General features: G+C 60.4%; 38 protein-coding genes, 2 tRNA genes and 1 pseudogene. 18 read left to right on the top strand and 23 right to left on the bottom strand.

Annotated features, from left to right (window positions below; genetic code table 11):
* The first annotated feature begins 308 nt into the window (after nucleotides 1-308).
* Nucleotides 309-1,265 (top strand): ADP-ribosylglycohydrolase family protein, encoded by a 957-nt coding sequence (locus CDA63_RS16135; RefSeq protein ID WP_088465490.1) that lies wholly within the window; start codon nucleotides 309-311, stop codon nucleotides 1,263-1,265.
* A gap of 43 nt (nucleotides 1,266-1,308) precedes the next feature.
* Here the strand turns inward: CDA63_RS16135 and CDA63_RS16130 are convergent, their stop codons facing one another.
* The 3 genes from CDA63_RS16130 to CDA63_RS16120 all read right to left on the bottom strand — a co-directional run bounded on the left by CDA63_RS16130 (nucleotide 1,309) and on the right by CDA63_RS16120 (nucleotide 4,076).
* Complete coding sequence (locus CDA63_RS16130) at nucleotides 1,309-3,375, bottom strand: tetratricopeptide repeat protein (protein ID WP_165768342.1); 2,067 nt, start codon at nucleotides 3,373-3,375, stop codon at nucleotides 1,309-1,311.
* A gap of 203 nt (nucleotides 3,376-3,578) precedes the next feature.
* Nucleotides 3,579-3,652: transfer RNA gene (locus CDA63_RS16125), tRNA-Asp, on the bottom strand.
* 350 nt (nucleotides 3,653-4,002) lie between these two features.
* Nucleotides 4,003-4,076, bottom strand: a tRNA-Asp gene (locus CDA63_RS16120).
* 253 nt (nucleotides 4,077-4,329) lie between these two features.
* On the opposite strand from CDA63_RS16120, the gene CDA63_RS16115 reads away from it, so the two are divergent.
* The 5 genes from CDA63_RS16115 (at nucleotide 4,330) to CDA63_RS16095 (ending at nucleotide 8,565) form a co-directional block, all read left to right on the top strand.
* Nucleotides 4,330-5,277, top strand: a complete 948-nt coding sequence (locus CDA63_RS16115; RefSeq protein ID WP_199797547.1) for an acetyl-CoA carboxylase carboxyltransferase subunit alpha — start codon at nucleotides 4,330-4,332, stop codon at nucleotides 5,275-5,277.
* Nucleotides 5,278-5,369: 92 nt separating this feature from the next.
* Entirely contained in the window at nucleotides 5,370-6,218 is an 849-nt protein-coding gene (locus tag CDA63_RS16110; protein WP_088465487.1) for an MBL fold metallo-hydrolase, read from the top strand.
* Nucleotides 6,219-6,392: 174 nt separating this feature from the next.
* Nucleotides 6,393-7,181, top strand: a complete 789-nt coding sequence (locus tag CDA63_RS16105) for a patatin-like phospholipase family protein (RefSeq protein WP_088465486.1) — start codon at nucleotides 6,393-6,395, stop codon at nucleotides 7,179-7,181.
* Between the two features lie 179 nt (nucleotides 7,182-7,360).
* Nucleotides 7,361-7,930, top strand: coding sequence for a 1-acyl-sn-glycerol-3-phosphate acyltransferase (locus tag CDA63_RS16100; RefSeq protein WP_088465485.1), 570 nt, complete (start codon nucleotides 7,361-7,363; stop codon nucleotides 7,928-7,930).
* A gap of 59 nt (nucleotides 7,931-7,989) precedes the next feature.
* Nucleotides 7,990-8,565, top strand: coding sequence for a hypothetical protein (locus CDA63_RS16095; protein WP_088465484.1), 576 nt, complete (start codon nucleotides 7,990-7,992; stop codon nucleotides 8,563-8,565).
* Nucleotides 8,566-8,678: 113 nt separating this feature from the next.
* Here the strand turns inward: CDA63_RS16095 and CDA63_RS16090 are convergent, their stop codons facing one another.
* Nucleotides 8,679-9,347 (bottom strand): DUF4159 domain-containing protein, encoded by a 669-nt coding sequence (locus CDA63_RS16090; protein ID WP_088465483.1) that lies wholly within the window; start codon nucleotides 9,345-9,347, stop codon nucleotides 8,679-8,681.
* A gap of 118 nt (nucleotides 9,348-9,465) precedes the next feature.
* On the opposite strand from CDA63_RS16090, the gene CDA63_RS16085 reads away from it, so the two are divergent.
* From CDA63_RS16085 to CDA63_RS16075, 3 genes are all read left to right on the top strand, one after another.
* Nucleotides 9,466-10,152 (top strand): hypothetical protein, encoded by a 687-nt coding sequence (locus CDA63_RS16085; protein ID WP_088465482.1) that lies wholly within the window; start codon nucleotides 9,466-9,468, stop codon nucleotides 10,150-10,152.
* A 91-nt stretch (nucleotides 10,153-10,243) separates the two neighbouring features.
* Complete coding sequence (locus CDA63_RS16080; RefSeq protein ID WP_126546903.1) at nucleotides 10,244-10,936, top strand: hypothetical protein; 693 nt, start codon at nucleotides 10,244-10,246, stop codon at nucleotides 10,934-10,936.
* A gap of 124 nt (nucleotides 10,937-11,060) precedes the next feature.
* The gene (locus CDA63_RS16075) at nucleotides 11,061-12,494 is read left to right on the top strand and encodes an RtcB family protein (RefSeq protein ID WP_088465480.1); all 1,434 of its coding nucleotides are present in this window, start codon (nucleotides 11,061-11,063) and stop codon (nucleotides 12,492-12,494) included.
* Here CDA63_RS16075 and CDA63_RS16070 read toward each other — a convergent pair.
* Nucleotides 12,491-13,210, bottom strand: a complete 720-nt coding sequence (locus CDA63_RS16070) for a 16S rRNA (uracil(1498)-N(3))-methyltransferase (RefSeq protein WP_088465479.1) — start codon at nucleotides 13,208-13,210, stop codon at nucleotides 12,491-12,493. The two genes, CDA63_RS16075 and CDA63_RS16070, sit on opposite strands and share 4 nt — an antisense overlap.
* A 146-nt stretch (nucleotides 13,211-13,356) precedes the next feature.
* Here CDA63_RS16070 and CDA63_RS16065 point away from each other — a divergent pair, with 146 nt between their 5' ends.
* Nucleotides 13,357-14,598: an SDR family oxidoreductase gene (locus CDA63_RS16065; protein WP_242434707.1), complete on the top strand. Its 1,242-nt coding sequence runs from the start codon at nucleotides 13,357-13,359 to the stop codon at nucleotides 14,596-14,598.
* A gap of 104 nt (nucleotides 14,599-14,702) precedes the next feature.
* Here CDA63_RS16065 and CDA63_RS16060 read toward each other — a convergent pair whose 3' ends face one another.
* Both CDA63_RS16060 and pckA read right to left on the bottom strand, forming a co-directional pair.
* Nucleotides 14,703-15,488 carry a S1/P1 nuclease gene (locus CDA63_RS16060; RefSeq protein ID WP_088465478.1) on the bottom strand — a complete coding sequence of 262 codons (786 nt, stop codon included), beginning with the start codon at nucleotides 15,486-15,488 and terminating at the stop codon, nucleotides 14,703-14,705.
* A gap of 157 nt (nucleotides 15,489-15,645) precedes the next feature.
* Nucleotides 15,646-17,261 (bottom strand): annotated as a pseudogene (gene pckA, locus CDA63_RS16055) (phosphoenolpyruvate carboxykinase (ATP)).
* 252 nt (nucleotides 17,262-17,513) lie between these two features.
* On the opposite strand from pckA, the gene CDA63_RS16050 reads away from it, so the two are divergent.
* Nucleotides 17,514-19,139 carry a peptide MFS transporter gene (locus CDA63_RS16050; protein ID WP_088465477.1) on the top strand — a complete coding sequence of 542 codons (1,626 nt, stop codon included), beginning with the start codon at nucleotides 17,514-17,516 and terminating at the stop codon, nucleotides 19,137-19,139.
* A 204-nt stretch (nucleotides 19,140-19,343) separates the two neighbouring features.
* Here the strand turns inward: CDA63_RS16050 and CDA63_RS16045 are convergent, their stop codons facing one another.
* The 14 genes from CDA63_RS16045 to CDA63_RS15980 all read right to left on the bottom strand — a co-directional run bounded on the left by CDA63_RS16045 (nucleotide 19,344) and on the right by CDA63_RS15980 (nucleotide 34,410).
* Entirely contained in the window at nucleotides 19,344-20,183 is an 840-nt protein-coding gene (locus tag CDA63_RS16045) for an aldo/keto reductase (RefSeq protein ID WP_088465476.1), read from the bottom strand.
* Between the two features lie 281 nt (nucleotides 20,184-20,464).
* Nucleotides 20,465-22,108, bottom strand: coding sequence for a chaperonin GroEL (groL, locus tag CDA63_RS16040; protein WP_088465475.1), 1,644 nt, complete (start codon nucleotides 22,106-22,108; stop codon nucleotides 20,465-20,467).
* A 61-nt stretch (nucleotides 22,109-22,169) separates the two neighbouring features.
* Nucleotides 22,170-22,460 carry a co-chaperone GroES gene (gene groES, locus CDA63_RS16035; RefSeq protein ID WP_088465474.1) on the bottom strand — a complete coding sequence of 97 codons (291 nt, stop codon included), beginning with the start codon at nucleotides 22,458-22,460 and terminating at the stop codon, nucleotides 22,170-22,172.
* Nucleotides 22,461-22,785: 325 nt separating this feature from the next.
* Entirely contained in the window at nucleotides 22,786-23,160 is a 375-nt protein-coding gene (gene secG / locus CDA63_RS16030; protein WP_088465473.1) for a preprotein translocase subunit SecG, read from the bottom strand.
* Nucleotides 23,161-24,432, bottom strand: a complete 1,272-nt coding sequence (locus CDA63_RS16025; protein WP_088465472.1) for a hypothetical protein — start codon at nucleotides 24,430-24,432, stop codon at nucleotides 23,161-23,163.
* A 134-nt stretch (nucleotides 24,433-24,566) separates the two neighbouring features.
* Nucleotides 24,567-25,025 carry an LptE family protein gene (locus CDA63_RS16020; protein WP_165768340.1) on the bottom strand — a complete coding sequence of 153 codons (459 nt, stop codon included), beginning with the start codon at nucleotides 25,023-25,025 and terminating at the stop codon, nucleotides 24,567-24,569.
* A gap of 178 nt (nucleotides 25,026-25,203) precedes the next feature.
* Nucleotides 25,204-26,529 carry a sigma-54 interaction domain-containing protein gene (locus CDA63_RS16015; protein ID WP_088465471.1) on the bottom strand — a complete coding sequence of 442 codons (1,326 nt, stop codon included), beginning with the start codon at nucleotides 26,527-26,529 and terminating at the stop codon, nucleotides 25,204-25,206.
* A gap of 57 nt (nucleotides 26,530-26,586) precedes the next feature.
* Nucleotides 26,587-26,901 (bottom strand): hypothetical protein, encoded by a 315-nt coding sequence (locus CDA63_RS16010; RefSeq protein ID WP_088465470.1) that lies wholly within the window; start codon nucleotides 26,899-26,901, stop codon nucleotides 26,587-26,589.
* 49 nt (nucleotides 26,902-26,950) lie between these two features.
* A complete protein-coding gene (gene miaB, locus CDA63_RS16005; protein WP_088465469.1) occupies nucleotides 26,951-28,414 on the bottom strand; it encodes a tRNA (N6-isopentenyl adenosine(37)-C2)-methylthiotransferase MiaB in 1,464 nt (487 codons plus the stop codon).
* Between the two features lie 357 nt (nucleotides 28,415-28,771).
* Nucleotides 28,772-30,061: an aminodeoxychorismate synthase component I gene (gene pabB / locus CDA63_RS16000; protein WP_088465468.1), complete on the bottom strand. Its 1,290-nt coding sequence runs from the start codon at nucleotides 30,059-30,061 to the stop codon at nucleotides 28,772-28,774.
* A gap of 69 nt (nucleotides 30,062-30,130) precedes the next feature.
* Nucleotides 30,131-31,633 carry a tetratricopeptide repeat protein gene (locus CDA63_RS15995; RefSeq protein ID WP_126546902.1) on the bottom strand — a complete coding sequence of 501 codons (1,503 nt, stop codon included), beginning with the start codon at nucleotides 31,631-31,633 and terminating at the stop codon, nucleotides 30,131-30,133.
* A 60-nt stretch (nucleotides 31,634-31,693) separates the two neighbouring features.
* Complete coding sequence (locus CDA63_RS15990; protein ID WP_088465466.1) at nucleotides 31,694-32,443, bottom strand: zinc ribbon domain-containing protein; 750 nt, start codon at nucleotides 32,441-32,443, stop codon at nucleotides 31,694-31,696.
* Complete coding sequence (locus CDA63_RS15985) at nucleotides 32,433-33,533, bottom strand: Nif3-like dinuclear metal center hexameric protein (RefSeq protein ID WP_242434706.1); 1,101 nt, start codon at nucleotides 33,531-33,533, stop codon at nucleotides 32,433-32,435. The genes CDA63_RS15990 and CDA63_RS15985 overlap by 11 nt, the downstream gene beginning before the upstream one ends.
* 142 nt (nucleotides 33,534-33,675) lie before the next feature.
* On the bottom strand, nucleotides 33,676-34,410 hold the full coding sequence (locus CDA63_RS15980; protein ID WP_088465465.1) for a protein phosphatase 2C domain-containing protein: 735 nt from the start codon (nucleotides 34,408-34,410) through the stop codon (nucleotides 33,676-33,678).
* A gap of 262 nt (nucleotides 34,411-34,672) precedes the next feature.
* Between CDA63_RS15980 and lpxK the strand changes: the two genes are divergently transcribed.
* The 4 genes from lpxK (at nucleotide 34,673) to CDA63_RS15960 (ending at nucleotide 38,990) form a co-directional block, all read left to right on the top strand.
* Nucleotides 34,673-35,743, top strand: coding sequence for a tetraacyldisaccharide 4'-kinase (lpxK, locus tag CDA63_RS15975; protein ID WP_088465464.1), 1,071 nt, complete (start codon nucleotides 34,673-34,675; stop codon nucleotides 35,741-35,743).
* Nucleotides 35,736-37,706, top strand: coding sequence for a putative porin (locus tag CDA63_RS15970; protein ID WP_165768339.1), 1,971 nt, complete (start codon nucleotides 35,736-35,738; stop codon nucleotides 37,704-37,706). Before lpxK ends, CDA63_RS15970 begins: the two co-directional genes overlap by 8 nt.
* A 116-nt stretch (nucleotides 37,707-37,822) precedes the next feature.
* On the top strand, nucleotides 37,823-38,419 hold the full coding sequence (gene miaE, locus CDA63_RS15965) for a tRNA-(ms[2]io[6]A)-hydroxylase (protein ID WP_088465462.1): 597 nt from the start codon (nucleotides 37,823-37,825) through the stop codon (nucleotides 38,417-38,419).
* A gap of 94 nt (nucleotides 38,420-38,513) precedes the next feature.
* Entirely contained in the window at nucleotides 38,514-38,990 is a 477-nt protein-coding gene (locus tag CDA63_RS15960) for a hypothetical protein (protein ID WP_088465461.1), read from the top strand.
* A gap of 143 nt (nucleotides 38,991-39,133) precedes the next feature.
* On the opposite strand, the gene CDA63_RS15955 is transcribed toward CDA63_RS15960, so the two are convergent.
* Complete coding sequence (locus tag CDA63_RS15955; protein ID WP_088465491.1) at nucleotides 39,134-40,414, bottom strand: asparagine synthetase B; 1,281 nt, start codon at nucleotides 40,412-40,414, stop codon at nucleotides 39,134-39,136.
* Nucleotides 40,415-40,620: 206 nt separating this feature from the next.
* Between CDA63_RS15955 and CDA63_RS15950 the strand changes: the two genes are divergently transcribed.
* The 3 genes from CDA63_RS15950 (at nucleotide 40,621) to CDA63_RS21100 (ending at nucleotide 43,529) form a co-directional block, all read left to right on the top strand.
* Nucleotides 40,621-41,859: an ABC transporter permease gene (locus CDA63_RS15950; RefSeq protein ID WP_088465460.1), complete on the top strand. Its 1,239-nt coding sequence runs from the start codon at nucleotides 40,621-40,623 to the stop codon at nucleotides 41,857-41,859.
* A gap of 400 nt (nucleotides 41,860-42,259) precedes the next feature.
* Nucleotides 42,260-42,502: a hypothetical protein gene (locus tag CDA63_RS20575; RefSeq protein ID WP_126546901.1), complete on the top strand. Its 243-nt coding sequence runs from the start codon at nucleotides 42,260-42,262 to the stop codon at nucleotides 42,500-42,502.
* A gap of 583 nt (nucleotides 42,503-43,085) precedes the next feature.
* Nucleotides 43,086-43,529: a hypothetical protein gene (locus CDA63_RS21100; RefSeq protein WP_088465458.1), complete on the top strand. Its 444-nt coding sequence runs from the start codon at nucleotides 43,086-43,088 to the stop codon at nucleotides 43,527-43,529.
* 132 nt (nucleotides 43,530-43,661) lie between these two features.
* Here the strand turns inward: CDA63_RS21100 and mtaB are convergent, their stop codons facing one another.
* On the bottom strand, nucleotides 43,662-45,008 hold the full coding sequence (mtaB, locus tag CDA63_RS15935) for a tRNA (N(6)-L-threonylcarbamoyladenosine(37)-C(2))-methylthiotransferase MtaB (RefSeq protein ID WP_088465457.1): 1,347 nt from the start codon (nucleotides 45,006-45,008) through the stop codon (nucleotides 43,662-43,664).
* Between the last annotated feature and the right edge of the window lie 581 nt (nucleotides 45,009-45,589).

Below are 45,589 nucleotides of genomic sequence, written 5' to 3'. Positions count from 1 at the left end.
GCCTAGCCCTGACCATGCAGCAATTTCACTTCCTGGCCTTTGCGACACTCTTGCTGGCAAAAGGCGTTTTCCGAGCCACTAGTCCATAACAGGCTCTAGTATTACCCTCCATCCCGATCCTGCGGGCATAGCATCCCCGGTCAGCGAAGCTTCCTCACCAACGTATTCCGGCGGATAATCACCAAAACCAGCCTGTCGTTTCGCGCTTGCGAGGAATCTTGAGTACTGGTCCTGGGAGGACAGATCGTAGCAATACGCCGGTTTCCTGCTCTTGCTTTACTTTGCTACCGAACACTCCCTTTACAGCTATGCCAGCTACTTCCCCCGAACCCCAACTCCGCGCCGCCCTACTAGGCTTAGCCGTGGGCGACGCGCTGGGCGTGCCCGTTGAGTTCCAGAGCCGCGCCGCCCGCCGCCTCGATCCCGTGGTGACTATGCGCGCCTACGGTACTCACCACCAGCCTGCCGGCACCTGGTCCGACGATGCCTCCCTTACGTTTTGTCTGTCGCAGGCCCTGGCAGATGGATTCTCTGTGGGCATTGTGGCCGAATACAGCCGCCGCTGTTACTACGAAAACTTCTGGACGCCCCACGGCTCTGTGTTCGATATCGGTATTACAACCCGCGAGGCCCTAAGCCGGCTGCAGGCCGATGACGACCTCATCCTGGCTGGTGGCACCGACGAGTACAGCAACGGCAACGGGGCCCTGATGCGCATTCTGCCGCTGGCTTTCTATCAGCAAGATGCGCCGTTAGCGGAGCGGTTTCAACTCATCCGCGACGTATCGGCCATTACCCACGGCCACATTCGCTCGGCGGTGGCGTGCTTGCTGTACCTGGAAATGGCCCGCCACCTTCGGGCCGGCCAGTCGCCCGCCGAAGCCTACGCCGCCATGTGCCAACGGGCTCCGGCCCAACTCTACGAGCTGAATATTCCGGCCCCCGAAGTCGATAAATTCGAGCGCATCCTCAGCGGCCGCCTGCCTGACGTGGCCGTAACTGCCATCGACAGCGGCGGCTACGTGATGCACACGCTGGAAGCCGCCCTCTGGTGCCTGCTGCGCCACGAAACCTACGCCGAAACCGTGCTGGCCGCCGTCAACCTCGGCGACGATACCGATACCACCGGGGCCGTAACCGGCGGCCTGGCCGGGCTGCACTACGGCGAGGCCGCCATTCCGCCCGCATGGTTGGCTGTGCTGGCCCGCCGTGCCGATATCGAGGTCCTGAGCGCCGAGGCAGCTAGGGGAGAAGGGGTAAGCTGAAAACAAATAAACCATTAGGCCTCTGCTGAAATAGTATCGGCGCTCACCGGACCCGGGATAATGCCAACTTGGTTTTCCAATGGTTGGCCCCGAATTTACGCTGGTAAATAGTCAAAGCCCGCTCAAAAAATGGCGTTGCATGCTGTTTTTCTAGCTGAGCCAATTCCCCTTGCGCCAGGGCTAGGTCGCCGAAGAAGTCATGGTCAGGGAGTAAAGTAGCCTGGCCCAAGGCCTCTGCTTCCCGCAGGAGAGGTTGCGCCCGCCTAGGCTGCCGTTGGCGGATACGCAGTTGCCCGTAGTTGAGGTAAACGGCGGCCGTGACCGGATGCGGCCCCGGAAAAAGCTGGCGGTACAACCGCAGTGAACCCGCAAAAAGCGAATCGGCTTCATTAAGCCTGTTTTCCGCCAGTGCCACCAGCCCCAGCCCGTTCAAAGCCTGCGCGTAGTTCGCGCCATGCCGGTCGTAGGTTTGGTTGATGCGCTGTGCCTTCTGGTAATAGGAGCGGGCCGCCCCATAGTTGCCGGACGCGCACTCGACCCGCGCGGCAGCCAGCAATAATGGAGTTTGGCTGAGGGTAGCCACCGGCGTGAGGGATATGCGGGCCGCGTAGGCGCGAGCCGCCGGCAAGTTATCCAGCGTAACATGCAGCGTAGCGAGCTGGGCGTACAAGCCTGGAAAAGGCCGCTCGGCGGTAGCGGGCTGCTTCTCAAAAAAGCGTAGTGCCTGGGCATAATAGTCGGACGCCGGTTCGTAATGTCCTTGGGCCTCCTTGATGGCTCCCCGCAAAATCAGGCACTGATAGTAGTGGCTGGCTGCAGCGTTGCCCTGGGCCTTAAGTCGAGCTTGCAGGCTGGCGGCCAGGGTATCGGCGGCTGGGTAGCGGGCCTGCGCCAGATAGGTATAGGCTAGGAAGCTTTCTGCTATAAATAGTTTTTCCGGCGCGTCAGTTTCAGCCTTCTGATAGTAACGCCGGGCGCGCTGGAGTTGTTGAGCAGCGGCCGAATAGCGGTTCTGCTTAAAGCGACAGATGCCTTCGTAGAGCAGGGCGCGGTAGTAGTGGCTGGTATCGGCGGTCGGAATTCGCAGGGTATGCAGTTGAGCCAGTGCCGTCGTCACGCTGTCCTGCCGCATGTAGTTCAGCACCATGGCCAGCGCGTGCGAGGTGCGTCGAACCCGGCCCCGTTGCGTGGTATCGGTGCTCAGCAACTGATTCGCCTGCCGGTATAAGGAGGTGGAGAGGGGATAGTTCTGCTGCCGGCTCTGCGACCAGCCCAGGTTGCCCACCAGTAGGGCGAGTTCGGTCGTTGAGTCGGGCCACACCCGCCGGTGAGTTTGCGCGGCCCGTAGAAAGTACGCGTCGCTTTGGGTGAACTGCTGAAGATAATTGTAGCAATAGGCGATGTTGTTTAGTCCCCAAACCTGTTTTCCGCGCCAGAAAATGGTGTCTTGGGCGTACAGCAGCAGTTGCCGGTTGGCGCGGTTGGCCAAGCGGTAGGAGCGGAGGGCCTGGGCGTAGTGTTGCCGTGCGTACTGCTGGTCGGCCGTGCAGGTATAGGCATCGAAAAGCAACTCGTAGATGCCGCTGATTTTCTCCTGTTGTGCGGCCGAAGAGTCGTTGCCCAGCCACTGCTGCCCCGCCTGCCGGGCTTGCCAGGCAAATTTGATGGCGCTAGCGCAGTCCTGCCGGGCGTATGCCTCCCGGTACCGGGCCCCGAATCCGTGCATCCGCAGGTTGGCGGTACGGGCCGGCTGGCCATGGTTGAGCAGCAGCAGCGTGTGCCGGTAAGGACTGAATGTGACGGGCAGGTAGGCAAAGCCGGCACTGATACCAAACACCGCAATGGCTCGTAGCAGCAGCGGCCACAGAGCCGGCCAGCTCGGGTGGCGGAACCGCATCAGAGCTATCAGCGCAACTATTACCAGCCCGCTGCCAATGGGCAACAACGAGTGAACAGAAGCGAGGCGCAATTGGATAGCTGGTGGGAGTACCAGCAGCGAAACGGCCAGCCCCACTCCGCTCAGCACGCGAACCGGTGCCGATAAGGGAGCCGACTGAAAAAGCCAATAGCCGCCCGCCAGATACGACCCAATCAACAGGTACAACAGCAAAAAAAGGCCGAATTGTACGTCTGCGCCCGGGAAACACTGCCAAACAACAGTCCCAAAGAGTAAACCTAATAGTCCTTTTTCGTAGCGCCCCATTACCAAAGTCCGCGGCATCGGCAATGGTGCCGGGCCGCTAAGCAGGCCGAACCTACGCAGGGCGGGCTGAAAAAGCAAAAGGCCCTTCAGCATCTGCTGAAGGGCCTTTGCGGTCCGGACGGGACTCGAACCCGCGACCTCCGCCGTGACAGGGCGGCATTCTAACCAACTGAACTACCGAACCGGATATCAAACCTGGGCGGGCCGGGTGGCCTTTCCGTTTTGATGATGCAAATATAGCGGGTTGGATCTGACTCTGGCAAGTCCGGCGCCAGAAAAAACTGCCGTAACAGGCTGTAAGCGCCTTTTTGGGCGAGATATAGCTCTGTCAGTAAATAGAATAGCTTCAAAAAATAATTGAAAAATAATTGTGATTCCCCCACGCTGGCGGCTCAATACCTAGCAAATCCGGTGCTGAGGGCGCGCCGCAGCTTCAGCTGGCTCAGGCATGAATAAGGGCAAAAAATGTAGCTCGGGGGAATGGGGTAAATTGAAAAAGCAAAAGGCCCTTCAGCGTTTGCTGAAGGGCCTTTGCGGTCCGGACGGGACTCGAACCCGCGACCTCCGCCGTGACAGGGCGGCATTCTAACCAACTGAACTACCGAACCAGGTCGTTCTACTTCGCTGCTCAGGGAGTGTTGAAGTGGTGCAAAAGTAGGGTGCCGGACTGAGGTGCGCAAGCGGGCCCCCTAAAATACTTCCAAAAACGAGTTAAAAACTTTGTGGGAGCCTGTTTATCAGTTACAAAGTTTTTCCGGGAAATTGGTTGGGTGGGGCGGTGGGTCGAATCGGCGCGGGCCCTTACCTTTGCTTTCTTCGCTTTCCCCCCTTGTACCTTCAAAACCCGCCTCCGCCGTGGCCATGCTCCTCGATTTTGAACAACCTATTGCCGCTCTCGAAGGCAAGCTCCGCGAAATGCAACAACTGGCCCTCGACAGCCAGGTAGACGTATCGGACGCGGTAGTGGCGCTCGAAGCCAAAATCAACGCTCTCAAGCAGGAAACGTACGCCAACCTTACCCGTTGGCAGCGCGTGCAGCTCTCGCGCCACCCCGACCGCCCCTACACCTTCGACTATATTCTGGGCATGACCCAGAAGTTTGTGGAGTTGCATGGCGACCGGACGGTGCGCGATGATAAGGCCATGGTGGGCGGTTTTGCCGAAATCGATGGCCGGACCGTGATGCTCATCGGCCAGCAGAAGGGGCGCAACACCAAGCAGCGGCAGTTCCGCAACTTCGGTATGCCGAATCCCGAGGGCTACCGCAAGGCCCTGCGCCTGATGAAACTGGCCGAGAAGTTCGGCAAGCCCATCATCACGCTCATCGATACGCCCGGCGCGTTTCCGGGCCTGGAGGCCGAGGAGCGGGGGCAGGGCGAGGCCATTGCCCGCAACCTCAAGGAGATGTTCCTGCTCAAGGTGCCCGTCATCTGCATCATTATCGGCGAGGGTGCTTCGGGCGGGGCCCTGGGCATTGCCATCGGCGACCGGGTGCTGATGCTGGAAAACACCTGGTACTCCGTGATTTCACCCGAGTCGTGCAGCAGTATCCTCTGGCGCAGCTGGGATTTCAAGGAGCAGGCCGCCGAAGCCCTCAAGCTCACGGCCACCGACATGCTGGGCAACAAACTCGTCGACGGCATCGTGGCCGAGCCCCTCGGCGGCGCCCACACCGACGTGCCCACCATGATTGAAACCCTGAAAAGCACCATCCTCCAAACCCTCGACGAGCTCGAAGCGCTTTCGCCCGCCGAGCGCATCAGCCAGCGCATCGACAAGTTCGCCGACATGGGCGTGGTACTGGAGTAAATGTTTGAGCGGTTAGCTTGTGGCTGTTAGCTGGTAGCTACCGCCAGATGGAAAGCTAACTGTTAACCGCCACTAGCTAACCGCTTAAAAACATGAAAATTCATACGCTCGATACCGGTTTGTTCAAGCTTGATGGCGGGGCCATGTTTGGGGTGGTGCCCAAGAGTATCTGGCAGAAGCTCAACCCCGCCGACGAGCACAATATGTGCACCTGGGCCTTGCGCTGCCTGCTGGTGGAGGACGCCGGCCGGCTGATGCTGGTCGATACCGGTATCGGCGACAAGCAGGACGACAAGTTCCGGGCCCACTTCTATTTGCACGGCGACGATACGCTGGAAAAATCGTTGCGCCGCCTAGGCTACACCGCCGCCGATATCACGGATGTATTGCTGACCCACCTGCACTTCGACCACTGCGGCGGGGCCGTGGAACGCACTGCGGCCGGTAAGCTGCAGCCGGCCTTCGCCAACGCCACCTACTGGAGCAATGAGGCCCACTGGAACTGGGCTACCGCGCCCAACCCCCGCGAGAAGGCCAGCTTTCTGAAAGAAAACATTTTGCCCATCCAGGAAAGTGGTCAGCTCCGCTTCATCGACCCGCAGGGGGGAATACCGAAGGCGTTACCCGCCCTCCAGAACCTGCTGTTCGTGGACGGGCACACCGAGAAAATGATGCTGCCGCAGTTCCGCTACCAGGGCCGCACGCTGGTGTTTGCCGCCGACCTGCTGCCCAGCGCCCACCACGTAGGCCTGCCCTACGTGATGAGCTACGACGTGCGCCCGCTGGTGACGATGGACGAAAAAGCCCGTATTCTCCAGCAGGCCGCCGACGAGAACTGGGTGCTGATCCTCGAACACGACCACCAGACCGAGTGCATTACAGTCGAGCAAACCGAGCGCGGCATCAAAGTAGCCGAGCGGTTCCGCTTGGCGGAGTTGTAGAGGAGAAGTGAGTACAGAGAGGTGAGAAGTGAGGTGAACGTCATTTTAATTCGTGGGAAGAATCCCACTTGTTGATGTTAGGTTACCGCTGTAATGACTCCAAGCAAGGCTTTTTTTGCTGCTCATGATGACGTTCATATCACTTCTTTGTACTCCCCTCTCACTTCTAAAAAAATGTTAGGACTGGCATTTTCCGGGGGTGGGGCACGGGGCATTGCCCATTTGGGTGTGCTAGCGGCGCTCGATGAGTTGGAACTGCCGGTGGTGCGGCTGGCGGGGGTGTCGTCGGGGGCTATTGCGGCCACGTTTTACGCCGCCGGGGTGCCGCCCCGCGAAATTATGCGCCTGTTGCAAGGCGTGAGCATCCCGCGCCTGACGCGGGTGGCGCTGAGCCGCTACGGCCTGCTGCACATGGATGCCGTGGGGCGGCTGTTTGAGCAGCATTTGGGGGTAGGGGCCACGTTCGAGCAGCTGCGGTTGCCGCTGACGCTGGTGGCTACCGATATTGAGGCGGGCGAGTCAGTGCGGTTTTCCAGCGGGCTGCTGGTGCCGCCGCTGCTGGCATCGTCGGCGGTACCCATTCTGTACCGGCCGGTGGTATATAAGGGGCGGCAGCTAGTGGATGGTGGCCTGCTAAATAACCTGCCCGTGGAGGCGCTGCTCGAAGCCGAGCACCCCGGCCTGCGGGTGGTGGGCGTGCACTGCAACCCGCCCAACGCGGCGGCCCAGGTTAATAACATCCGCGGCCTAGTGGAGCGCACGCTTAACCTGGCCATTGCCGGCAACACGGTGCTCAGCAAGCAGCGCTGCCACCTGCTGCTGGAGCCGCCCGCGCTGGGGCAGTACCGCACCATGAGCTTCCGCCAGGCCCCCGAAATCTTCGACATCGGGTACCGCTACACCTTGGCGCAGGCCGCGCAGCTGCGGGCGCTGCTGAAAAACGAGCTGCCCGACCCCCGCTGAGCGCAGTTGGCCCCAGACCGATGGGCGACTCCACAGTAGTGCCAGCGGCTGGTACTCCGCGAGTAGGTGGCCGATTATTTAGGACGGCGAGCCGACGCTTCCGCCGCAAATTATCTAGCTTTAAGGCCCGGTAACCCCTTTTCGGAGCCGGGCCTCCTCGTCTCCACCCATTCCCACTCATGGCGCGTCGCACCTCTACTTTCTGGTATCTGTTTTCGAAATTCTGGTTCTGGATGACTGGCTGGCGGCTGGGGCCGGTGGTGCCGCCCGATATCAAAAAGAGCGTCATGATTGCCGCCCCGCACACCAGCAACTGGGATTTCATGTATGCCCGGGCGGCCTTTTTTCTGATGGACGTGGACCTGAAGGTTACCATCAAGAAGAGTTGGACCACGATTCCGGTGCTCGGGCCGCTGGTGCGCAGCCTGGGCGGGCTGGGCGTCGACCGTAGCCGCAACAACAGCCTCGTCGACGCGATGGTAGGACTGTTTAAGGAGCGCGACGAACTGGTGATTATGATTACTCCTGAGGGCACCCGCGGCTACCAGCCCAAGTGGCGCAAGGGTTTCTACCATACGGCCATGGCCGCCGGCGTGCCCATTCTGCTCGGCTACCTCGACTACAAGAACAAGGAAGCCGGCGTGGGCCCGGCCTTCTGGCCCACCGGCGACTACGAAAAGGACCTGGAGGAAATCAAGGACTTCTATCGTACCAAAACCGGCCGGTTCCCCGAAAAAGGCGTACGTTAGACCAATAGGCCGGCTCATTCCCAGCCGGGAAAGCGGTTCCGCTTTATTGTTTACTGCTGATGGAAGATTTCAAAAGTATTATCTGGGTGCTGCTGGCCGTCGGGGTATTCATCTGGCAGATGGTGCAGAAAATCAAAAGCCAAGCCGAGGCCGCCGAACAGAAGGAGCAGCGGCGCACGGCGCGGCAGGACTTCGGTACGGCCAAACCCACCCCGAAACCGGTGCCCCCAGTGCCTAGCTCGTCGTTTGAAGAGCTGCTGGCCCAGATGCAGCGCCAGAACCGCGCGGAGGAAAGCCTGCCGGAGCCCGCCCCGGAGCCCGTTGCCGAAACGCGGCCGGCCTCGGTAGAACCGATGGGCCGCTATGCTCGCAGCCAGGAAAAAATTGAGGTCGAAATCCATTCCCTGGAGTTGCCTACCCCCGAGGCCCGCTCCCTGGAAGCCCCTAAGCGGGCCGCGCGCCGGGCCGATACCATGCCCCGCACCAGCACCCAGCATGGCCAGGAAGATTACTGGAGCCAGCCCAAACCGGCCACGCCCGAGCAAACCCGCCGCACCGTCAACGACCTGCTCCGCAACCCGGCCGACATCCGCGCCGCCTTCGTGCTAAGCGAGATTTTACAGCGGCGGTTCTAAACAAACCCTCAGCAATTCAACAAAATCAAAGAGCGAAAGCCCTTCGACATTCCCTGTAAGGGCAGTCGAAGGGCTTTTTGCTGGGAACCTGTTTTACCTGACTTGGCTTGTTATTAATCCTGCGTCAGGGCGTACGTGACCAGGTTGGCGCCCATTTTCAGGGCTGCTTCGTGGGTGGCGGGGGTGTCTTCGGGGTAGGTGCCCATGTCTTCCCAGCCGTTGCCCAGGTCGCATTCGAAGCTATAAAAGCACACCAGCCGGCCCTTGTAGAGCAGGCCGAAGCCCTGGGGCCGCTTGCCGTCGTGCTCATGGATTTTGGGCAGGCCCCGCGGGAACTGGAATTTCTGGTGGTAAATGGGATGGGTGAAGGGCAACTCCACAAATTCGAGCTCCGGAAACACCTTCTTCATCTCGGGCCGGATAAACTTGTCGAGGCCGTAGTTATCGTCGATGTGCAGGAAACCGCCGCCCATCAGGTAGCGGCGCAGGTTGCGGGCGTCGGTGTCGGAGAACGTGACGTTGCCGTGGCCGGTCATGTGCACGAAGGGGTAGCTGAGCAGTTCGGGCGAATCGAGCTCCACGGTGGCCTCGTTGGGGGCGATGTTGGTGCTCAGCGTCTGGTTGCAGAAGCGAATGAGGTTGGGCAGGCTGGTCTTGTTGGCGTACCAGTCGCCGCCGCCGCCGTAGTGCAGCTTGGCAATGCGGAAGCTAGGGGCCGCTATTGGCGCGGCCGCCGTGAGGGAGAATAATAGGAGCAGGGCAAGAACGAATATTTTGGGCATCAAGGCAGCAGCTTGGGCAAGTGGTATTTACCTATAATTACGCATCGGCCAGGAAAGTTCGGCTTCTGCCGCAAGGTAAGCACTACCCCCGGCCCGCCCGCTATTTACTATACCAACTATGCCCCCGGTTCCCCTCGCGCTCGACCTGGCCTTCATTCTGATTAACGCCCTGACGCTCGGCCTGCTGTTGTGGGCCGGGGCCCGCAGCCGGTTGCTGCTGGCGGTGCTGCTGCTGTGGCTGCTGGGTCAGGCATTGCTGGCCGGCAGCGGCTTCTATACCGTCACCAACACCCTGCCGCCCCGGTTTGCGCTGGTGGTTGGACCGCCGCTGCTGGTGCTGGCGGGGCTGCTGGCCATGGCCCGGGGCCGCTGCTTCCTCGACGCCCTGCGTCCCGACCGCCTGATGCTGTTGCACGTGGTGCGGGTACCCGTTGAGCTGGTACTGTTCGGGCTTTACCACCATCAGGCGGTGCCCCGGCTCATGACTTTCGAGGGCCGTAACTGGGATATTCTGATGGGCCTCACGGCGCCGCTGGTGTATTATCTGGCTTATCGCCGCCAGGCGCTGGGGCGGGGTGGGCTGCTCATCTGGCATGCGGTGGGGCTGGGGTTGCTGGGCAACATCGTGCGGCTGGGGTTGCTGTCCGCGCCGGGGCCGTTCCAGCAGTTCTCCTTTGAGCAGCCCAACGTGGCGCTGGCGCACTTTCCCTACCTGTGGCTGCCCGCTTTCGTGGTGCCCGTTGTGCTGCTGGCGCACTTGGCGGCGCTACGGCAACTTTGGCAGAATAAAGACTATTTATTTTAGTAAATATTAGCTGCTTTTTACACGTTTCTACAATTTTACCGGCTATATTCAATCCTGTTCAATCATTATTACTAGTATGGATAGTAGGCTGATGGCACTGATAGCCCATTATGAAGCAGAGCGGCATGATCTGCAAAAGCAATTAGATGGCTTTCTGGCGGAGCAGGAGTATCAAATGGCCCACAAAATTGCTCAAGGGCTGAAGTTAGCAGACACCCAACTTCGAAACTTATCGGGCCTCACTGACCGACTTTACGACGAGAAGCAGCATTGCCGCTCTCTGATCCAACATCTCAAAGCTGTGGCCATAGCAGATGAGGACGATTTGGGCGCAGCTTTTTATGAGGAAGCAATAGCCGACCAAGAGGCCAGGTTACAGCTTCTGGAAAGCCAGCGAGCGGAAAGACCCATCCAGCGAACTACTGTTCTGCGCGATACGCTGCTTAAGCTGCTGCTACGACAAATTCCGGCGTTCAGCGTGGTGTTTTGCCAGGAGCCCCTGCTGCGCTGTTGTGTGCGAGTCAGTCGCCGAACGGTTGAGTTGAGCCTGCCGCAGGTGCGACAACTGCGCCAGAACGGTGCGTTGGTAAAAAAGCAGCGCGCGCAATTACGCGCTTTGGGTTTCAGCTACAGCGACGCAGAAGACGAGTTTTTACTGCAACTACCCTTTATTGTCGGCAACGATGCTGACGCCGTGCTCTATGTATTTATGAGGCTGGCTTTTGAGGTGTTCTACTTTAAGCACGAGGACGACCCAATCGAAATTCGCTACTACGAAGACTGAGCTTGCGACCTACATAGCGGCGCCTGGATGGGCATCCGTTCTACCAGAATTGGCCGCCGAGGTCTGGTCGGTATCAGCGTCAAATTTCCTTTCTTGCCAACCAAATTTATAGTAGCTACCGACGATGATAACGGGCAAGGAGTTAATTGACAGAGGGCTGAAGCCCGGAAAGTGGTTCAAAGACGCGCTGGAGCACATCAACACACACAACCTGGAAGGGGCGGCGCTGGAGGACTACCTCGACGCGATAAAGCCCGCGCCGACAATTCCGCTGCTGGCGCAGCCCGTATCGTTCCACGAGAATATCCGCGCCGATACGCCGGTCGAGCAAGCCAATATCGACTACGTCCGGCAGTCGATGCAGCTGCTGATGCGCACGCCGACGGTGGTGGCGGGGGCCATTATGCCCGATGCCTGTCCGGCCGGACCGCTGGGGACCATCCCGGTCGGAGGCATCGTGGTAGCCCGCAACGCCATTCACCCCGGCATGCACAGCGCCGATATCTGCTGCTCAGTGATGCTGACCAACCTGGGCCAGGTAGATCCCAAGCGAGTGCTCGACGTGGCCCAGCAGCTCACCCACTTCGGTCCCGGCGGACGCCCGCCCGAGCAGCAGTTCGCGCTGCCCGCCGACATAGAGGCGGAATTCCGCGACAACCCGTTTCTGAACTCCCGGCGCAGCCTGAACTCCGCCCATGAACAGCTCGGCACCCAGGGCGACGGCAACCACTTCCTGTACGTGGGGGTTTCGCGCAACACCGGCGACACCATGCTCGTGACGCACCACGGCTCGCGGGGGCCGGGGGCAATGCTCTATAAGCAGGGCATGAAGGTGGCCGAACGGTTCCGCCAAGCTATTTCGCCCGAAACCGACCCTCACAACGCCTGGATTCCCAGCGAGTCGGAAGAAGGCCAGCAGTACTGGGCTGCGCTGCAAACCATTCGGAAGTGGACCAAGCAAAACCACCTGTGCCTGCACGAAGCCATTGCCGGGCAGTTGGAAGCAGTGGTGCAGCAGCGGTACTGGAACGAGCACAACTTCGTGTTCCGCGACGGCGACCTGTACTACCACGCTAAAGGGGCCACCCCGCTGGACCCCAAGTTCATGCCCGATATTACCGGGCCGCGCATCATTCCGCTCAACATGGCCGAGCCCATTCTTATTGTGGAAGGCACCACGACCGAAACCAACCTGGGTTTCGCGCCCCACGGGGCCGGCCGGAACCTGAGCCGGACCCGCCACAAGTTCAGCAAGGTGGGCCAAACCAAAGAGGCGCTCTTCGCGGAAGAAACCCGCGGTATCGATGCCCGCTTCTTCTTCAACCAGATTGATATTTCCGAGCTGCCCAGCGCCTACAAGAACGCCGACGACGTGCAGCGGCAGATCGTGGACTTCGACCTCGCAACCGTTATCGACGAAATCCGGCCCTACGGCTGTATTATGGCCGGCGACTGGGAGCAGGATGCGCCCTGGCGGAAGAAGAAGCTGGCCAAGGAAGCCGCCCGGCTCGCTGCCGAAGATGGGCAGGCCGACACCTCGGCGCTGGCGGAAGGCTAACGCCCGCCCAGCTCCCGCGCCACGTGCACCGTGTGCACGGCGGCCAGCGCCGCCGTTTCGGTGCGCAGGCGCGAACTGCCCAGCGTCACGGGCCGGATACCCAGGGTGAAGGCCGCCCCAATTTCATCGGGCGTGAAATCTCCCTCCGGCCCAATCAGCACGCAGCAACCGGCCTCAGCGTCCACCACCTGTGCCAGCGCTGTGCGCTCACCTTCTTCCAGGTGAGCGATGAAAGTGGTTTCGGGGACAACGCCCGTCACAAATGCCTTAAAATCCTGCATCTCGTCCATCTGCGGCAGCCAAGCCTGACTCGACTGCTTGAGGGCGCTGACGGCAATTTTCTCCAGACGCTCCAGCTTCAAGTCGCGGCGCTCGGAGCGGGCGCAGCGCAGGAACGTAATCCTATCCACCCCGATTTCAACAGCCTTCTCGACTAGCCACTCCATGCGGTCAAGATTTTTGGTGGGAGCTACGGCCAGATGGATGGGGGCGGGGCGGGGCGGTACTTGCTCATGCTGCGTGATCCGCAGTTGGCAGCGCTTGGGGTGGGCCTCCGTTACTTCGGCCTCAAATACGCCGCCGCGCCCATTCACCAGCACTACCGCGTCGCCAGCGCTCAAGCGCAGCACCCGCACGGCGTGCTTGCTTTCGTCTTCGGGCAGGGTATGGGTGCTGGTTTCGGCCGTGAGGTCGGGGGCAAAAAAAGTATGGGGCATGGCGCAAAGGTAGGCGGAAACCGAGCGGTGCGAAAGTGGCCCCGCAGGCGGCATCGTAAGCTCGGCATAACGCCTGGCCGGCTCTGCCCGTAAGAAAGAGGACATTCATCTTACGGGCCCGCGGGCCCTGTTACTCTTGTACTCTTATGAAAACCAAGCTCAAAAAACTTTCCGAACAGACTATTGTCATTACCGGCGCTTCGTCGGGCATCGGCCTGGTAACGGCCCGCCAAGCCGCCAAAGCCGGGGCCAAGCTCGTGCTGGCCGCCCGCAGCGAAAATGCCCTGCGCCAGCTCACCCAAGAACTCAGCAACCAGGGTTGCGAAGCCATCTACGTAGTGGCCGACGTCAGCAAGCAGGACGATGTGAAGCGCATCGCCCAGGAAGCTAAAAAGAAGTTCGGCAGCTTCGATACGTGGGTCAACAACGCCGGCGTGTCGATGTACGGCCAGGTGGTCGACGAATCGATTGACGATATGCGCCAGCTGTTCGAAACCAACTTCTGGGGCGTCGTCTATGGCTCGCTCGAAGCCACCCAGCACCTCAAGCACCGCGGCGGGGCCCTCATCAACGTGGGCAGCGTGCTCTCCGACGTGACGGCCATCCTGCAAACGATGTACAGCGCCAGCAAGCACGCCGTGAAAGGCTTCACCGACGGCCTGCGCACCGAGTTGGAGATGGTGGAAGCCCCCGTTTCGGTCACCCTGATCCAGCCGGCCGCCATCGATACGCCCTACCCGCTGCACGCCAAGAACTACCTGGACAAGGTGCCCCAGCATGCGCCACCCGCATACGCCCCCGAAACGGTAGCCAATGCCATTCTCAAGTGTGCCACCCAGCCCGAACGCAACGTGTTGGTGGGCGGGGCCGGCAAACTGTTCAAAGGCATGGAGCAGTGGACACCCGCGTTGCTCGACAAGTTCATGGAGAAGGCTTTCGCGCCCATGTCGAAGTCCGATGAAGACGACCACCGTAACAAGAAAAGCGGCCTCTACGAAGGCGCCGGCGAACTGAAGGAGCGCGGCAACTACCCCGGCCGCACCCGCGAGGTAAGCACCTACACTAAAGCCAAGCTCAATCCCGGCACCACTGCCGCCATCGTGGCCGGCGCTGGTTTGGCGGTAGCCGCCGTCGTAACGGGCCTCAACAAGGCCAAATCGACCAGTAAAAACGGCGTGGAAGACACTGGGAAAGGCGCCAACGGTGCCGGCCGCGACCCCCGCGCCGGCTCGGCCAAGGCCACGTCCGAAACAGCTGCCACCAGCAAAGCAACTGGCTCCGGCAACCAGCCAGCCGCGGCCGCTGCCACTTCCGGCCAGAAGAACGGGCCAACAACTGGCGCCGCGCCCAAAAAGGCTACTGGTAATCAGGGAAACGGCAAAAAATAAGCACCACAATACGCTGCTATAAAGCAACGCCCGTCTGGCAATTGCCGGACGGGTCGTTGGGGCTTTATAGCAGCGTGAAAGACTGCTCGCCGGTGGCAGAAGGGTTACCCGAAGATGCCGTTCAGCAGGCCCGCCAGGCGTACGCCCGCATCCTCGATGCGCTGGCGCATGAGCACGGCGTGGGCGGGAAAGTAATTATAGTTGACGTCGGTGCCGTCGGGGGCTTCGCGGTAGATCTGGTCGGCGGCCTGGTACGATTCCCAGAGCCACTCGGCGGGCGGCGTGGCCTGGAGGCGGCGCACTTCAGGCCGGCGCACCGCACAGTCGTACTGGCGGGCCATTTCGGTGTAGCTCAGGCCCTGGTACTCGATCAGGCCGCTATCCCAAAGGCTGTGCAGGTTAGTGTCGCGGCCCCGGTACTTGAGTTTCACGTCGTTGCCGCCCTTGTCTTCGGCGTGGCCCGCATGCAGGGGCTGGTGGATGTCGCCCACGATGTGCACCACATACTTGAGGGCTTCGAGGCGCTGGGCCTGGGGCTTGCTCTTGTCGGCCAGCACGGCCAGCTGGGTTTGCAGGGCGTTGTAGGCGTTCGGACCGGTCTGGGCCGCAAGGGCACCAAGGTACTGCTCGTGGTTGAGGCCACTGGCCGTGTTTACATAGTGCCACGGGGCCGATTCCTTGCCCTCGGGGTAGTAGCGAACTTCGTCGGGCCAGGTGCTGACCAAGGCCAGGCTCTCGGTGCCCAGCAGTTGCTGCACCCGCTCGCGGGCCTGGCGGGTAAGGTGGTGCTCGGCAATTTTACCAATGGCCCGGTGGCCATCGACGCCCCAGGCCCACAGGCTGAGCGGCGACAAAAGCAAAAACAGAAGCGGAAGCAGGCGTTGGCGCATGTAGGAGAGTGGAGAAGTCGGATGAAGACGTAAAATTAGGGGAAGAAACGGCAGGTAAAGGCAACAATGCCTGCAACCTCCTTTAAAATCGAAAAAACACCCCGCCGGTACAAAACCAGCGGGGTGTTTTCAGGTGATAAGGCTAAAGCACCTGCGCTTATGCGCCGGCGGCCACTTCGGCTTTGGGAGCACCGGCCAGAATTTCTTCGTTGGCGTACTCGGCGTACTTGCCGAAGTTCTTCACGAACTTCTCGGCCAGCGAATTGGCCGTGCGGTCGTACTCCTCGGGGTTGCTCCAGGTGTTGCGCGGGTCCAGGATTTCGGTGGGCACGCCGGGTACGCTGGCGGGTACCTCTACCCCAAAAATGGGGTGCTTGGTGAACTCCACGTCGGTCAGCTCGCCGTTGAGGGCAGCCGTAATCATGGCCCGGGTGTAGGGCAGCTTCATGCGCGAACCCGTGCCGTAGGAACCACCCGTCCAGCCCGTGTTGATGAGCCACACGTTCACGTCGGGGTTCTCGTCCATCTTCTGGCCCAGCATCTCGGCGTACTTGGTGGGGTGCAGGGGCAGGAACACGGCGCCGAAGCAGGCCGAGAATGTGGTTTGGGGCTCGGTAACGCCCATTTCGGTGCCTGCAACCTTGGCCGTGTAACCCGACATAAAGTGGTACATGGCGTGGCTCTTATCGAGCTTGCTGATGGGGGGCAACACCCCGAAGGCATCGGCCGTCAGGAAGAAGATGTTCTTGGGCGCGTCGGCCACCGAAGGTTCGATGGCGTTGTCGATGTAGTTGATCGGGTAGGCCGTGCGGGTGTTCTCGGTTACCGAGTTGTTGGCGTAGTCCACCGTGTGGGTGCCCTCAATAAAGCGCGTGTTCTCCACAATGGAGCCGAAGCGGATGGCATCCCAGATTTGGGGCTCCTTCTCGCGGCTCAGATCGATAACCTTGGCGTAGCAGCCGCCCTCAAAGTTGAAAATGCCGGCATCGGGCGTCCAGCCGTGCTCGTCGTCGCCGATCAGGCCGCGGTTGGGGTCGGCCGAAAGTGTTGTTTTGCCCGTGCCCGAAAGGCCGAAGAATACGGCCGTGTCGCCGTCGGCGCCCACGTTGGCCGAGCAGTGCATGCTCAGGGTGTTGTGCTGGTGGGGGAGCAGGTAGTTGAGGACGCCGAAAATACCCTTCTTCATCTCGCCGGCGTAGCCGGTGCCGCCAATCAGAATCATCTTCTTGGTGAAGTTGAGGATGGCGAAGTTCTTCTGGCGGGTACCGTCCACGGCCGGGTCGGCCTCAAAGCCAGGGGCGCAGATGATGCTGAAATCGGGCGTCCAGCTGGTGTCGGCACCCTCGGCGGGGCGCAGGAACATGTTGTAGCAGAACAAGTTGTGCCAGGCCAACTCGTTTACCACGCGCAGCTTCAGCTCGTAGTCGGGGTTGGCCCCGGCGTAGGCGTCGCGCACGTATATTTCCTTGTCTTCCAGGTACTTCACCATTTTGGCGTGCAACTGGTCGAACTTGTCGGCCTCGAAGGGAATGTTGATGTCGCCCCACCACACGCTGTCGGCGGTGTTGGCGTCTTTCACCACGAAGCGGTCTTTGGGCGAGCGGCCGGTAAAGACGCCGGTATCGGCCATCAGGGCCCCATTGTCGGTGAGGGTGCTTCGTTGCGGCGAAGGGCTTCCTCCACGAGGGCGGCAGGCGAAAGGTTGAGGTGAACCTGGGCAGCGCGGGAAATGCCGAGGGGGGCGAGGCGAGCGTTGGCGGCAGAATCTAGCATAAATGGCCGAAAACGGGTGGGGGTTTGGGTGGGAAATACGAGGGAATCTGGATGCAAAAATAGCGAAAAAGCTGACGAAAACCGGTAATTGACAAAATTATAGCGAAAATTCGCTATAGATTCACCGCTAACGACTTTTGAAATTGACTCCTAAGAACGGGTTTCGGGCAGATTGCGAATCTTTTGTAGTTTTACCAACCCTCGTCGGTTGCAGCCGCCGCAATTCCCTGTTCCATCCTTTAATCACCTTTCATGCACTCACCCTCCGCTGCCCAGCAGCCCGTGTCAACCTCGTCGTCGCACCCCAAGGGGCTATACGTCCTCTTCGCCACCGAAATGTGGGAGCGGTTCAGCTACTACGGCATGCGGGCCCTGCTCATTCTGTACATGACGCAGGCACTGGTGTTCGACAAGGAGTATTCCTCCCTTATCTACGGTAACTATACGAGCCTGGTGTACCTCACGCCGCTGCTCGGCGGCTACGTAGCCGACCGCTACTGGGGCAACCGCCGCTCGATTCTGGTGGGTGGCCTGATGATGGCCCTGGGGCAGTTTGCCCTGTTTTTCTCGGCCTCCATGTACACGGCCGGGCAGGCTACTGCGCCGCAAACGCAACTGCTGCTGTTCATGCTGGGCCTGGGCCTGCTGATTTTTGGTAACGGCTTTTTCAAGCCCAACATCTCCTCGATGGTAGGCTCGCTCTACCCCGTCGGCGACAACCGCATCGACTCGGCCTACACCATTTTCTACATGGGCATCAATTTGGGCGCGTTTTTCTCGCCCCTGGTGTGCGGTACGTTGGGCAACACCGGCAACCCCGAAGACTTCAAGTGGGGCTTCCTGGCCGCCGGCATCGGTATGCTGATCGGCTCGCTCACCTTCGAGCTGTTCAAGAATAAGTACGTCATCACGGCCACCGGCGAAGCCCTTGGCGCCAAGCCCGAGCAGGCCGTGGCCCACTCGCCCGTCGTGCCAGTAGGCACCGATGCCCCGGTGCGGGCCGAAACCATTGATCAGCCGGCCGGCAAAAGCTTCGCCAGCAAGCTGCCCATGCTCATCGGCCTGTTCGTGGTCGTGTACGCGCTTATTGCCTGGCTCATGAGCTACGACTGGGTGGGCGCGTTCGTGTTCGCGGCCATGATCGTGACGCCGGTAGCCGTATTGGCCGACAATTCCATCACGCCCCGCGAGCGGCAGAAAATTTACGTGATTCTGATTCTGAGCTTCTTCGTAATTTTCTTCTGGGGCGCTTTCGAGCAGGCCGGCGCTTCGCTGACCTTCTTCGCCGACGAGCAGACCGACCGGCAACTGGGCTCCTACACCGTGCCGGCCTCCTACTTCCAGTCGGCTAACGCCTTGTTCATCATCCTGTTCGCCCCAGTATTCGCCCTGATCTGGACGCTGATGGGCAAGCGCGGCATCGAGCCTTCGTCGCCGCTCAAAATGTCTATCGGACTCATGTTCCTGGCCATCGGCTACCTCATCATCGCCTTCGGCGTGAAAGGCGTCGATGCCAGCACCAAAGTGAGCATGTTCTGGCTCATCACGATGTACCTGATGCACACCTTCGGCGAGCTGTGCCTGTCGCCGATTGGCCTAGCCCTGGTAAACAAGCTGGCCCCGCTGCGCTTCGCCTCTTTACTGATGGCCGTGTGGTTCCTGGCCACAGCCGCCGGCAACAAGTTCGCCGGCGTACTGAGTGCGCTCTACCCCGAGCCCGGCAAGCCCGCGCCCAGCTTCGTGGGCTTTGAAATCACGGGCCTGTACGAGTTCTTCATGATTTTCGTATTCCTGTCGGCCGCCGCGTCGTTGGTGCTGTTCCTCATCTACCGCAAGCTCACCCAGATGATGGCCGAGCCGGTAGTTGCCGCCGCATAATGACAGCATAGAGTCATTCAACAAAAAGCCCCCGCCGGACGTTGATCCGGCGGGGTTTTTTGGTTGAATGACTCTATGATGATTTACGCAAAGCAGCTTTAACGCGAAGCTCCAGCCTCGCGTGTCGTTGCTGATGGGTAGATGATTACGTTCACCGATGCGCGAAACTCCAGCTTCGCGCTACAGATGCTTTTCGCCTGAGTTCTACTTCGGGAAAACGTCCGGGTCGGGGCCAAGGCGCTCGTGGCGGTCCAGGCCATCGATGTAGGCCAGCTCAGCCTCGGTCAGTTCGAAATCGAACACGGCGGCGTTGCTGATGATGTGCGACTGTTTCACCGATTTTGGAATCGTGACTACCCCGCGCTGCAAATCCCAGCGCACCAGAATCTGAGCCGGCGACTTGCCGTACTTTTTGGCCAAGTCGTTTACCACATCCTGCTCGAACACCTTCCCCTGCATCAGCGGCGACCAGGCTTGGTACTGAATGCTGTGCTGCCGGCAATAGGCCTGCAACTCGGGCTGCACCAGCCATGGATGAAACTCCAGCTGGTTCACCATCGGCTTCACGGTGGCCGTCGGCAGCAACTCCTCCAAGTGGTGTTGCAGGAAATTGCTGACCCCAATGGCGCGCACCCGACCGTCGGCGTACAGTTGCTCCAGCGCCCGCCAGGTATCCTGCGACTTACCGGCCACGGGCCAATGAATCAGGTACAGGTCGAGCGTTTCTAGGCCGAGGCGGTCCAGGCTGGCGTCGAAGGCCCGCAACGTGGCGTCGTAGCCCTGGTCCTCATTCCAGACTTTACTGGTGATAAACACCTCTTCGCGGGGCACGCCACTCTCCCGCACGGCCTGCCCAACGCCTTCCTCATTTTTATAGATGGAAGCGGTGTCGATATGGCGATACCCGGCCTCCAAGGCCCATTTTACGGCCTGCTGCACTTCCGCGCCGTCTTCGGCCTGCCACACGCCCAGCCCCAGATAGGGTATTTCTACGCCGTTGGCCAGCGGCCACGTTCCGGCAATATTGGTGATGTTCTTGTCCATTTTTATCGATTTAGGATTCACGCAAAAGGGTTGTAGCGCGAAGCTCCAGCTTCGCGCGTCGTTGCTGACTTCTGAACGATTATGTTCAACAATACGTGAAGCTGGAGCTTCGCGCTACAAGCTTACGGCCTCCTTTCGCCTAAGCTTTAAAATAATGACGCTTTCAACGCACAAAAAGCCCCGCCGGACCGAAATCCAGCGGGGCTTTTGTACTTAAAGCATCAGAACGGATGACGTCTGAATCAGCCTAATCAGCGCAAAAATCAGCGCCAATCAGTGATTTACATCATGCCGCCCATGCCGCCACCCATGCCGCCCATGCCGCCGGCAGCTGCGCCGCCTTTGTCGTCCTCGGGCTCATCAGAAATTACGCATTCGGTGGTCAGGAGCAGGCCGGCAATCGAAGCGGCATTCTCCAAGGCCAAGCGCGTTACCTTGGTCGGGTCCAGAATACCAGCCGACATCAGGTTTTCGTACTTGTCTTCGCGGGCGTTATAGCCGTAGTCGCCTTTGCCTTCGCGCACTTTCTGCACAACTACCGAGCCTTCGCCACCGGCGTTCTGCACGATGGTACGCAAAGGAGCCTCCAGGGCCGTGCGGATGATGTTCACGCCGGTGCGCTCATCGCCGTTGAGCGTATCAACTGCGTCCAGCGAATCGAGGGCACGCACCAGGGCAACACCGCCGCCGGGTACCACGCCTTCCTCAACGGCGGCGCGGGTGGCGTGCAGGGCATCGTCTACGCGGTCCTTCTTCTCCTTCATCTCTACTTCCGTAGAAGCACCAATGTAGAGGATGGCCACACCACCCGACAACTTGGCAAGGCGCTCCTGGAGCTTCTCCTTGTCGTAATCGGACGTCGTGGTACCGATCTGGGCCTTAATCTCGTTGATGCGGGCCGTGATGGTGGCCTTCTCACCCTTACCATTGACAATCGTGGTGTTGTCCTTGTCAATGATGATTTTCTCAGCCTGGCCGAGGTATTCCAAAGTAGCAGCGTCGAGCTTGTAGCCACGCTCTTCCGAAATCACGGTACCGCCGGTCAGTACGGCAATGTCTTCGAGCATCGCCTTACGACGGTCACCGAAACCGGGAGCCTTGACGGCCGCGATTTTCAGCGAGCCGCGCAGCTTGTTTACAACCAGCGTGGCCAAAGCCTCACCGTCTACATCTTCGGAAATGATAACTAGGGCTTTGCCGGTCTGAACAACCTGCTCCAGCACGGGCAGCAGCTCCTTCATGGTGCTCACCTTCTTGTCGTAGATGAGCACGTACGGGTTCTCGAACTCGGCCTCCATCTTCTCCGGGTTGGTCACGAAGTAAGGGGAGAGGTAACCACGGTCGAACTGCATGCCTTCCACCGTTTTTACTTCGGTTTCGGTGCCGCGGGCTTCTTCCACGGTAATCACGCCTTCCTTGCCTACTTTGTCCATGGCATCGGCAATCATCTGCCCGATTTCCATGTCGTTGTTGGCCGAAATAGCTCCTACTTGGGCAATTTCCGAGGAGTTCTCAATCTTCTTCGACTGAGCCTTCAGGTTGGCAACAACGGCCTGTACAGCCTTGTCGATGCCACGCTTCAGGTCCATGGGGTTGGCACCGGCGGCTACGTTCTTCGAGCCGGCCGCGTAGATGGCCTGGGCCAGTACAGTAGCCGTGGTGGTGCCGTCGCCGGCCTGGTCGGCCGTTTTGCTGGCTACTTCTTTCACGAGTTGGGCGCCCATGTTCTCCACAGGGTCGCTCAGCTCAATTTCCTTGGCCACGGTCACACCGTCCTTGGTGATGCTCGGGGCGCCAAATTTCTTGTCGATAACCACGTTGCGGCCTTTTGGGCCGAGGGTTACTTTCACGGCATTCGCCAGTTTGTCTACGCCGCGTTTCAGCTTGTCGCGGCCTTCGGTATCGAATTGGATGTTCTTAGCCATCTTATTTTCGGGTATTATTTAGAATTCAGAGAAAGAAAAAAGCCTGCTCGGGGAGCGGGGCTTACAGGACAGCAAAAATGTCCGACTCCTTCATAATGAGCAAATCCTGCCCATCAACAGTGATTTCGGTGCCGGCGTATTTGCCGTAAAGTACCTGGTCGCCAACTTTCACCTGCGGCTTGATGGTCGTGCCGTTGTCGGCCACTTTGCCTTCGCCTACGGCTACGACTTCGCCACGCTGGGGCTTCTCTTTGGCCGTGTCGGGAATGATGATACCCGATTTGGTTTTTTCCTCGGCGGCGGCAGGCGCGATAATAACGCGGTCAGCCAGCGGTTTGATGCTAAGCGACATATTGTACGTTTTGGTTGAAAGGTTGAATGAAACTAGAAAACTAGGTGGTGTCAGCCCTGCTACACCTTCTATGCCAGCCCGCCCAAACCTGACAGAATGGACGATTTCGGCGCATCCTCAGTCAGTTTTGCCCCCCAAACGTGTCAGCCGTGGCAGAACAAAGCCCCAAACAGCACGGATGTGGCACGGACTTCAGCCCGTAGCCCAAGTGTAGAGTGATAAAGATTAAATTCTGTACGAGAGCCTCACTCGGTTAAAAACGCCAAAAAGCCGGTGGCTTCCTCTAGGAGGAAACCACCGGCTTTCACGCCGAAAAAGGCGAAAACTAGTTGGCTGGAGCCGGTGCCGCCGGCGCACCCATTGGAGTGGTAGCTCCCGGGGTAACCGGTGCGGCGGCCGGCGCTGGCTGGGCTGGCAGGCGGGTTTCGAGCGCCTTCTGCTGGTTGATGCTGCGTACGGGGCCAGTTGGGGCCTGTCCGCCGATAACGTAAGAGCCCAGGCTGAGCACCATTAGGCCGATGGCGAAGCCCCAGGTGAGCTTTTCGAGCAGGTCGCCGGTGCGCTTTACCCCCATCATCTGGGTAGCTCCGCCCGCGCCAAACTGGCTGGAAATGCCGCCGCCTTTGGGGTTTTGGGCCAGCACAACCAAGGAGAGGAGCAGGCAAACGAGAAGAATCAGGCCAATGAGAGCGTAGTACATTTACTCGGGGGGTTGTTGCAGTTGTTGGATTTGCTCGGCAAAGTACGCCTTTTTTTCGGGCTGCCGCACCATCAGACGTTCGTAAATTTCAATGGCTTTCGCGGTTTTACCCTGCTTGACCATGATTTTGGCCAGACTCTCGGAGGCCAGGGCCGGGGCCGCATTGTTGCTGCGCACCGCCAAATCGGCCTGCTCGGTCGCCGGTAGCGGCACGCCACTGGGCGTTTTGATGCGGGGCTGCACCTTAAGAAAACGGTTGATCAGGTCGAGCGACGAGAATTTGGGCCGGGGTTGGTGGGCGCGGGCGTGGGCCAGCAGTAACGCGTCGGGCTCAAAAAAGGCCTCCAACGGTAAGTCAAGCGTGAAACCGTCGGTGCGGGACCGCAGATCGTACCCAAGCCGGCTCCCAGCCCCGAGGGCGTAGCCCAACTCAGCATCGGCCCGGAAGGGAGCCGTGATGAGGGGTGGCTGCTCGGCAGGTTCCGCTTCACCTGGCAATTCCTCCTCCTCGTCAAGCCCCGGCAGGCGGTAGCTAGAGGGAGTGGGCAAGCGCGAATCGGCCAGCCCAAACTCAAACCGAGAAATACCCGCTTCCGCCGGCGGCCGGATGGGGGGGGGCAGAGCCGGCAGCAGGTCGTTGTTAGCGGCAGCCACAGCTTTATCCGGGGTAGCCACCAACAACACTACGGGCTCATCAGCCGACGAAGAAAATTCGCCAGCGGATATGTCACCTAGTTCTTCGGCCGTCTCAGGAACCTCATTTTCTGGTCGTTCCGGCGCAGGTTCCGGCCAATTAGCCACTGCCGGGCCTGGTTCGGTTTCAGGAAATCTTGCGGGGTCCTGAGTATCGGAAGCCGCAGCCGATTCAGTGGTGGCCGGCTCAATGGCTGCTACTTCGGTGGCAGCTTCGGCTGATTCGGGCTGAGCTTGGGGAGCCGCAGGGGCAAGTGCTACCGCAAAAGCATCGGGCTCGGGAGCCGCGTCTGGCTGGGCCGCGTCTGGCAGCGTGGTTTCAGCTGGAGCGGCAGGCGACGGGGCTATGGGGTACTCCAAGAGCCGGCGCAGCAGTTCGCGGTCGGCGGCGTAGGTGGCGGCCCGGCGCAGACGCTGGCCAGCCAGCATACTACCCTGATCGTGGGCCACTTTGGCCAGCAGTAAATGCGCGGTCTGGCAGTACGGAAACGCGGCGGCTAACTGTTCCAACTCCCGAACCTCGGCTTCTGCCATGCCGTTGGCGTGATCCAGAATGTGTAAGAGCGACGCGCGGGTCATGCGATGAAGACTAAGGAGCAGCTCCGAGGCCACGGCTGGTAGCGGAGCGGATAAGCAAAAAGGCCGGGCTGTGGCAGAGCCCGCAGGGTGCAACAATACGCCAATTTAGGCATTAAACCACACGCTGAAGCCAATTACCAGTTGGCCACCGATTTGTTGAAGGCGTCGGTAATGAGGTTGCGAAACAACTCATTGAGGGCCGTGGGGTCGTTGTTGATGCTCGTGATGTCGAGGGTAGCGGGGAAGGGCCGGGCCGTTTGCAGGGTCTGCTCGAAATCCTGCTTGGGGTCTTTGGTATTCGTGAATTTCACCCGCACCTGAATTGTGAGCTGGTTGGCCCCGGCCTGGTCGATACCGTTGGTCTGCTGAATGGCGGCCGGCGCAAAATCGTAGGCAATAATCTGGCCCTCAAACTGCAAGTCACCATCGCGGGGTACCAGTTTGAGGCTGGTATTGCGCTGGAAATAATCCTTGAAATTCTCCGTGAACCGCTGCGCCAGAAACGAAGGGCCGTTGTTGGCATTATTGGCGAAGGTGGAAATGGAAATGGTCTTGACCGCCGGATCGATGTTGGTGCCGCTGAACGAGTACACGCTGCAGCCAGTAAATGAGCTGATAGCTAGTAGCTGACAGCTGATAGCTATGGTTTTTCTGGATGAAGCTGCTAACTGAGAGCCGCCAGTTAATAGCTTTTGGGCGGTAGATGTGAGCTGCTGCAGGCTTCTCCAGCAAAAAGCTAATAGCCAATAGCTAGCCGCTAATAGCTGAAAATCAGGCTTGTTCCAGGTCATACTGCTTGAGTTTGCGGTAGAGAGTGCGCTCGGAAATACCCAGGTCGTGGGCGGCGTACTTGCGCTTGTTGTTGTGCTTTTTGAGGGCCTTGATAATCATTTCCTTCTCTTTGGCCTCCAGGCTCAGGGTTTCTTCCTCCGTTTCGTGCGGAATGTCTTCCACCCGCTGCGGCTCTTCCTCATAGTCGGTGGTATCCTCCGCATGCAGGTCACGGGAGTGGAGAATGTAGTCGTTGCTGCCGCCCTCAGTTCGCATAGTCCGGCCATTTGGGCCCTCGTAGGGGGCCACGGCCATGCTGTTGCCGCTGAACAGATGGCTGTTCTGGCGCAGCAGTTCCTGGGTTTCGGTGGGGCGCTGCCCGCCTGCCAGGTCCAAGACCAGCTTTTTGAGGTCGGTCATGTCGCGGCGCATGTCGAAGAGCACCTTGTAGAGCAGGTCGCGCTCGGAGTAGTTATTGCCGGCCCCGTCGGTGGCCGTGCCAGCGGCGTGCACCAGCATGGGCAGGCGACTGGCCTGGTCGGCGGGCAGGTAGCCACGCAGGCGGCGGGCATCCACCTCGCGGTCCGTCTCCAGCACCGACATCTGCTCGGCCACGTTCTTAAGTTGGCGGATGTTGCCGGGGAAGCGGAACCGCTGCAATTCCTGGACCGCCTCGGGTGTCAGGCTGATGGGCTTGACCCGATATCGGTCGGAAAAATCAGTGGAAAACTTCCTGAACAGTAGGTAGATATCATCGCCTCTGTCACGTAATGGTGGAACCGTGATGGGCACCGTGTTGAGGCGGTAGTACAGGTCTTCGCGGAAGCGACCTTCGCGCACGGCGTCGAGCAGATTCACGTTGGTGGCGGCCACCACGCGTACGTCGGTCTTCTGCACCTTGCTCGAACCCACGCGGATAAACTCGCCATTTTCGAGCACCCGCAGCAGGCGGGCCTGGGTGCCGAGCGGCATTTCTCCGATTTCGTCGAGGAAGATAGTGCCGCCGTTGGTTACCTCGAAGTAGCCTTTGCGAGCCTCCTGGGCACCGGTAAATGAGCCCTTCTCGTGGCCAAATAGCTCCGAGTCGATGGTGCCCTCGGGAATGGCTCCGCAATTGATGGCAATGAACTGCCCGTGCTTGCGGGGCGAGAGGGCGTGGATAATCTTGGAAAACGACTCCTTGCCGGAGCCGCTTTCGCCCGTTATCAGCACCGTCATATCGGTTGGGGCCACCTGCGCCGCCACCTGAATGGCGTAATTCAGCGAGGGAGCATTACCAATGATACCGAAGCGCTGCTTTATACTCTGAATCTCTGATGGTGTCAAGGTCGGTGGGTTCTCGTAGGGTAGACGAAGGGCTAGGGTAGTTTATTTGATAAGTTATCAGGTATTCGTACGGTCGGAGAAAAATTGCTCAAAGTGCTTTCGTTTACCAAATCCGCCAGAGCTCTGTAGAAATAGAGTTTCTGGCTCATATTCACCAACTGCACCTGTTACTTCCCATTTAGGAAATAAGACACCATTGGCTGTATAGAAAGTGTAGTATTTGAAGGAAACCAGGTCGTGCTCAGCATCAAAAAATACCTGCTCAATTTCTTCCTGATTGAATACGACACCTAAAAATGCCTGAAGTTTATCAAAAGTTAACCGCAGACTTTCATCGATAAACAGAGAGCGAAAAGGAGGATATTGCTGCATAAACGGAGCGAAGGAGTGATATATTTACCGCCAAGACAGCAACTGACAACTACTCCACTGCTTCACCCAGCAGCGTATTCGTGGTGGACTCATGTACGAGTACGTCAACGTAGTCGCCCTTTTTATAGTGTTTCTTGGGGAAGATGACGACTTGGTTCTGGCTGTTGCGGCCGCTGAGGTGCTCGTCGCTGCGCTTGGAGAAGTTCTCGGCCAGCACGCGATGCACTTGGCCTACGCCGCGGGCCCCGCGCTCCTGGCTGTGCTGTCGTTGCAGGGCAATGACTTCGGCGAGGCGGCGCTTTTTCACGTCCAGGGGTACGTCGTCGGCGAGCTTGCGGGCGGCTAGCGTGCCGGGGCGCTCCGAGTAGAAGAACATGTAGGACATGTCGTAGCGCACGTATTCCATCAGGCTGAGCGTGTCCTGGTGCTCCTGTTCGGTTTCGGAGCAGAAGCCCGAAATCATGTCAGAGCTGATGGCACAGTCGTCGCCTAAGATGCGGCGGATGGCCTGTACGCGCTCCTCGTACCAGGGCCGGTCGTAGGTGCGGTTCATGAGGGCCAGCACCCGCGAATTGCCGCTCTGGGCCGGCAGATGGATGTATTTGCAGATGTTCTCGTGCCGGGCCATGGTGTGCAGCACCTCGTCGGTGATGTCCTTGGGGTGGGAGGTGGAGAAGCGCACCCGCAGCTCGGGGCTCACCAGGGCCACCTGCTCCAGCAGCTGGGCAAAGTTGACGTGCTCGGTGCCATCCTCGGAAGCCCACTTATAGGAGTCCACGTTCTGGCCCAGCAGGGTTACTTCCTTGTAGCCGGCCGCCACCAACTCGCGGGCCTCGCGCACGATGCTGTGGGCGTCGCGGCTCCGCTCGCGGCCCCTAGTGAAGGGTACTACGCAGAAGGAGCACATGTTGTCGCAGCCGCGCATGATGCTGATGAAGGCCGTAATGCCGTTGCTGTTCAGGCGCACCGGCGTGATGTCGGCATAGGTTTCCTCACGGCTCAGCAGCACGTTCACGGCCTTCTGGCCGCCATCGACCTGGGCAATAAGCTGGGGCAGGTCGCGGTAGGCGTCGGGACCAACTACGAGGTCCACGAGCTTCTCTTCCTCCAGAAAACGGGTTTTCAGACGCTCAGCCATGCAACCGAGTACGCCTACCAGCATGCCGGGCTTGCGCTTTTTGTAGCTGTTGATCTGGGAGAGGCGCATACGCACGGTCTGCTCGGCCTTCTCGCGGATGGAGCAGGTATTGAGCAGCACCAGGTCAGCCTGGTCCAGCGAATCCGTCGTATCAAACCCTTCGTCGAACAGGATGCTCGACACGATTTCGGAGTCCGAGAAGTTCATCTGGCAGCCGTAGCTCTCCAGGTAGAGCTTGCGCGAGCGGCCGGTGCGGGTGGCCGGGTTCACGCGCACCTCACCCGAGGGCTCGTGCTCGTGGGTGGCGGCGTCTACGGAAGGCGTGGGCAGGGTGGGCGTATCGAGGAAATCGAGGGTAATCAGCGGTTGGGACATGGGGAACGCCTGACAACAGGCAGCAGCTTCACGGTTCAGAGAACGGCAAAGGTAGTAGGTTTAGGGTGAAAATGACAGAATGGCAGGCGAGGAATGAGTGAATCGGTGAATGAGTGAGTTAGGGAGGACGGACGAAAAGAACAGTGTCATGCTGAGCGCAGCCGAAGCATCTCTACCGCTTCGTTGCAACGGTACGCCTCACCCCCCGGCTCCCACTCCGAAAAAGGCTAGGGGGTTCCAGTCGACAGGATTCCACTGCGGTAGATAACCCACTCCGCAACTTGGGTTAGAGATACTTCGACTCCGCTCCGAACCTGGCTCTATGCGCCACATGCTTAGCATGATACCGCTCTTCCCTTAATCACTCCCCGAGTCACTCACCACCGCCCCCAGCACATTCAAAATAGCCTTGGCCTTCAACAGGCACTCGTCGTACTCGCGCTCGGGTACCGAATCGTAGGTGATGGCCGACCCAACCTGGAAGCTGAGGTGGCCGGTATCGGCGCGGTATTGCAGGCTGCGGATGACGACGTTGAAATCGAAGTCGCCGCTGGGCCAGATGAGGCCGATGCTGCCGCTGTAGAGGCCGCGGCGGCTCCGCTCGTATTGCTCGATGAGCTGCATGGCCCGTATTTTTGGGGCCCCGGTCATGGAGCCCATCGGGAAGGCGGCCCGCAGCAAGTCTACCACATCGGTTTCGGGGCGGGCCTGGGCCGTGACGCTGGAAATCATCTGCCAGACGTGGCGGAAAGGGTAGAGGCCGAACAGCTCGGGTACCTGCACGGTGCCGGTCTGGGCCACGCGGGCCAAGTCGTTGCGGACCAGGTCCACAATCATCAGGTTCTCGGCCCGTTCCTTTTCGTCTTGTAGCAGCGTCTGGCGCTGTTGCTCGTCCTCGGCCGGTGTGGCCCCGCGCCGGATGGTGCCCTTGATGGGCTGGGACAGCAGCTCCGAACCAGTACGGCGCACAAACCGCTCGGGGGAGGCGCAGAGCAGGAAGTGGTTTTCGTGGCGCAGGAAGCCTGCGAACGGAGCCGGCGAGGCCGCATTCAGGCGTTCAAACACGTCGGCCGGGTCCAGGCGTACCTCGTCGGCCGTGAATTCCTGGCAGAGGTTAAGCTCGTAGACTTCGCCGTTGAGAATGTCTTCCTGCACCGCCTCTACGGCCCGCAGGTAGTCGGTCCGGGGCAGGCGGGCCCACAGCGTCGGCACGTTCGGTGGCGGCAGCGGGGGTAGGGGCGTGGCTTCGATGGCGGCCCGCACCCCGGCCGTGGCCCCGTGGATTTCCAGCTTGTCGGCCTGCCAGATCAGCCAGGTTTGAGGCCGAAAGAAATGCAAGTTTGGCCAGGCTAACCCACTAGGGTTGGAGCTGCTCAACGCCTCTACTTCATCCTTTACTTCATAGGTAAGAAAGCCGCAGGCCGGGGCCGTCGACTCGCCGCTGTCTGCCAGCCAGATGCGCAGTTCAGCCAGCGTGCGGGGGGCGTCGGGGGCCACTTCGGCTACGGCCAGCACCCGCCGGAACGGGCCCTGGGGGTAGGCCAGCTCATTTGATTCGAAAAGGGCGCAGTGGGCGAAACCGGCTGCCCAGCGCAGGGCGCGGGTGCGGAAATCGGGCGGCAGGTGGACAAGCGGAACGGACAGCACGGGGTAAAAGTACAGTGCGGGGAATGAGCACCGCTGGAACCAAGGGGAAGAAACGGCGAAACCCGCAGGTTATTCCAGCTCCTGGAGGGCCAGTTTGGCTTTGGTGTCGGTGCTGTTCTTGTACTCGTGCTTCGGGTAGCTCAAGGCCTTACGGAAGTATGTTTTGGCCGCGTTGGGCTGGCCCCCGGCCTGGGCGAGGTAGCCGAGTTGCAGGGCCGACTGAGGCGCGTAGTAATAGGGCGCGGTGCCGGCTCGGGTGATGGTGCGGGCGTAAAGGATGCGCGCCGAATCCAGCTCGCCGAGTAGGTGCAGGGCCCGGGCGCGGCGGTAGGTGTTCTCCAGCTGGTCGCGCAGGGGTGTGGCGGCACTGGCCCGGAACTGGCCCAGCGTGGCCAGGGCAGAGCGATAGTAGCCGCCATCGATTTGCAAGCGGGCCCGGGTGAGAGTGGCGTTCAGGGGCTGGCGGTCCTCGAAGTAGCGTTGGGCGTAGGTGTCTTCTTCCAGCACGGTACGCCCGCTGGCCCCGATGCGGCTGCGGTACCGGGTGGCAGCCACTGCATCGCCGCCCAGCCAGGCGGCCAGGTAGAGCTTGAAGTAGGCGTCTTTGCGGTAGTGCTGGCCGGCGTAGTCCTGCAAAAACAGCTGGTTGGCGCGGCGGGCCGCCGGGTAGTGGCCTTGGTAAAGCAGCAGGTCGGCGGCCAGGTGGTGCAGGTAGGGCAGCGGCAGGTAGCCCGGGCCGGTGGGGCGGGCGTGGTAGGTGGCCAGGGCCTCGTCGGTGCGATGCTGCTTTTTGAGCTGGCTGATGAGCAGAAACGTGAGCAGCTGGTTTTCGGGCTGCTGGCGGTGCAGGGTCTGCACCAGTTGCAGGGCGGCCTCGGGCTTTTTGTAGTAGGTTTCTTCCAGCAGCGCCAGCACGAGGCGGGCTTCGAGCTGGAAGTCGTTGGGCTGGGTGGCGGCCCGGCGCAGGTTGCGCAAGCCGCCTTCCACTGAACCAGGCAAACCCAGCAGCTTCAGAAACCAGTGGTAGCCCTCGGGCAGCGAACCGATAAAAAACTGCAGCATCCCGAGCGTTTTGCGGGCCGGCAGGTAATTGGGGTAGCGCTCGGTCACGCGCTGCATGGCCCCGAAGCTGCGGCGCAAACTCCAGGCGCCCTGCACCTCGTGGCCGAACACAACCTGGGCCGCGGCCTGATGCAGACGGATTTCGGCCGCCGCGTACTCGGCCAGCGGCCCGGTCTGGTCCTCCAGCGCATCGAGGCGCTCGTCCTGAGCGTCCACGGTGGCTTCGTAGCGGGCGGCGTCCTGGCTGATGAGCAGTTCCGTAATGCCCAGGCAGTCCTCGACCAGCAGCGTGCCGGCATCTTGGCCGTTACCGAGCAGGGCGCGGGCGGCCGCGGGGCGCATGTTCAGCACCTCGGCGTAAGCGCGAGCTTGGGTGGGGGTGAGTTCTGAGGGCTTTTCTCGCAGCGCAGGTCGGAAGGACGTGCAGAGGAAGGCCGCAGCCAGCAGCCAAAACAGCCTCCCGTTACCTGCACCCATTCCTGCGCGTACCGCTGCGAGCAAAATCATCATAGACAAAAAAAGAACGGCCCCCGAAAAGAGGCCGTTCTTTCAAACTACTGAAGAAAACGATTACTCGCCCCGAACCTCTACGTCGGCGAAAATGCGGCCGCAGTGCTCACACACGATGATTTTCTTGTGCGAGATGATGTCGGCCTGGCGCTGGGGGGGCACCGTGTTGAAGCAGCCCCCGCAGGCGTCGCGCTTCACTTCCACCACGGCCAAGCCGTTGCGGACGTTGCCGCGGATGCGGGTGTAGGCGGTCAGCAACCGGGGCTCGATGGGCTTCACCGACTTGGCGCGCTGGTCCATGAGCTTCTTCTCGTCGGCCTCGCTTTCGCCCACGATGGTTTCCAGCTCGCCCTTCTTGTTGTCGAGGTCCTTCTTGCGCTCTTCGAGGCGCTGCTTGGTCCCGCTGATGTCGTTGTTTTTCTGCTCGATCTGGTACTGGGCTTCCCGGATCTTCTTGTCGGCAATCTGGATTTCCAGCTTCTGCAACTCGATTTCCTTGGCAATGGCCTCGTACTCGCGGTTGTTGCGTACGTTCTGCTGCTGCTCCTCGTAGCGCTTGATGAGGCCATCGGCGTCCTTGCCAGCCTGCTTGCGCTGCTTGATCTGGTCGTTGAGGCCGGCGATTTCCTCGTCGAACTTGCTCACGCGTACCTCGTAGCCCGCAATTTCGTCCTCCAGGTCCTGCACTTCTTCGGGCAAGTCGCCGCGCACACGCCGGATTTCATCCAGCTGCGAGTCGATTTGCTGCAAGTGCAACAGGGCTTCCAGCTTGCTGGCAACGGTAGTTTCCGTGGACGGGTTAGAAATCATATCGGACGGGGTTGGTGAGGGTCTCTGCGATTAAGACCGCAAAAGTACTTCCAAAGTTGTCGGCAAGCAAATTCCGGAAGATTTCGCCCGTGAATTGTTCGCTCTCGAAATGGCCCACATCGCAGAGCATGAGCTGGCCCTCGGCCCCGAAGTATTCGTGGTACTTGAGGTCGCCGGTTACGTAGGCGTCGGCCCCGGTAGCGCGGGCTTTCCCGATCAGGAAACTTCCTGCCCCGCCGCACAACGCCACAGTTTTAATGGGCCGCGCAAAATCGGTGTGCTTTACTACTGGTACGCCCAGCGCCGTACGCAGCCGCTGCCGGAACTCGGCGGGGCTGAGCGGTTCGGGCAGCTCGCCCACCATGCCCGAACCCACATCTTGGTGGGTGTTTTCGAGCTTTACGACCTCATAGGCCACTTCCTCGTAGGGGTGGGCCGCCCGCAACGCCGCCAACGCGGCCCGCTGGGTGTGTAAAGGCAGTAGCACTTCCACCCGGTCTTCGGGGCCGGCGTGGGGCTGGCCGGGCGAGCCCGCAAACGGGTTGGTGCCGGCCCCTGGCGTGAAGGTGAACGTGCCTTCGGAGCGGAAGCTGCATTCCGAATACTGCCCGATCTGGCCCGCGCCGGCCGCGTACAGGGCCGCCAGTACGGCTTCGGTGTGGGCGGGCGGCACGTAGGTAATCAGCTTGGCTAGCAGTCCGGGCTTGGGGTCGAGGATGCGCGGATTTACCAGCCCCAGCTTGTCGGCCAGCTTGCGATTCACGCCGTGGGCCACGTTGTCGAGGTTGGTATGGGCGGCGTAGAGGGCCACATCGTGCTTAATGGCTTTGAGCAGCGTCTGCTCCACCTCGTTGGCCCCGGTCAGGCGCTGGAGGGGCTTGAAGATGAGCGGGTGGTGAGCCACTACCACGTTGCAGCCCCGCCGGATGGCCTCGTCCACCACGGCCGGGGTACAGTCGAGGGCTATGAGCACGCCCCGGATTTCCATTTGCGGGTCGCCACATTGCAGACCGGCGTTGTCGTAGCTTTCCTGGTAAGCCAGCGGGGCAGCGGCTTCGAGCACGCGCATCAGGTCGAGGAGCTGGGGCATCGGTGGAGTTGGGAATTTAGAATTAGAAGTTGAAAATGGCCGGATAGTAGGGCGAGGCGGTGCCTCGCCTTGGGCAAAATATCGGGTAGGCGAGTAATGTAAACCTAATAGTTATTCCCTTCCTGCTCAACCCAGCAACGCCTCAGCGGATAACTCGGATGATGGCTACGTCATCGGTAGGCAGCAAAGAAAAGCTCGTTTCCAACCGCCTAACCTTTATGTTCAACATCTCCGGGCGCTCGGCTAGTTGGGTGTCGAGCAGCAGCAGGGCGGGTATGTTGGGCAGGTCGTCGGGGGCAGTGGGGGTAGCGGGCTCAAAGCTGTCGATGCCGTCGGTGGCTAGGCTCAGGTCGCGGCAGTCCGAAGCACTCAGGCGCTGGGTTTGCTGGCCGTACCAGTCGGCGAAGGGGCGGGCGAGGTGGTAGGCCAGGTAGTCGGGGCGGTTGTTTTGCTCGAAGCGGGTGAGCTGGCCGTTCAGGGCCACGGTGGCGTCGCCCAGCACCAGGATTTCCACGGCCCCCGTAGTCGGATCGAGCAGGGCGATGACCAGGGTGGTGAGCAACTCGTTAGTTTCCAGCAGTAATTGGTTTTTGAGCTGGTCCAGATCGGCAAAAACGGCGGCCAGCAACTCCCGCAGCTCATCGGCCAGCGTGGGCGTGGGGGGCAGGCTGTTGTGGTGCCGGCGGTAGGGGTATTCCTTGATGACTTTGCGGAGCACTTTGGCTACCAAGGCGGAGGCGAAATGACTTTCCCGGCCCATCGTGCAGCCGTCCATCACGGCCAGTACCAGGCGGGAGCCCAGCGGCTCGGCCAGGCTGAAATCTTCGCAAAATTCGGGGTGGTAGGCTCCGCGTTTCAGGAGCTGGTATAGTTGCATCGTACCCAGGGGGCCGGGCCGCCCGGGCTACTGCCGTAGCCAAGGAAACAGCAAGGGCGGCGGCCCCGGCCCGGCAAAGGTGGGCATTTGGGCAGAATTCCGGTGAATGACGTTCAAAAAGCTGCCTTTTTGAAAACTGCCGGGAATAATCGGCCAACCCGCCCCAACCCGCTACTTTTGCGGCGGCCGGCGCATGTCGGCGACTCCCGTTGCAAAAGTGAAGCGGCGCTTTGCCCTACTGCCCGATTCTTACGCCTGACCATTGATTTCCCCCCTTAAACTGCTGTTGCTGCCCCTGAGCTGGCTGTACGCCGCCGTGCTGGCGGGGCGCAACTGGCTCTACGACCGGGGCTGGAAGGCCAGCACGGCCTTCGATGAGGTGCCGGTGCTCAGCGTGGGTAACCTGCGGGTGGGGGGCACTGGCAAAACGCCCCACGTGGCCTGGCTGGTGGCCTGGCTGGAAGAGCGCGGGCAGCGGCCGGCGCTCCTGAGTCGGGGCTACGGTCGCCGCACCCGGGGCTACCGCCGCGCCAACCCCCTCGATTCGGCTGCCACCATCGGCGACGAGCCCTGGCAGCAGTTCGGGCAGTTTGGCGGCCGCGTGCCGGTGGTCGTGAGCGAGGACCGGGTGGCCGGCATTGGGCGGTTGCTAGGCGAGGAGCCCGCCACGACGGCCGTGGTGCTCGACGATGCCTACCAGCACCGCCGGGTGCGGCCGGCAGTTAATATCCTGCTTACGGAGCAGCAACGGCCGTTTTACACTGATTCTGTGCTGCCGGCCGGCCGCCTGCGCGAGAGCCGGGCCGGGGCGCAACGAGCCGATGCGGTCATTATCACGAAGTGTGCCCCCGACCTGAGCGCGGCGACCCGCGCCGCCATTACGGCCCGGGTCCGGCGATACGCCCGCCCCGGCGTGCCGGTACTGTTTTCGGCCTATGATTACGGCTTGCCGGTGCCCGTACCCGGTACGGGGGCGGCGGCCGGGCCTGTGCCCGGCCGCGAGGTAGTGCTGCTGACTGGCATTGCCCAGCCCGGGCCGCTGCTGGCCCACCTGGCAGCGGCCGGCTACCAGGTGATGCACCACGCCCGCTACCCCGACCACCACGCTTTCACGCCCCGCGAAATTGGGGAGCTGGCCGCGCAATGTCAGCCGGGCCAGTGCGTTCTGACTACCCAGAAGGACGCGGCCCGCCTACAGGAGCCCGCGTTGGCGGCAAGTGTGGCCAATTTGCCCGTATTTTACATCCCGATTACCGTGCGCTTCCTGGCCGATGGCCAAACCCAGCTGGCCGCGCTGCTCGACCCGTATTTTCCGCCCCCCGCCGTTGTCTGATTTTTCGTTGCCTGCGCTGTTTAAAATGCCCGCCCGGCTGCTGCTGGCGGTACTGTTGCTAAGCCTGGGCCTGCGCCCCGCCGGCGTCCGGGCCCAGATTCTCGACGACTCGACCCAAAACCGTTACGGGGCCCGCACCACCTTCATTCTGAAAGAGCGTAACCTTTTGCGCGAAGACACCGTGGGCCGGATGATTGACACGACCCTGACGCGCCTGCCCCAACAGCGCTACTGGACCCACGACACCACGTTTCAGCAGAACCTGGGCAACTTCGGCACGGCCTCGCGGCCGCTGCTCTGGGAGCCTAACCGCCAGCTGGGTGCCCGCCTGGGCCGCCACGCCTTCGACCAGTACGCCCGCGACGCGGCCGACATAAATTACTACGATACCCGCTCGCCCTACACGTTTTTTCGCTTCTTCCAGGGCAACCCCTACGAGCAGGTGTTCGAGCTGGGCTACACCCGCAGCCTGAAACGGCGGCTCAACGTGGGCTTCAACTACGAGCGGTTCGGCTCCTACAAATCGGTGGCGGCCACTAGCACGAGGTCGGGCCAGACGGAGCACAGCAACTTTTTGCTGTTTGCCCGTTACGAGTCGCCCAACAACCGCTACCGGGCCATGGGCAACTTCAGCACCGCCCGCCACACGGCGGCCGAGCAGGGGGGCATCGTGCCCCAAGTCGCCGATACGACCGATAGCGGCCAGGTAGACCTGACCCAGCTCTTTGATTACCAGCGCGAGGTGGTGAACCTGACCACGGCCAAAAACCGCGACGACCGCGACCGGGTGCACCTGCTGCACAGCTACCGCCTGCTGGGCCGGGGCCTGACCGCGTTTCACGTATTCGACTGGAGCCGGCAGCTCAATAAATACACCGACACCAAGCCCGTGCTGGCCAGCGGCGTCGTGAACCCGTTTTATCCGGCCTCGGTCCGCCTGAGCACGGCCGCCACCGACGACCGGGCCGAGTTCCGGCAGCTCGAAAATACGGTGGGCGTGATGGGGCAGTCGGCGGCGGTGCAGTACCGCATCTATGCCCGCCAGCGCATTTATTCGCTCGAAACCAAGGCGGCCATTGGCGTGCCGGCCGTGGTGCGCGACACCATTGACGGGCGCAGCAGCTCGCAATACTTTTTTGGCGGTACGGCGGCGTTTCAGTACCGTCAGTTCGCCGTCGAAACGGCCGGCGAAATCAAGCCCGACCTCAAAGACCCAACCCAGACCGAGTACTGGCTTAGCGGCCGGACGCGGCTGGGCCTGTTTAGCGGCGAGGTGCTGCTGACCAGCGTGGCCCCCACGCTCACGGAGCAGCAGTTTTCGGGCAACCACTTCGTCTGGAATACCAACTTCGACAACGTGCAGGTGCAGCAGTTTCGGGTGCGGGCCGCCCGGCAGGTGGGCATCCATCAGCTGGAAGCCGTGGGCACGGTGGCCAACGTGGTCAACTACATTTACTATGGCGCGGCCGCCGACGGGCAGCACCTGGGCGGCCCCCGCCAGGCCGGTGCCTTCCAGTTCACCAGCCTCATGGCCCGCTACCACGTCACGATTGGGCACCTGAACTTCGAGAACCAAGCCACTTATACGGTGGGCGCCGGGCCCGACAACGAGGCCCTGCGCATTCCGACGCTGGTGGGCGAGTCGCGGCTCTACTACCAGGGCAAGGTGTTCAAAAATGCCCTGTTTGGGCAGGTGGGCGTGCAGGCCTACTTTCAGTCGCGCTGGAAAGCCTACGACTACAGCCCCAGTACCCAGCAGTTTTTCGTGCAAGACCACTTCACCATCCGCAATACGCCGGTGGTCGACGTGTTTGTGAATGCCGATATTAAAACGGTGGGCGTGTTCTTCAAGATGGCCTACGTGAACCAGTTTGTGCCCCAGAACGGCTACTACACTGCTCCCTTTTACGCCGGCCTGCCCCGCCGCCTCGAATTCGGCCTGCGCTGGCAGTTCTTTAATTAGGGGTGTAGTGCGAAACTCCAGCTTGGAGTATCGTTGAACGATGTGCTCCAGCGCCGGCCGTCAGCAACGATACGCGAAGCCAGTGCTTCGCGCTACCTCCCTAAGATCTCAGCCCCATGAAAGAGAAAACCATTCTCAAGCTTAAGCTCAATACCGACCCGCGGTGGGTGGATATTGCCAGCAAGAATATTGAAGATATTCTGGTTGACCACGCCTACTGCGAGCAGAAGGCGGCCAGCACTGGCATCTCATTAATTCTCAAATACCCCGAAAAAGCCCGGCTCGTGGAGGAGCTCACGGCCCTGGTGGCCGAGGAGTGGGAACACTTCGGTCGGGTAATGGAGGAGCTGCGGCAGCGGGGCTTCGCGCTGGGCCGCCCCCGCCGCGACGAATACGTGGTGCAGCTGCTGACCCACGTGCGCAAGGGGGGCGCCCGCGAGCGGCAGCTCATGGACCAGCTGCTGGTATCGGCCCTGATTGAGGCCCGCAGCTGCGAGCGGTTCAAGCTGCTCTGGCAGCACATTCCCGACCCCGGCCTGAGCCAGTTCTACTACGAGCTGATGGTTTCCGAAGCGGGCCACTTCGTGAGCTACGTGGACCTGGCCAAGGAGTACGCCGACCCTCAGGAGGTGGAAACGCGGCTGCAGGAGCTACTCAAGATTGAAGGCGAAATCGTGACGAGCCTGCCCGTGCGCGACGACCGGATGCACTAGCATTTGGAGTGGCAGCGGTAATAGTTGAGCGGGAAAGTTGCACCCTAGGGCCGCCGCGACGTAGCTTACGCCCTGATTGCTATTTCATCCGTCCATGAAGAATCTGCTACTACTCTCGTTGTTAGGCTTGTTGCTGGCTCTGCCACGTCTTGGTCAGGCCCAAGCACCGGCTGCCCCCACGCCCAATTTCTGCGGCCTCAACCTGCCCCTGGAAAGCGGTTATACGGCCGTTTCGGGCTCCGAAATAACCGGGCCGGCCTACCAACTCTCGTGGATGTACCTCGATTACGGGGTGATGAAAGCCTATCCGCCCGAGTACATTCGGCTGGCCAAAAAGAAGCATAAGGGCGCGGAATCCGCCCCGTTCACCTGCACCCTGCGCGGCGGGCTGCCAGTCCAGGGCACGCGCCTGAGCTATGCCACCGAAACCGGCGGCATGGCCTACCAGTACATCGTGTGCGGGGTAGTGCAGGGCCAGGCCGTTCTGGTGGACATGACCCTGCCCCTGGATCCCGAAAAAACCGCCGATCTGCCCGGCGTGGCCCAGCAGATTATGCACCTGGAAAAATAAGTGGCCGCGCCGCCGCTACCCTTGACGCTGTTCAGCCAGTTGGGCTGCCGATATAAAGACACCGTGAGGCGTTTTATATCGGCAGCCCAACTGGCTGAACAGCTTCCTGCCCGAGGGCTCGTACCGTTTCTAACTTCTCACCATCAGGTCTTCTGCTTCTTCTTTTTGGCGGCCGGAAACAGGATGTTGTTGAGGATGAGCCGGTAGCCGGGCGAGTTGGGGTGCAGGCTCAGGTCGGTGGGCTCTTCTTCTACCAAGTGCTGGTAGTCCTCGGGGTCGTGGCCGCCATAGAACGTCCAGGTGCCCTTGCCCAGCGTGCCGTGCATGTAGCGCACTTCGCCTGAAGCCTTGTTTTCGCCCATCACCACCACGTCGGGCTTAATGAGGGTCTTGCGGAAGGCCGTCGTCTGGCCCATGAAGCCCTTGATGGTGCGCTCGTGGTTCTGGGTGAGCATGGTGGGCACCGGGTCGTACTTGGCCGAGAAGTTGAAGAGGGCGAAGTAGTCGTTGTCCTCGTACACCCCCCGCTCGCGCGGGTCCATGTCGATGTTGGAGTACTCGTACTCGTAGGGGTTCATGCGCAGCTGGAAGTTCTGGAAGGCCAGCGTGCGGTTGAAGTTGAGCTTGCTCTGGGCCTGGGGGTCGGCCGGGTCGCCGTCGTACATGGTTTCCACCATATCCAATCCCAGGCCGGCCAAGGCAATGTCGTAGGAGTCGGTGGCCGAGCACATGGCGAACAAAAAGCCGCCACCGGCAATAAATTCCTGCATTTTCACGGTCACCGCGCCTTTCATCTGGCTCACTTTGGCGAAGCCGTTGCGCTTGGCGGCCGCCTCGGCGTCGCGCTGCTGCTGCTGGTACCAGGGGCGGCTGCGGTAGGAGGCGTAGAATTTACCGTACTCGCCCGTGAAATCCTCGTGGTGCAGGTGCAGCCAGTCGTACTTGGGCAGGTCGCCGCGCAGCACTTCGTCGTCGTAGATCTGGGTGAAGGGGATTTCGGCGTAGGCGAGCACCATGGTCACGGCATCGTCCCAGGGCTGCTTGCCCTTGGGGGTATAGACCGCAATTTTAGGCACCTTCTCCAGTTTCATGAGGTCCATGTTGGCGTTGGGGTCGGCTATTTCCGACAGCACGCTGGTGTACTGGGCCTCCGAAATCACCTGGTAGCTTACCCCCCGGATAGCCAGCTCGTTTTCGGCTCCCGGCACCACGTCGAAGGCGAAAGCGCCGCCCCGGTAGTTGAGCAGCCAGTCTACTTCCACCTGCTTGCCCAGCAGCCAGTAGGCCACGCCGTAGGCTTTCAGGTGTTCCTTCTGGGTTTTGTCCATCGGGATGAGGAGGTGGTTGGCCCGGGTGGCCAGTGGCCAGGCTAAACCAGTGGCCAGCACCAGCAGCAGGCTCAGCAAACGGGAGGAAAATTTCATATCGAAGCCAGAAAAAAAGGCTGGAAAAAGACGGTAGCAAGCGGGCCCGGGAACCGGAATGCCCATTTCGAAAGGTAACAATTTAGGGTGGGAGTTACGCCCGAAACCCCTTACCTTGCACGACCCGTCGAACTGGATAAAGGCCTTTGTGCCAGCCAAAAGGTGGTTAAAAGAAGTTTTAATAGCACTCGTTCGTTGCCGCCGTTATGCACCTTCTGGAAAACATCAAAGAGGCGTTTCGTTCCATCAACAGCAACCTGTTGCGCACGATTCTGACGGCCCTGATTGTAAGCATCGGCATTATGTCGCTCGTGGGCATCCTCACGGCCATCGATGCCATCAAAGCTTCGCTCAATTCCACCTTCGCCAGCCTTGGGGCCAACTCCTTTGAAATCAAGGCCAAAGGCTACAACAACCGCGGCCGCCGGGGCGGCGTGCAGGCGAAAACCTACCCTGCCCTGACGTATCTGCAGGCCCGCCAGTACAAGGAACAGGTGGGCGAGCAGGCCAAGGTAGGCGTGTCGGCCTTTGTTGCCGGGGCTACCGAGGTGAAAGCCAACGGTGAGAAAACCAACCCCAACATGCAGGTCGTGGCCGGCGACGAAAACTACCTGCTCATCCAGAGCTACAACCTTAAAAGCGGGCGGGGCTTCTCGCCGGCCGAGCTCGAAAGCGGTACCAACGTGGTGATTGTGGGCTCCGAAATCAAGGATAAGCTTTTTCCCAGCCAGAGCCCGGTCAACCAGTACATCTACATGCTGGGGCAGCGGTTTCAGGTGGTGGGCGAGCTGGAGAAAAGCGGCAGCACCATGGGCGGCGGCGGGGCCGACCGGCTCATGCTCGTGCCCCTGGAAACGGGCAACCAGCTGCCCCGGCAGCGGGCCCTCACCTATGACGTAAAAACGGCCACCCTCGACCCCACTCAGCTTCCTTACCTCACCGGTGAGGCCACCGGCATCATGCGCGCCGTGCGCCACGACGCGCTGGGGCAGGAGGACAGCTTTGAGGTGGAGCGCTCCGACTCGCTGGCCGGCAAGCTCGATTCGCTGTCCGATAACCTGCGCATTGGAGGTTTTTTGGTGGGCTTCATCACGCTGCTCGGGGCCAGCATTGCCCTGATGAATATCATGCTGGTCTCAGTCACCGAGCGCACCCGCGAAATCGGGGTGCGCAAGGCCATGGGTGCCACCGCCCTCCAGATTCGGCAGCAATTCCTCATCGAGGCCATCGTCATCTGCGCCATGGGTGGGGTGCTGGGCATTGTGCTGGGCGTGGCCATGGGCAACGGCGTGATGCTGTTCGTAGGCAGCGGCGGCTTCATCATTCCCTGGCTCTGGATGGGCATCGGGCTCGTGATTTGCGTGTCGGTGGGCCTGGCTTCAGGCTATTACCCGGCGAGCAAAGCCGCCGCCCTCGACCCCATCGAGAGCCTGCGCTTCGAGTAGAGAGGAGTAGGAGGGAAGCGTTCTTATCGGAGTAGGCGCATGAAGCGGTGGGCTAAATTCTGACTGGCACTTGGGCTGCTGACTGCTTCAAGGGCCGGGGCGCACGGGCAGGCGGCGGGCAGCCGCGCGCAAGTATCCGCCGTGGCAACGAGCGGGCAGTACGCCCGATTTCAGGTTTCCCAAGGGCAGCTGCCGCGTTGGGCAACTGCCCAACGCGGCAGCTGCCCGGAGCATCAACTGGCAACTGCTTCGCTACGTCACCAGCCAATCTACTAATCTAGGTGATTCGACGGCCAGTCCCCGCCAACAGCTCTACCGGATGGCGCGCGAATGTTGCTATGATGCGCAGGAGCAGCAGTGGTATGCCGCTGGTGATGGCCTCACTGGCAGGGCCTATACTGTGCTTCTCAATCAGAATTTCCTGCTGTCGATAGAGTTTGAGAACGACTATCAGGGCCTTTCTGAGTTGGAGACCCACCATCTCACGTTTGATTTGCGCACCGGCCGCCAACTCTCGCTCGCCGACTTTGTAGCCTACCCGCCCGCAGAATTGGGCCGCCGATTTGATGCGGCAATCGGCCGTCGCCTGCGCGATGAGTTGGCTAACGTCGTGGCCACCTACGGGGGACTCCGCAACCATTGAGTACGTCGCCCAATTGTATGGCCTCGGTAACTACAGGAGTGTTATGGCCACTCATGACTCCGCCGCTAATCCTGCGGCCGCCGACAGTGGCAAATGGTATGATTACGCTGAATTGGCCGTGACACCCCGGGCACTGCTCTTATTCCATCCGATAGGGATGAGCCGCGCAACTATTCCTTTCCTGTCCTGCCCGATGAAAAGTAAACGTTCCCGTTTGAGCGAATCCGGCTGCAACCTACCTGGCAGCATTTGAGAAAGGCGCGGACCCGGCACTGATTACTACAGAATGAGAGGTTTTCGAGTAATTGTTGATGATTATTCATTTGGTAGTATATTGCGCCATAAACAGCAGTTAAATCATTTGAATATGGTAGTAGAAACCACGGTTGGACAACGGTTTACCCAGTTAATAAACCATTTGGAGTTATCAAAAAATGCTTTTGCTGTGTCGTTAGAAAAGACAGCCACCGTTATTCAGCACTTGGTAGATGAGCGCAATAAACCAGGATTTGACCTTTTGTGCAAGGTATTTGAAGTGTATCCAAATGTATCTAAGGATTGGTTGTTGCAGGGAGAAGGCCCCATGCTGACTGATGCCACGGAGGATGCCACCACCCCGCCGCCCGTGCTGCAATCGGCGGCGCAACTCGTTGAGGCGGCCGCTACTGCCGCGCCAACGAGTACGCCGGTAGCTGCCGCGGTGGCCGTACCGGTAGCGGCTCCCGAACTCGTAACCGCTCCGCTTACTGAGCCCGTTGTGGCCCCGGCTCCGGCCCCAGAACCGATGCCTGCTGCGGCCGTGCCACCGCCCGCCCCGCAGCCAGTAGCCCCGGCCCCACCCGTTGCCGCTCCTGCGCCTGCCGTGGCGCCCGCGCCCGTCGCCGCAGACCTGAGCTGGCAAACGGCCCTCTATACCCAGCAGATGGCCCACCAGCTGGCCATGGCCGAAATGCGCAACCAGCACCTGCTCGACCAGCAGCGCATGATGCAGCAGATGATGGACCTGATACAGCGCCAACTGGCCTAGCGGCCCACGGTGGCGGAAAAATACACTGCCGCCCGGATAAGCGAGAAGCCCCTAACGACAACACGGTCGTTAGGGGCTTCTTGCTTATCAGGACTTTGAACTGTGGACGGAACGGTTGTAGCGCGAACTGTGCTAGTGCTGGAACATCTCCACGCCCATTTCCTCGGCTTCCATCAGGTTTTGGGGGGTAACGGCGGTCAAGCGTAGTGGTTTCAGCTCGCCCACCAGCAGCGGGTCGTATTTGGCCGCTACCCGAATGTAGTTGGGCGTGAAACCCTCCATCTGGCCGTTGGTCACGTCGTCCTCGAACAACACCTGCGTTTCGAGGCCCACGTGCTGCTCGTAGAAAAAGCGCTTCTTCTTCTCCGAGAGGCCGCGCAGTTGGGTGGTACGCTCGTGGCGGTGGCGGTCCTGCACGCGGCCAGGCAGGGTGGGGGCCAGCGTGTTGTCGCGCTCCGAATAGGGGAACACGTGCAGGTAGCTCACGTCGAGCTCGTTGAGGAACTGGTAGGTTTCCAGAAAATCGGCCTCGGTTTCGCCGGGGAAGCCCACAATCACGTCTACGCCAATGCAGGCATGGGGCATTACCTGTTTGATCAGGGCCACGCGCTCTTGGTACAGCTCGCGGCGGTAGCGGCGGCGCATCAGGCCCAGAATCTTATTCGAGCCCGATTGCAGCGGAATGTGGAAGTGGGGCATAAACCGCTTCGATTGGGCCACGAAGCGGATAATATCATCGGAAAGCAGGTTCGGCTCGCAACTGCTGATGCGGAACCGCTCGATGCCTTCCACCTCATCAAGCGCCTGCACGAGGTCGTAGAAATCCTCCAGCCGTTCGCGCTCGGAACCCTGCACCCCAAAGTCGCCGAGGTTGACGCCGGTGAGCACGATTTCCTTCACGCCGGACTCGGCCAGCTTTTCTACCCGCTCCACCACGCTCTGCACCGAGCCTGAGCGGCTCGCGCCCCGGGCCAGCGGAATGGTGCAGAATGAGCAGGAGTAGTCGCAGCCGTCCTGCACCTTTAAAAAGGTGCGGGTCCGGTCGCCGTAGGAGTGGGCGGCGTGGAATTCGGTAGTCTCCGAAATCGGCGAGGCGAACACCCGGCCGGGCTGGCCGGCGGCGGGTTTCGTGAAGCCCGCCAGCGTTTCGACGAGCTGGAATTTCTCGGCCGCCCCCAGCACGGCGTGTACGCCGGGTATCTCGGCAATTTCCTGGGGCTTGAGCTGGGCGTAGCAGCCCACGATGGCCACCAGGGCCTCGGGATTGTGCTTGAGGGCCTGCTTCACCACCTTCCGGCACTTGCGGTCGGCGTGGTCGGTGACGGAGCAGGTGTTGATGACGTAAATGTCGGCCGCGTCCTCGAAGGCGGTTTTCACGAATCCCGCCTCCTCAAACTGCCGCCCGATGGCCGACGTCTCGGAGAAATTGAGCTTGCAGCCCAACGTGTAAAAGGCGACTTTCTTGGTTTCCATTTCCATAAGCAAGGCCGCAAAGATACGGCGGAAGCGGCAAGCTTCCGGCAGTGACGTGTTAGGTTTGGAGCACAAGTGCAGTAATCTCTACTCTTGGCTGGCACCCCTTGTGGGGAAGTCTACACTGTAGGATAGTATTGAAAGCATAGTGAGCACATGTAGGGTTGGACACCCTCATCACCAATTTACTCTGATGCTATTGCTTTATAAGTGTTTTGTGCAATCTGATGAGATTATTTAAATAATAAATATAAATATGAATATCTATAAATATTGGGAAAAGGTTTATCTTCATGAGGTCATTGCTACAGGGCCTCACCTACGCTGCACATCCCGCACCGAGCTGGTGAGCCAAGGAGTTATCATCCAAGGCGATGGATAGTTGTCCATCTGTCTCCTCTGCATAAGGTGCCCGTGGTGGCCCCTTTTTACTATACCTGTCAGGCTTTTCCCTGCACCATTTCGTGCTCCTGCCGCCTGGCCAATGACTTAGAGCGTGTTTGGGAATTAGGTAGGGCGAAAAGAAACGAGCCAGTAAGTTGCGGTAGGAGTTCCTAGGCTCCGATTCGCATCATGGTTGACGGCTA

It is taken from the genome of Hymenobacter amundsenii, from assembly GCF_002204745.1.
Lineage (GTDB): Bacteria > Bacteroidota > Bacteroidia > Cytophagales > Hymenobacteraceae > Hymenobacter > Hymenobacter amundsenii.
This window is presented reverse-complemented; position numbering and strand designations above follow the sequence as displayed.

Excerpts from the sequence above, each read along its gene's own strand:
- CDA63_RS16135 (WP_088465490.1), top strand. The coding sequence starts at position 309 with ATGCCAGCTACTTCCCCCGAACCCCAACTCCGCGCCGCCCTACTAGGC.
- CDA63_RS16115 (WP_199797547.1), top strand. The coding sequence starts at position 4,330 with ATGCTCCTCGATTTTGAACAACCTATTGCCGCTCTCGAAGGCAAGCTC.
- CDA63_RS16110 (WP_088465487.1), top strand. The coding sequence starts at position 5,370 with ATGAAAATTCATACGCTCGATACCGGTTTGTTCAAGCTTGATGGCGGG.
- CDA63_RS16105 (WP_088465486.1), top strand. The coding sequence starts at position 6,393 with ATGTTAGGACTGGCATTTTCCGGGGGTGGGGCACGGGGCATTGCCCAT.
- CDA63_RS16100 (WP_088465485.1), top strand. The coding sequence starts at position 7,361 with ATGGCGCGTCGCACCTCTACTTTCTGGTATCTGTTTTCGAAATTCTGG.
- CDA63_RS16095 (WP_088465484.1), top strand. The coding sequence starts at position 7,990 with ATGGAAGATTTCAAAAGTATTATCTGGGTGCTGCTGGCCGTCGGGGTA.
- CDA63_RS16090 (WP_088465483.1), bottom strand. The coding sequence starts at position 9,347 with ATGCCCAAAATATTCGTTCTTGCCCTGCTCCTATTATTCTCCCTCACG.
- CDA63_RS16085 (WP_088465482.1), top strand. The coding sequence starts at position 9,466 with ATGCCCCCGGTTCCCCTCGCGCTCGACCTGGCCTTCATTCTGATTAAC.
- CDA63_RS16080 (WP_126546903.1), top strand. The coding sequence starts at position 10,244 with ATGGCACTGATAGCCCATTATGAAGCAGAGCGGCATGATCTGCAAAAG.
- CDA63_RS16075 (WP_088465480.1), top strand. The coding sequence starts at position 11,061 with ATGATAACGGGCAAGGAGTTAATTGACAGAGGGCTGAAGCCCGGAAAG.
- CDA63_RS16070 (WP_088465479.1), bottom strand. The coding sequence starts at position 13,210 with ATGCCCCATACTTTTTTTGCCCCCGACCTCACGGCCGAAACCAGCACC.
- CDA63_RS16065 (WP_242434707.1), top strand. The coding sequence starts at position 13,357 with ATGAAAACCAAGCTCAAAAAACTTTCCGAACAGACTATTGTCATTACC.
- CDA63_RS16060 (WP_088465478.1), bottom strand. The coding sequence starts at position 15,488 with ATGCGCCAACGCCTGCTTCCGCTTCTGTTTTTGCTTTTGTCGCCGCTC.
- CDA63_RS16050 (WP_088465477.1), top strand. The coding sequence starts at position 17,514 with ATGCACTCACCCTCCGCTGCCCAGCAGCCCGTGTCAACCTCGTCGTCG.
- CDA63_RS16045 (WP_088465476.1), bottom strand. The coding sequence starts at position 20,183 with ATGGACAAGAACATCACCAATATTGCCGGAACGTGGCCGCTGGCCAAC.
- groL (WP_088465475.1), bottom strand. The coding sequence starts at position 22,108 with ATGGCTAAGAACATCCAATTCGATACCGAAGGCCGCGACAAGCTGAAA.
- groES (WP_088465474.1), bottom strand. The coding sequence starts at position 22,460 with ATGTCGCTTAGCATCAAACCGCTGGCTGACCGCGTTATTATCGCGCCT.
- secG (WP_088465473.1), bottom strand. The coding sequence starts at position 23,160 with ATGTACTACGCTCTCATTGGCCTGATTCTTCTCGTTTGCCTGCTCCTC.
- CDA63_RS16025 (WP_088465472.1), bottom strand. The coding sequence starts at position 24,432 with ATGACCCGCGCGTCGCTCTTACACATTCTGGATCACGCCAACGGCATG.
- CDA63_RS16010 (WP_088465470.1), bottom strand. The coding sequence starts at position 26,901 with ATGCAGCAATATCCTCCTTTTCGCTCTCTGTTTATCGATGAAAGTCTG.
- miaB (WP_088465469.1), bottom strand. The coding sequence starts at position 28,414 with ATGTCCCAACCGCTGATTACCCTCGATTTCCTCGATACGCCCACCCTG.
- CDA63_RS15995 (WP_126546902.1), bottom strand. The coding sequence starts at position 31,633 with ATGATGATTTTGCTCGCAGCGGTACGCGCAGGAATGGGTGCAGGTAAC.
- CDA63_RS15990 (WP_088465466.1), bottom strand. The coding sequence starts at position 32,443 with ATGATTTCTAACCCGTCCACGGAAACTACCGTTGCCAGCAAGCTGGAA.
- CDA63_RS15985 (WP_242434706.1), bottom strand. The coding sequence starts at position 33,533 with ATGCCCCAGCTCCTCGACCTGATGCGCGTGCTCGAAGCCGCTGCCCCG.
- CDA63_RS15980 (WP_088465465.1), bottom strand. The coding sequence starts at position 34,410 with ATGCAACTATACCAGCTCCTGAAACGCGGAGCCTACCACCCCGAATTT.
- miaE (WP_088465462.1), top strand. The coding sequence starts at position 37,823 with ATGAAAGAGAAAACCATTCTCAAGCTTAAGCTCAATACCGACCCGCGG.
- CDA63_RS15960 (WP_088465461.1), top strand. The coding sequence starts at position 38,514 with ATGAAGAATCTGCTACTACTCTCGTTGTTAGGCTTGTTGCTGGCTCTG.
- CDA63_RS15955 (WP_088465491.1), bottom strand. The coding sequence starts at position 40,414 with ATGAAATTTTCCTCCCGTTTGCTGAGCCTGCTGCTGGTGCTGGCCACT.
- CDA63_RS15950 (WP_088465460.1), top strand. The coding sequence starts at position 40,621 with ATGCACCTTCTGGAAAACATCAAAGAGGCGTTTCGTTCCATCAACAGC.
- CDA63_RS21100 (WP_088465458.1), top strand. The coding sequence starts at position 43,086 with ATGCTGACTGATGCCACGGAGGATGCCACCACCCCGCCGCCCGTGCTG.
- mtaB (WP_088465457.1), bottom strand. The coding sequence starts at position 45,008 with ATGGAAATGGAAACCAAGAAAGTCGCCTTTTACACGTTGGGCTGCAAG.